The sequence below is a fragment of the Bacteroidia bacterium genome, from assembly GCA_020852255.1.
In the GTDB taxonomy this organism is placed as follows: Bacteria; Bacteroidota; Bacteroidia; order JADZBD01; family JADZBD01; genus JADZBD01.
On the sequence record JADZBD010000021.1, the window covers coordinates 1 to 57,671 of the forward strand.

39 protein-coding genes and 3 tRNA genes (1 of these 42 running past the window's edge) are annotated in these 57,671 nt (G+C 45.5%); 25 read left to right on the forward strand and 17 right to left on the reverse strand.

The features are described from left to right. Positions 1-123: 123 nt before the first annotated feature. Positions 124-208 (reverse strand) — tRNA-Ser (locus IT233_12115). Between the two features lie 310 nt (positions 209-518). Here IT233_12115 and IT233_12120 point away from each other — a divergent pair. Together IT233_12120 and IT233_12125 are read left to right on the forward strand one after the other, a co-directional pair. After that, complete coding sequence (locus tag IT233_12120; protein ID MCC7303378.1) at positions 519-1,652, forward strand: DEAD/DEAH box helicase; 1,134 nt, start codon at positions 519-521, stop codon at positions 1,650-1,652. A gap of 24 nt (positions 1,653-1,676) precedes the next feature. Continuing rightward, positions 1,677-2,747, forward strand: a complete 1,071-nt coding sequence (locus IT233_12125; protein ID MCC7303379.1) for an acyl-CoA desaturase — start codon at positions 1,677-1,679, stop codon at positions 2,745-2,747. Here IT233_12125 and IT233_12130 read toward each other — a convergent pair. After that, a complete protein-coding gene (locus tag IT233_12130) occupies positions 2,730-3,662 on the reverse strand; it encodes a CPBP family intramembrane metalloprotease (protein ID MCC7303380.1) in 933 nt (310 codons plus the stop codon). The genes IT233_12125 and IT233_12130 overlap by 18 nt on opposite strands. A gap of 34 nt (positions 3,663-3,696) precedes the next feature. Between IT233_12130 and dusB the strand changes: the two genes are divergently transcribed. Next, on the forward strand, positions 3,697-4,671 hold the full coding sequence (gene dusB / locus IT233_12135; GenBank protein ID MCC7303381.1) for a tRNA dihydrouridine synthase DusB: 975 nt from the start codon (positions 3,697-3,699) through the stop codon (positions 4,669-4,671). 2 nt (positions 4,672-4,673) lie between these two features. Here dusB and IT233_12140 read toward each other — a convergent pair whose 3' ends face one another. Both IT233_12140 and IT233_12145 read right to left on the reverse strand, forming a co-directional pair. After that, positions 4,674-5,060, reverse strand: coding sequence for an SET domain-containing protein (locus tag IT233_12140; protein ID MCC7303382.1), 387 nt, complete (start codon positions 5,058-5,060; stop codon positions 4,674-4,676). Positions 5,061-5,075: 15 nt separating this feature from the next. Next, positions 5,076-7,049, reverse strand: a complete 1,974-nt coding sequence (locus IT233_12145) for a tetratricopeptide repeat protein (protein ID MCC7303383.1) — start codon at positions 7,047-7,049, stop codon at positions 5,076-5,078. Positions 7,050-7,114: 65 nt separating this feature from the next. Between IT233_12145 and aspS the strand changes: the two genes are divergently transcribed. From aspS to IT233_12160, 3 genes are read left to right on the forward strand one after another with little or no spacing between them, the layout of a single operon-like run. Then, positions 7,115-8,860 carry an aspartate--tRNA ligase gene (aspS, locus tag IT233_12150; GenBank protein ID MCC7303384.1) on the forward strand — a complete coding sequence of 582 codons (1,746 nt, stop codon included), beginning with the start codon at positions 7,115-7,117 and terminating at the stop codon, positions 8,858-8,860. Further along, complete coding sequence (locus tag IT233_12155) at positions 8,857-10,725, forward strand: tetratricopeptide repeat protein (protein MCC7303385.1); 1,869 nt, start codon at positions 8,857-8,859, stop codon at positions 10,723-10,725. The genes aspS and IT233_12155 overlap by 4 nt, the downstream gene beginning before the upstream one ends. Positions 10,726-10,775: 50 nt before the next feature. After that, complete coding sequence (locus tag IT233_12160) at positions 10,776-11,663, forward strand: hypothetical protein (GenBank protein MCC7303386.1); 888 nt, start codon at positions 10,776-10,778, stop codon at positions 11,661-11,663. 61 nt (positions 11,664-11,724) lie between these two features. Here the strand turns inward: IT233_12160 and IT233_12165 are convergent, their stop codons facing one another. Further along, on the reverse strand, positions 11,725-13,170 hold the full coding sequence (locus IT233_12165; protein MCC7303387.1) for a hypothetical protein: 1,446 nt from the start codon (positions 13,168-13,170) through the stop codon (positions 11,725-11,727). A 175-nt stretch (positions 13,171-13,345) separates the two neighbouring features. On the opposite strand from IT233_12165, the gene IT233_12170 reads away from it, so the two are divergent. Further along, the gene (locus tag IT233_12170; GenBank protein MCC7303388.1) at positions 13,346-17,743 is read left to right on the forward strand and encodes a gliding motility-associated C-terminal domain-containing protein; all 4,398 of its coding nucleotides are present in this window, start codon (positions 13,346-13,348) and stop codon (positions 17,741-17,743) included. A gap of 20 nt (positions 17,744-17,763) precedes the next feature. After that, positions 17,764-18,795: a PorP/SprF family type IX secretion system membrane protein gene (locus tag IT233_12175; GenBank protein ID MCC7303389.1), complete on the forward strand. Its 1,032-nt coding sequence runs from the start codon at positions 17,764-17,766 to the stop codon at positions 18,793-18,795. Here the strand turns inward: IT233_12175 and IT233_12180 are convergent. Both IT233_12180 and IT233_12185 read right to left on the reverse strand, forming a co-directional pair. Further along, on the reverse strand, positions 18,792-19,313 hold the full coding sequence (locus IT233_12180; protein MCC7303390.1) for a YfiR family protein: 522 nt from the start codon (positions 19,311-19,313) through the stop codon (positions 18,792-18,794). The genes IT233_12175 and IT233_12180 overlap by 4 nt on opposite strands. After that, a complete protein-coding gene (locus IT233_12185) occupies positions 19,310-21,352 on the reverse strand; it encodes a TonB-dependent receptor (protein ID MCC7303391.1) in 2,043 nt (680 codons plus the stop codon). The genes IT233_12180 and IT233_12185 overlap by 4 nt, the downstream gene beginning before the upstream one ends. A gap of 114 nt (positions 21,353-21,466) precedes the next feature. Here IT233_12185 and IT233_12190 point away from each other — a divergent pair, with 114 nt between their 5' ends. Then, on the forward strand, positions 21,467-23,230 hold the full coding sequence (locus IT233_12190; protein ID MCC7303392.1) for a SpoIIE family protein phosphatase: 1,764 nt from the start codon (positions 21,467-21,469) through the stop codon (positions 23,228-23,230). A gap of 23 nt (positions 23,231-23,253) precedes the next feature. Here the strand turns inward: IT233_12190 and IT233_12195 are convergent, their stop codons facing one another. The 8 genes from IT233_12195 to IT233_12230 all read right to left on the reverse strand — a co-directional run bounded on the left by IT233_12195 (position 23,254) and on the right by IT233_12230 (position 36,380). Further along, a complete protein-coding gene (locus IT233_12195) occupies positions 23,254-23,928 on the reverse strand; it encodes an ABC transporter ATP-binding protein (GenBank protein ID MCC7303393.1) in 675 nt (224 codons plus the stop codon). Continuing rightward, the gene (locus IT233_12200) at positions 23,925-25,187 is read right to left on the reverse strand and encodes an ABC transporter permease (GenBank protein MCC7303394.1); all 1,263 of its coding nucleotides are present in this window, start codon (positions 25,185-25,187) and stop codon (positions 23,925-23,927) included. The genes IT233_12195 and IT233_12200 overlap by 4 nt, the downstream gene beginning before the upstream one ends. Further along, positions 25,184-26,275, reverse strand: coding sequence for an efflux RND transporter periplasmic adaptor subunit (locus IT233_12205; protein ID MCC7303395.1), 1,092 nt, complete (start codon positions 26,273-26,275; stop codon positions 25,184-25,186). Before IT233_12205 ends, IT233_12200 begins: the two co-directional genes overlap by 4 nt. Beyond that, entirely contained in the window at positions 26,272-29,697 is a 3,426-nt protein-coding gene (locus IT233_12210; protein ID MCC7303396.1) for an efflux RND transporter permease subunit, read from the reverse strand. Before IT233_12210 ends, IT233_12205 begins: the two co-directional genes overlap by 4 nt. An 8-nt stretch (positions 29,698-29,705) precedes the next feature. Continuing rightward, positions 29,706-30,821 carry an efflux RND transporter periplasmic adaptor subunit gene (locus IT233_12215; GenBank protein MCC7303397.1) on the reverse strand — a complete coding sequence of 372 codons (1,116 nt, stop codon included), beginning with the start codon at positions 30,819-30,821 and terminating at the stop codon, positions 29,706-29,708. 5 nt (positions 30,822-30,826) lie between these two features. Then, a complete protein-coding gene (locus IT233_12220; GenBank protein ID MCC7303398.1) occupies positions 30,827-32,164 on the reverse strand; it encodes a TolC family protein in 1,338 nt (445 codons plus the stop codon). Positions 32,165-32,168: 4 nt separating this feature from the next. Continuing rightward, positions 32,169-32,780 carry a TetR/AcrR family transcriptional regulator gene (locus IT233_12225; protein MCC7303399.1) on the reverse strand — a complete coding sequence of 204 codons (612 nt, stop codon included), beginning with the start codon at positions 32,778-32,780 and terminating at the stop codon, positions 32,169-32,171. A 162-nt stretch (positions 32,781-32,942) separates the two neighbouring features. Then, positions 32,943-36,380: a T9SS type A sorting domain-containing protein gene (locus IT233_12230; GenBank protein ID MCC7303400.1), complete on the reverse strand. Its 3,438-nt coding sequence runs from the start codon at positions 36,378-36,380 to the stop codon at positions 32,943-32,945. A 189-nt stretch (positions 36,381-36,569) separates the two neighbouring features. On the opposite strand from IT233_12230, the gene IT233_12235 reads away from it, so the two are divergent. The 16 genes from IT233_12235 (at position 36,570) to IT233_12310 (ending at position 55,464) form a co-directional block, all read left to right on the forward strand. Further along, positions 36,570-36,646, forward strand: a tRNA-Ala gene (locus tag IT233_12235). Between the two features lie 16 nt (positions 36,647-36,662). After that, on the forward strand, positions 36,663-36,914 hold the full coding sequence (locus IT233_12240; GenBank protein ID MCC7303401.1) for a GIY-YIG nuclease family protein: 252 nt from the start codon (positions 36,663-36,665) through the stop codon (positions 36,912-36,914). Continuing rightward, positions 36,889-36,966, forward strand: a tRNA-Phe gene (locus IT233_12245). Before IT233_12240 ends, IT233_12245 begins: the two co-directional genes overlap by 26 nt. Before the next feature lie 374 nt (positions 36,967-37,340). After that, complete coding sequence (locus IT233_12250) at positions 37,341-38,147, forward strand: polysaccharide biosynthesis/export family protein (protein MCC7303402.1); 807 nt, start codon at positions 37,341-37,343, stop codon at positions 38,145-38,147. Next, a complete protein-coding gene (locus tag IT233_12255) occupies positions 38,144-40,465 on the forward strand; it encodes a polysaccharide biosynthesis tyrosine autokinase (protein MCC7303403.1) in 2,322 nt (773 codons plus the stop codon). Before IT233_12250 ends, IT233_12255 begins: the two co-directional genes overlap by 4 nt. 64 nt (positions 40,466-40,529) lie before the next feature. Continuing rightward, positions 40,530-41,771: an oligosaccharide flippase family protein gene (locus IT233_12260; GenBank protein ID MCC7303404.1), complete on the forward strand. Its 1,242-nt coding sequence runs from the start codon at positions 40,530-40,532 to the stop codon at positions 41,769-41,771. Positions 41,772-42,917: 1,146 nt separating this feature from the next. Next, positions 42,918-44,135 carry a glycosyltransferase gene (locus IT233_12265; GenBank protein MCC7303405.1) on the forward strand — a complete coding sequence of 406 codons (1,218 nt, stop codon included), beginning with the start codon at positions 42,918-42,920 and terminating at the stop codon, positions 44,133-44,135. A gap of 131 nt (positions 44,136-44,266) precedes the next feature. Continuing rightward, complete coding sequence (locus IT233_12270) at positions 44,267-45,973, forward strand: hypothetical protein (protein MCC7303406.1); 1,707 nt, start codon at positions 44,267-44,269, stop codon at positions 45,971-45,973. 82 nt (positions 45,974-46,055) lie between these two features. Continuing rightward, complete coding sequence (locus tag IT233_12275; GenBank protein MCC7303407.1) at positions 46,056-47,510, forward strand: hypothetical protein; 1,455 nt, start codon at positions 46,056-46,058, stop codon at positions 47,508-47,510. Positions 47,511-47,564: 54 nt separating this feature from the next. Further along, positions 47,565-48,443, forward strand: coding sequence for a glycosyltransferase family 2 protein (locus IT233_12280; protein MCC7303408.1), 879 nt, complete (start codon positions 47,565-47,567; stop codon positions 48,441-48,443). A gap of 10 nt (positions 48,444-48,453) precedes the next feature. Further along, on the forward strand, positions 48,454-49,368 hold the full coding sequence (locus IT233_12285; GenBank protein ID MCC7303409.1) for a glycosyltransferase family 2 protein: 915 nt from the start codon (positions 48,454-48,456) through the stop codon (positions 49,366-49,368). Next, the gene (locus IT233_12290; protein MCC7303410.1) at positions 49,365-50,558 is read left to right on the forward strand and encodes a glycosyltransferase; all 1,194 of its coding nucleotides are present in this window, start codon (positions 49,365-49,367) and stop codon (positions 50,556-50,558) included. The genes IT233_12285 and IT233_12290 overlap by 4 nt, the downstream gene beginning before the upstream one ends. Before the next feature lie 13 nt (positions 50,559-50,571). Continuing rightward, complete coding sequence (locus IT233_12295; protein ID MCC7303411.1) at positions 50,572-51,792, forward strand: hypothetical protein; 1,221 nt, start codon at positions 50,572-50,574, stop codon at positions 51,790-51,792. Continuing rightward, on the forward strand, positions 51,780-53,645 hold the full coding sequence (asnB, locus tag IT233_12300; GenBank protein MCC7303412.1) for an asparagine synthase (glutamine-hydrolyzing): 1,866 nt from the start codon (positions 51,780-51,782) through the stop codon (positions 53,643-53,645). The genes IT233_12295 and asnB overlap by 13 nt, the downstream gene beginning before the upstream one ends. Next, positions 53,638-54,381: a WecB/TagA/CpsF family glycosyltransferase gene (locus IT233_12305; protein ID MCC7303413.1), complete on the forward strand. Its 744-nt coding sequence runs from the start codon at positions 53,638-53,640 to the stop codon at positions 54,379-54,381. Before asnB ends, IT233_12305 begins: the two co-directional genes overlap by 8 nt. A gap of 51 nt (positions 54,382-54,432) precedes the next feature. After that, positions 54,433-55,464, forward strand: a complete 1,032-nt coding sequence (locus tag IT233_12310; protein ID MCC7303414.1) for a sugar transferase — start codon at positions 54,433-54,435, stop codon at positions 55,462-55,464. 49 nt (positions 55,465-55,513) lie between these two features. Here IT233_12310 and IT233_12315 read toward each other — a convergent pair whose 3' ends face one another. Together IT233_12315 and IT233_12320 are read right to left on the reverse strand one after the other, a co-directional pair. Continuing rightward, on the reverse strand, positions 55,514-56,170 hold the full coding sequence (locus tag IT233_12315; GenBank protein ID MCC7303415.1) for an outer membrane beta-barrel protein: 657 nt from the start codon (positions 56,168-56,170) through the stop codon (positions 55,514-55,516). Positions 56,171-56,319: 149 nt separating this feature from the next. After that, positions 56,320-57,671 carry part of the coding region annotated (locus tag IT233_12320; GenBank protein ID MCC7303416.1) for a gliding motility-associated C-terminal domain-containing protein on the reverse strand (this coding region is incomplete at its 5' end). The annotated region continues 248 nt past the right edge of the window, so 1,352 of the 1,600 annotated nt are shown.

The following is a 57,671-nucleotide window of genomic DNA, read 5'->3' on the forward strand; positions in this document are numbered from 1 at the left end:
ATTTAGGCGCATTTCGAACCGTAAAAATAAATTCGGTAATTGCTGAAATCGCTCGATTATCAGGCAGTTTTGGGGAAGAAGAAAAGGGACTTCCCCCTTTTTTAAGTTGGAAGTCCCTTTTTGCGGAGAGGGTGGGATTCGAACCCACGTTACCTTGCGGTAAACACGCTTTCCAAGCGTGCTCGATCGGCCACTCTGACACCTCTCCGTATTTTCTTTCAGGCAAAAAAGGAAGGCGAAATTACTCATTTTAGGGAAATTTCACGAGTTTCTAATCCCTTAATAATGAGCAGAGAGGAGGGAGTTTCTTAAGGACTTGGACATAAAAGAACCTTGATTATCAAATTATTCCATTACCTTTGCAGCGCTTCTCCGGAATAGCTGGGTTCATGCACACGCAACCCGGTATGGGTGATACCTCCCTTCGATTAAAACCTCCAAGGCAGTTTCCTGAAAAGTAAAAAGAGTCCGCTCCTTTTGAGCGGTTATCAATATTTATTTAAATAACTAAACCGATTATGAATTTTAATGAACTGAATCTGCATCCCGTTATCCTGAAGAACCTGGAGCGGGAAAAGTACACACAACCAACACCCATCCAGGAAAGGGCTATTCCACTCCTTCTGCAAAAGCGCGATCTGTTCGGATGTGCGCAAACAGGTACCGGAAAAACAGCGGCCTTCGCCCTTCCTATTCTTCAGCATCTGAACGAACATCCGGCTCCGGGCGGACCTCGTCCCATCCGCGCACTTATCCTGGCCCCAACCAGGGAACTGGCTTCACAAATTCATGAGAGCTTCGTAGTGTATGGAAAAGATCTTCCTGTCCGTCATACGGTCATCTTTGGCGGGGTCGGACAAAATCCGCAAGTGGATAAAATCCGTAAAGGTGTGGATGTACTCATTGCTACTCCAGGCCGCCTGCTCGACCTGATCGGACAGGGTTTTATCAAGCTGCATAAAGTGGAGCATTTTGTTCTGGATGAAGCGGATCGTATGCTGGATATGGGTTTTATCAAAGATATTCGCCGTATTGTATCCCTGCTTCCCCATCGCAGAAATTCACTCATGTTCAGCGCTACGCTCCCCGAAGAGGTGAAACACCTCGTGAAGGAGATCCTGCGTACGCCTGAATTTATAAGCGTAACCCCCGTGTCTTCCTCCGCTTCACAGATTGACCAGCTCGTATATCATGTGGAAAAGGATAAAAAACGGGAACTGCTGCAGCATCTCTTCCGGAACATGGACATTGAACATGCGCTGGTGTTTACACGTACCAAAAGAGGTGCTGACCGGGTTTCCAAATTCCTGAACCGCGAAGGGATTCGTGCGGAAGCAATTCATGGCGACAAATCTCAAAGCGCACGTGAGCGGGCCCTGAAAGTATTCAAGGACCGCAAGATCCGTGTTCTCGTTGCAACGGATATTGCTTCGCGCGGTATTGATGTGGATCAGCTGAGTCATGTAATCAACTTCGAACTTCCGGAGCAGGCAGAAACCTATGTGCATCGGATCGGCCGAACCGGCAGGGCCGGTGCTTCCGGTCAGGCCATCTCTCTTTGTTCTTCCGAGGAAAAAGACCTGCTGAAAGACATCCATAAGCTGATCAAGAAGCAGCTGAACGTTGTAAGCGAACATCCGTTCCGGAAATAATCGAACTGAAGTAGCGGTTAACGTATGGAGAACAGAAGCACTTTTTCCCAAAATCGACCGGAATTCTCAAGGGAACTGCGACGACGGGTAGATGATTATTTCCGCCGAAATAACATCACCCCTTTCGGAAACTGGAAAATTCATGTGAAGGCAGGAGTGCTTCTCTGTTCGGCTCTGGTCATTTATCTTTTTCTCATTTTTGATGTACTGCCCTTGTGGGGAGCGCTCGTGGGTACGGTGCTGCTGGGATGTACGTTCGCCTCTATTGGATTTAATCTGATGCATGAGGGAGCGCACGGAAGCTATAGTAAATACAAATGGCTGAACGAGTTTATGGCTTTTACACTCAATGTAATGGGAGGAAACGCAGCTATCTGGAAGCAGAAACACAATAACGCTCACCATACTTATACTAATGTGCAGGGGCACGACAGTGATATTGACATTGAACCCTGGATCAGATCAAACAAGGGTCAGAAACGCAGGTGGTATCACAGGTATCAGCATATTTACGGACTCTTCCTGTATTCGTTCACCTACCTCGTATGGGTGTTCCGGCAGGATTTTTCAAAATATTTTACCGGGAAAATTGCGGAAGCTTATTCCATGAGAAAATTACCGCCGGGTGAGCATCTTGTCTTCTGGTTGAGCAAATTGCTGCATTTTATGATCATTCTGGTGATCCCCATTTTAATGCTCGGCTGGAAAGAAACGCTGATCGGATACATCATCTTCTCACTCAGCGTAGGTTTTGTGCTGGGTATCGTTTTCCAGCTGGCACACCTGGTGGAGGAAACGGAATTTCCCGTAGCTGATGCGCAGGGTGAGATAAGCAATGAATGGACCATTCACCAGCTGGAGACCACTTCCAATTTTTCTACGCGCTCTAAACTGATGTCGTGTTTGCTCGGGGGATTAAATTTCCAGGTAGAACACCATCTCTTTCCGAAAATCTCGCATGTTCATTATCCTGCCGTAAGCAGACTGGTGAAGGAGGTATGCATGGAATATAATGTGAGATATAATGAACAGCCTACCTTGTACTCTGCCCTTCGTTCTCACCTGAGGTATCTCCGGTCAGTCGGAAACGGGTAAGGGTGGTTTTTTCCGAAGCAGCATAAGACAGGCAAGCATTACCAGTGTCCCGCCCAGCAGTCCCAGCCAGTCGCTTCCCGAACTGCCGTAATGCTCAATCTCCTCACCGAGTGTTCCCTTTTGAATCAGGTAATTGACAAGTACTCCCGTTCCGTTATTGACAAAATGCGCGAGGATAGGCGCCCATAGCGAACCGGTCCAGTAAAACATGTATCCCATCAGGGCTCCCAGCAGCAGCCTCGGAACCAGTCCCAGAAACTGGAAATGAAGAACTGAAAACAATAAAGCGGTCAGCCAGATGGCCCAGTGAATATTTTTTGTCCAGCGAGCAAGTATGGGCTGCACACTTCCCCTGAAAAAGATTTCTTCTGCCACTGCCGCGGTAACCGCTACCACCCCCATATTGATGAACAGATCACCCGGACCATCGCTGCGCAGAAAAGCACGTGTCAGGTTCTCGGCGTCTTTCTCCATCTTCAGCAGAATTTCCGGAAGCGGAAGCATGGCATTGAGCTCCGCCACAAAGGCAACCAGGGGCATGGTAGCAAGAACGCAAACTGCAATGATAAGTACAGTGGCAGGCGGGAACGCCCGGTTCAGCAGAAGTGAGGGCAGTACCGGTTCCCGCATGATGAGCTTATACACCACTGCGGGTACCAAAAAAGTGATGATGGCAGCAAGAAACTGTCCTGCCTTAAGATACCCGATGGTTTTTGGATCACCCGCTCCTGAAAACGCTTCCGGATCAATTACATTTAATCCCGCCCCGGCAATAAGCAACACCGCAACGGTGATCTGTGAAATCAGGTATCCTCCGCCAAAAAGCCCCATCAGGATGCCGAAACGGCTCACCGGGTCCTGATTCTTCCGCTGAAGAGGGGTTTGGCCGTCAATAAGCGTTTGTTCCTGATCCATTTGCTTCGTATTTGGTAATTTTGTACTGATTCGGATGGTTAAGATAGGAAAAATTGATCTTGGTGCTTTTCCGCTGCTGCTGGCGCCCATGGAGGATGTGAGTGATCCGCCGTTCCGGCATGTTTGCAAGCAAAACGGGGCTGATCTTATGTACACCGAATTTATTCCCGCCGCCGGACTCATCCGTGATGCCCGTAAGAGCCTTATCAAACTGGAGTTGGAAGAAGCGGAACGTCCTGTGGGTATTCAACTCTACGGTTCCGAGATTCATGAAATGGAACGTGCCGCCCGCATTGCACAGGAAGCCGGCCCGGATCTCATTGATATCAATTACGGATGCCCGGTAAAAAAAGTGGCCTGCAAAGGTGCGGGGGCAGGATTGTTGCAGGATATTCCCAAAATGGTGAAAATGACTGAGGCCATTGTCCGGATCACCGACCTGCCGGTGACTGTAAAAACCAGATTGGGGTGGGACATGAGCACGCTGAATGTGGTTGAAGTGGCAGAACGTCTTCAGGATGCGGGGATCGCCGCCATTACCATTCACGGAAGAACACGGGCTCAGTTATACAAAGGCGCAGCCGACTGGGCGCTGATCGGCGAGGTGAAGAATAATCCGAGAATGCGTATTCCTGTATTCGGGAACGGAGATGTGGACTCTCCTCAGAGAGCACTGGAAATGAAGAGCCGGTACGGTGTGGATGGTGTAATGATCGGAAGAGCATCTATAGGTTATCCCTGGATTTTTTCGGAGATCAAACATTTTCTCAAAACAGGCGAATTGCTTCCGCCGCCTTCGCCCTCGCTGCGTACGGATGTGTGCATCGCTCATCTTAAACGGTCCTGCGAGTGGAAGGGTGAGGTACTGGGCGTACTCGAAATGCGCCGGCATTATGCGAACTATTTCAAAGGCCTGCCCAACGGCCGCGACCTGCGCAATCGCCTGGTGCACGCAGTTTCCATGGAGGATATCATCGGCATTCTCACGGACTGGAAGACGGCCGCCTGAAATCAGGACTCTTTCCAATAGTCGGCGCCATAATCCACCAGAATTTCTGAGTTAGGAGAAATTTCGCGTACGGCTACAATATGAGGCACACCCTTAATGTTACGGTACACACAGTTGTTTTTCATTCCCTTTTTTTTGTTCGGACCATTCGCATCGTTGGCGTAGCGGGCCATTTCTTTTTTTGTGTGAGCGGCATCCACACAGTTTGAGTTGGAAACATAGTACAGGTAAGGGGCGTAATCAACATTTTTTCCGTAACGGCGGATAGCTCCCTTCCAGGTCATTTTCTCCCCTTTGTATTCCACAATGATGTCATTTCTGCGAATGCGGGAAGTGGTGAACAGACCCTTGCCTGCTCCGGGGATACGCGATTTTCGTACTACGAGCATAAAGCAGAGAGGGTTTTACTGAAGCCGGAATCCCATCACGAGCACATCATCTACCTGCTGGAGGTCTTTCTTCCAGTCGTTGAATGCGATATCGAGGCGCGTTTTCTGCTCCTGAAAACTTAGATCGTGAATGCGGAGAAGCAGATCCGCGAAGGGTTTGTACTTGAATTTTTTTCCTGAAGGACCTCCGAACTGGTCGGCATAGCCGTCGGAAAAGGCATACACACTGTCGCCGGGAAGGAGACGTACCTGTTGTGTACGGAAAGCCTGCATTTCGCCTGCATGTATTCCCACGGGCATTTTATCGCCCTTGAATTCTTCCAGTTTGCCATTCCGGATCAGCCATAGCGGATTATTGGCTGCCGCAAAGCTGAGTTGGTCGCGGTCCAGCACCATCAATACCATGTCCATTCCGTCCTTTTGTTCCTCCTTGCTGCCCTCCGGGTTCAGCGCAACAATCACCTCTTCACGCAATTTATTCAGAATCTTTCCAGGATCGTGCATTCCCCGGTTCACAACCAGTTCATTCAGCATGCTTACACCGATCATGCTCATGAATGCGCCCGGCACCCCATGCCCCGTACAATCGGCCACCGCAATGAAGAGTTTACCGAATTTTTCGGCAGCCCAGTAAAAATCACCGCTAACAATGTCTCTCGGACGATTGAATATAAAATAATGAGGGATGTTTTTTTTCAATTCACCTTCGGAGTTCAGCAACGCCTTCTGAATGCGCTCGGCGTAATTGATGGAATCGGTGATCTCTTTATTTTTCTCCTCAATAACGTTCTTCTGAAAAAGGATTTCTTCGTTGAACCTGCTTAAACGGATATTACTTTCTTTTCGGTCACGTGAAATGCGGTAAACCATTATCAGAATTACCAGAGTGAGCAGTGCGCCGCCGGCTGCAGCCCAGGAAATGAACCGCTGACGCTTCATCTGTTCCTGAACCACTTCATCTTTGGCTTTCTGCATGATCTCCTGCTCGCGTTGTTTTTCAAGGAATTTATAGGTAAGTTCTGTTTCGGTGAGCTTTTCGGCATTGCCCTGTTCCGCTACGCTGTCAGAATAGATCTTGAAGAGCTCATAATGTTCCAGTGCCCGCCGGTGATCTCCTTTGATCTTGTACAGCGAGGAAAGTCCTTCATGTATTTCTATAAAGTCTTCCCAGGAATTCATTTCCTGTGCCAGCTGAAGAGCCGCGCGGAAACAATACTCGGAACTGTCCGTCTTCTTCTCTTTCAGGTATAACTCTCCCAGCGATGAAAGGCAGATCGTTTGCCCCTGGATATCGTTCAAGTTACGAAAACCTTTGATCGCCCTCCATTGGTAACTTTTTCCCAGCTCGTACTGACCCAGATCAATGTAAACGTTTCCGATGTTCCCCAGTGTGCCGGCATTATAATGCCCCGGGGAATTTTCTGTCATCTTGTATACCTCAAAATACAGAGAAAGCGCTTTCTCGAAATCCTTTTTGGTATAGTAATAATTCGCCTGGTAGGTTTTGATCGCGCCCATATAATCCTCCTTGCCTCTCTGATGCGCTACACGCTCGGCTTCTTCAAAATACTGTATGGATTTTTCATTCTGCGGACTTTCCAGGAACACCGAACCGATCATGATCAGGCTTTGGATTTGTTCGTGGTGGTAACCCTTCATTTTTGCAATGGTCAGGCTGCGCTGAAGATGGTGCAGGGCGGCCGCCCGGTTTCCCAGCAGGTTAAAGCACCGGCCTATCCCGAAAGTAGCATTGCAGAATTCTTCCGATAAGGTATCCTTTCCCCATAACCGGATGGCCGAGGAATAATCCTCCATCGCTTCATCGTATTGCCCGATGAACGTCAGCTGGTCTCCGCGGGTACAGTATAATCGTGCCTTTTTCATGCCGTCCTGCTCCGCGGCGATAAGCCGCGAGAGGCTGTCGGTCACGGGACTTGCGCCGAGGCAGGCTGAAAGGCAAAAAAGAAACAGGAAAAGGCGAATTTTCATTGGGAACGTGAAGTTACGTTTTTCCCGGGAGTCTGTGGTAGGAAATTACTAAATTCGTCCTCCTTATGCACAGAACTCACCATTGCGGAGAACTGCGGATCAGCGATCTGGGAAAGAAGATCACGCTCGCCGGCTGGTTGTACCGTTCCCGCGATCTGGGCGGTATGACTTTTATTGACCTGCGCGACCGTTACGGAATAACACAGCTGGTGTTCAATATGGACAGCTCACGACCGCTTTGCGAAAAGGCACGCGGACTGGGAAGAGAATTTGTCATTAAAGTAAACGGAATTGTAACGGAAAGAAGCAATAAAAACCCACGGATTCCTACCGGTGATATTGAAATCATTGTGGAATCACTGGAGGTGCTGAATGAAAGCAAAACGCCTCCTTTTACCATCGAGGATGATACCGATGGCGGAGATGATCTGCGCATGAAATACCGTTACCTCGACCTTCGGCGTGAGAGTGTAAGGAAGAATCTGGAACTGCGTGCAGCACTGGCTGCAGAAACACGGCACTACCTGAATAATCAGGGATTTCTGGAAGTAGAAACGCCGGTGCTTATCAAATCTACACCGGAGGGCGCAAGGGATTATGTGGTTCCATCGCGGGTGAATCCCGGACAGTTTTACGCTCTTCCGCAGTCACCGCAAACTTTTAAACAGCTGCTCATGGTGAGCGGCTTTGATAAGTATTATCAGATCGTTAAATGTTTCCGGGATGAGGATTTACGCGCCGACCGCCAGCCGGAATTTACCCAGATAGACTGTGAGATGAGTTTCGTTGAGCAGGAGGATGTGCTGAATATGTTTGAAGGGCTCGTACGTCATTTATTTAAAAAGGTCAGGGGGGTAAACATCCCCGCCATGCCACGTATGACGTATGCTGAAGCAATGAGCAGGTATGGCAGCGATAAACCGGATATCCGGTTTGGAATGACCTTCGTGGACATGAATGATAGTGTGAAAGGGAAAGGGTTTAAGGTGTTTGACAATGCCGAAGCAATCATTGGTATCAATGCATCCGGTTGTTCTGAATATACACGTAAACAATTAGATGAACTTACTGAATGGGTGAAGCGCCCTCAAATTGGGATGAGCGGATTGATCTACCTCCGGTATGCTGCAGATGGTTCTTTGAAGTCTTCGGTAGACAAGTTTTTTCCCCCCGAAGAATTAAAGAAATGGGCCGAAGCCTTTTCGGCAAAACCCGGAGATCTCATCCTGGTCCTCGCAGGGGAACTTTCCAAAACCCGGAAGGCTTTATCTGAACTGAGATTGGAAATGGGCAACAGGCTGGGTTTACGCAAGAAGGATGAATTCTCCTGCCATTGGGTCATGGATTTTCCCTTACTGGAATACAATGATGAGAGTAAACGCTGGCATGCTATGCACCATCCATTTACTTCGCCAAAGCCTGAGGACATACACCTACTGAATTCTGATCCGGGAAATGTAAGGGCCAATGCTTACGATATGGTCATCAATGGGGTGGAAGTGGGAGGAGGTTCTATCCGGATCCATAACCGAGATCTGCAGCAAAAGATGTTTTCCGTGCTGGGATTCACCCCTGAACAGGCACAGGAACAATTCGGATTTCTTATGAGCGCCTTTGAATATGGAGCTCCTCCTCACGGCGGAATTGCCTTCGGCTTTGACCGCCTGTGTTCACTTTTTGGCGGAGCAGAAGGCATTCGCGACTTCATTGCATTCCCGAAAAATAATGCAGCACGGGATATGATGATCGATGCGCCTTCGGCGATTGACACCAATCAATTAGATGAATTGGGCATTGCACTGAAGAAATGACGGAAAGCACCAATACTTACAAGGCTGAGATAAGTGAATTCTTTCAGGAAGCCATGAAAGTAAGGAATGTGGATCCGGATCGCAGTTTGCTGATACTCAACAAGGCTTTATCCATTGCTAATGAGGCTAAAGACGGGGTTCTGGAAATAGGCTGTTATATACGCATTGCTCTTACTCATCAGGCTTCTTCTAGGTTTGCGGAGGCAATCCGGGTGAACGGTCAGGCACTGGATAAGAGCATTGAAATTGGTAATGAAGAATGCATATCGGATAGTTATTCCGGGTTTGGCAATGTGTATTACTACCTCGGTGACAATGAACGGGCATTGAGATATCATCTGGACAGTTTAAAAATTCGCGAAAAACTGGGTAAGCTGAATAAGATTGCTTCCACGATTAATTCTGTAGGCGTGGTATATGCAACCATGGCCAACTACCCGCTGGCTGAAAGTTTTTTTAAACGTTCACTTTCTATGCACCGCAAATTGCATGAACCCGGTGGAATATGTATGGCATTGAACAATATCGGATTGGCTGCTCTTGAACAGAAAAGGTATGGGGAAGCAATTTCTGTACTTAATGAAGCGCTATCCAATGCTGATTTGTTTGTTGAGAAGCTGCCGAATGACACCAGGCTTACAGAAATCCTAACTAATCTTGCCGATACTTATACTGAAATGGGCCGGCCGGAACAGGGCAGGCAGCATATCATGCGGGCCCATGAGCTCTTGAGGGGAAGAAAAAACATTGCGGAAGGATCATCGCTGGCAGCATTAGCGCGTTTCCATAAGGCCATGGGTGATTTTGAAAACGCAAAAACGATTTGCAGGGAGGCTATTGAGATATTTGAAGCATTAAAGCTGAAGGTTCAATGGGCGAAAGTGCTAAAGTTGCTAGGTGATATAGAGATGGATGCCGGAAATCCGGTCATGGCTATGGAATATACCAGAAAGTATATTCAATTAACGGAGGAATTGCATAAGGAGGAAATGCTAAAGAAAACCAGGAATCTTTCACTGATCTTCGAATCAGAAAACCTGCGAAAGGAAAGCGAGATCAATTACCTGAAAAATGTAGAGCTTAAAAAAGCTTATGATGAGATTGGGGTCATTAACCAGAATCTTACAGACAGCATACAATATGCCCGGCATATCCAGGAGGTGGTATTTAACAAACATCTGGTTAGTTTTAAATCGCGTTTTGCCGGTTCGTTTTGTCTGAGCCTTCCGAAGGATATCGTATCCGGAGATTTTATGTGGTTCCATGATTTCGGAGATCATGTAATAATGGCTGTGGCCGATTGTACAGGTCACGGGGTGCCGGGCGCTTTTTTAAGCATGCTCGGTAACGATCTGATCAGCAAAGCCGTGATAGAAAAGCAGATCCACTCCCCGGAGAGGGTGGCGGAATACCTGCATCTGTCGTTGCGTGAGTATTTCCCAGAAAAGGAACTGGCCCCCAAGCAGGGCATGGATCTGCTCATCGTTCGTTTAACCCGGAATGGGGCACTTTCCTGGGCAGGCGCGCGAGGGCATGGTTTACTGCTGATGGAAGGCGAGTTCCCGAAGGAGATGTATGGCGACCGGATCTTTTTGGGAAGTACCCTGGTGCATGATTTTCAGTTATGGGAAGCCCGGATGGAGCGGGGAGACCGCTTGTTTTTATATACCGATGGCTGGACGGATCAGAAGGGGAAGGAAGGCCGGAAATTTGGGAAAGCGGGACTTAAATTGGTTTTGGAAGCAGGTGGCCCGCTTCCGGAAATGGAAGGCCGCCTTAGAAATAGAATGGAGGAGTGGAGGCAGGACCGTGTTCAGCTGGATGATATGATGCTGCTGGGAATGGAATACGGCACACGCCGCTAAACTTTTCCGTTAGAATTTTGTACATTTGTGCCCTCAATTTAAAACCTACCATGGAACAAGGAACCAAGAAGAATAATACCGTAACCATTCTGGCGGTAGTGCTGGTGCTCTCTCTGATCGGGAATATCACGTTGTTCGTGACCAAGAATCAGCAGCAGGAGGAAATGCAGGCACGCATTGATACAGTGTATATTGAAAAAACGAAGGTGGAGAAGGAACTCGCGCTCACCGGAGCTGAATTAGACAAATACATGGGCATCAGCGATTCACTGGATAAAGTAGTTGCGGAAGGCAAGAATCAGATCGCCACGCTCGAAGACGACATCAAAAAATTAAAAGGACAGGTAAAGAAGGATGCATCCAAAAAGAAGGAACTTCAGGCTAAGATTGACGAGTTAAATGCCCTGGTGGAATCCTATCTTGAAAAAATTGACCAGCTGATTACGGAGAACCAGTTGCTCAAAACGCAGAACGCGGATCTCACAACGGAAGTGCAGGAGATGACAGAGCAGAATAAGAATTTGCAGGGAAAGGTGAATGTGGCCGCGCTGATCAAAACAGAATATGTAAAACTGTCTGCACTTAAAAAGAAGGTGCTGGGAGATGATTTTGTTGAAACATCCCTGGCAAAGAAAGTGGATAAATTCAAAGTGTCTTTCACCTTACTGCCCAACGGACTGGCGGAATCCGGAGATAAGAATGTTCATATTCGGATCATCGATCCCAATGGAAAAGTGCTGGGAGGGGGAACATTCAATGCCGGTGATACTGGTACACCCACCGATTTTACCGCAACCGTGATTATACAGTATGATAAAGGCGGAAAGGCAAGCGGAGCCGTGGAGTATGCGGGAAGTGATTTTAAATCCGGTAACTACAAAACCGAGATATACATTGATGGCATCCTGAGCGGCGGCGGCGGAGTGGTGCTGAAATAGCAGGAAGCTGGAAAATACTGAGGCTGCCGGAAACGGCAGCCTTTTTTTTTTGACGCAGGCTTCAGGACAGCGAGAGCCTGCTTGCTATCCAGCCGGCGAAATCAAATTGCTTGTTCGCCTCATCGCCGGTAAAACGGGATCGCTCAGCCTGAAGAACATGCCATTTTTCGCGAAAAGCAGATTCGTTTTCCCTGCGTTCGTACGCCAGATTCAGCAATTCCGAAAAATGAGTATAGAAGCTGAATTGCGGATATTTTCTCAGCAAACGCCGCAGTCCGTGATACCTGCTTTCAAATAGCACGTCGCCGCTTTCATACAGAATCACCAGATAGAGTAAACGGGAGGTTATGGATAGTTCCGGGCGAATCTTGCCGATCTTTTCTTCGTTGAATATCCTGTTCAGAAAGCGGGATGCTGAACGAAGATCGCCTCCGGACAATGCGACAGAGGCCATCATAAACAATACATCGAATACAAGCGGACTAAAGGAGACCGGAGTGGCCGCCAGTGTTTTTTCAATGGAACGTAAAAAATACATGCCCTGCTGAGCCTGCCCGGTTTTGTAGTGAAGAAACAACTCGTTCTCGGAAGTGTTCAGGAACATGATCCTGCCCAGCGTAATATTGCGCACCCCGTATTTGTCCATAAAATTCCGCTGTTCCGAAAGCATTTTTCCCGCCTGATCATACATTCCCAACCTGAATGTAACGTTCAGGAGGTTGTTCATATTCAGATGATATATCCCGGGAAGATCACGGATAAATACCGGCGCCGCCTCCATCACGTCTTTTACGGCAATATAGGAATCATACCGTGCCTGGTGATCTCCTTCTGCAGTGGCCAGCAGACCGAGAGTGGAGTGAAAGTAATACGAGGTCCAGAAACTACCGAGTTCGGCAGGTATCGGCTCGTGCCGGCGGAGCTGCTGTTTGTATTCCGCAATGCCGGCAGCATCCAGGTTGCCCTTTTCAATCCGGATCTGAACACGAAAGGCCAGCTGCATCAGGACGTATTGAAGCCGTAAGATCTCATTCATTCGAAGCTCCTCCTTCATGTTCTCCTCCAGCTTCGCCTCATCCTCATTCTTAATGTGAATGATTGTTTCCCACCGGAGAAACATCAGCAGGAAAGGATAAAGCTCCTGTAGATAGGCACTCTTCTTCGCTTTTTGAATCCTCTTCATGCATTGCCGGAATAAGCCCCTCTTATATAATTGCTCAATCTGAACCAGCAATGCAGAATGCCTCGCAAGATAGGTGTCCTCACGGTGAAAGACAGCCAGACTGTCAAGCACCGATTCATGCAGATAGTTTTTTGCTGCCGCGTAATGTTTCTGATCTCCACACAACGCATCTTCCCTGTACACCTCCTGCGCCGCAATTTTGTTGAACAAACGCAAATAGTCGGCAGTGCGCTCTCCGTGCCTGCCAGAGAAGATGGTAAAGAACCGGCGTTCCGGGCGGTTCAGGCTGTGAATCAGTTCGTGCAGTTCAGGACTGGCTTTCATGAATTGAATATAAAATTAGGTATTTTAGATGTATGATAATATAGCTACTTAAATATCTGAAAAACAGAGATATAAATTATAAATAAGACTTTTTGATGTATTATAATGATGACTTTTTCGTATGGAACCCTTTCCGGGGGGGTCTACATTTGGTACGATCATAAAACCGTATCCCATGCTGTTACGTCTCATCCTTCTCTCGCTTGCTGTGTTTCTTTTCACCGGTAGTAAGGCCGGAAGCTGGACAAGCGACTGGAGCAACCCGAAAGTATTTATTGAGAATAAGGGACAGTTCCGGCTGCCATGGGAAAAACCCGGAATGCCTTCTGAAGTTCTCTTTGGTGTTGATGATGGCGGAACAATGATCTATTTTACCAGGAAGGGCGTTTCCTACACTTTTTTCAGCAGGAGCAAAGACCACGTGGTACTGGATAAGTCGCAGTACAAAACCTTAGAAGAATATAAAGCCGCTAAGGCGAAATATAAAATGATGTCGATTTCTGATGCGGTACACATGCATTGGAAAGGAGCATCCGGAGATGTGATGCTGGAAGGCCAGTATCAGAATTCACTTACGCATACCTATTCTATTTCGGTTAACGGAGTGAACAAAGAGATTTCCGGCTTACGGAGTTTTGACCAGATCGTTTATAAAGGCCTGTATCCGGGAATAGACGTAAAATATTCTTTTCATCCGCAAACCGGATTGAAGTATGATCTGATTCTCTGGCCCGGTGCCGATGCCTCTTTGATTCGTATGGTTTATGAAGGGATGGACGCCTTGAGTCTTGATGGGAAAGGAAATCTGAAGATTATGACTCAGTTCGGGGTGATGACCGATCATGCCCCGCTCACCTATTATCCGGGTGAAAAGCACCTTCAGATTCCTTCTGCATATTCCGTCAATGAGAACGTAGTCTCTTTTCTATTGGGAGAATACGACAAAACCAGAAAACTCATCATAGATCCATGGACCGTTACACCTGCTTTCCCAAACAGTGGAAAAATATGGGAATGCGAAAAAGATGCTGCAGGGAATGCATATATCTATGGTGGAGACACACCCATGCGCTTAAGAAAATATAATTCCACGGGTACTCTGCAGTGGACTTATAATACAACCTGGGATACAGCAGGGTATTGGGTTGGTACATTCATTGTAGACCAGGCCGGTAATTCATACATCACCTCCGGATCGAATGGTGAGATCCGGAAGGTGAATACCGGTGGCGCCTCGGTGTGGTTTAACAATCCCAATGGTTTATTTGGCCCTATTTACGAATACTGGCACCTCACTTTCAATTGCGACGAAACTGTTTTGGTCTGCGGAGGAATGCGTGCGCAAAGTGCGCTCAGCATCAATAGTTATCGCGGAGCCATCATGAACATAAACCTGAACACCGGGGCAATCATCGGTACGCCGCTAACGGTCGGTTGGATGCAGGGATTGAATATTAAGGAGGTACGCACCATCTGCTCTTCCCCTAACCAAAACTATTATTTTCTTACCCTGGATTCCATCGGAATGATGACCAACACACTCACTCTCGGTTGGAAGTCAACATCAAATTACAATTTCGCATACGGGATTCCGAATTACGGTGTAACCAACCAGGGAATTTCTGCTATCCGGGCAACCGCTAATTTTATATATACTCAGAACGGCACAACTCTTCACAAGCGGAATATTGCAAATGGAGCCATAGTGGCCACCGTTGCCATTCCGGGCGGCGGTTCTTCTACTATTCCTATTGTTGGTGGGAATACTCCGCATAACAGCGGTCTTGACCTTGACAATTGTGGAAACGTATATGTGGGATCCACCACAGGAGTCCATAAGTTTGATGCCAACCTTAATTTACTGGGATCGGCTCTTACTACCAATGCCGTATACGACGTTGCAGTTTCTCCTTCGGGTGAGGTATTGGCCTGTGGCAACGGATTTTTCTCTTCTATCAATACGCTCGCACCCTGTGGAGTGGTAACACTCACCTGTTCCTCTAATCCCCTGAGTATTTCCACTTCTCAAACCAATCCGCTTTGTAACGGACAATGTACCGGAACTGCAACTGTGAATGCAACCGGAGGAACAGCTCCTTATACCTACACTTGGTCCCCTTCCGGCGGAACCAATGCAACGGCCACAGGCTTGTGTGCAGGAGTGTATACGGTTACTGTTACCGATGCCGGACCTTCCACTCTTACCGCCACCGTTACCATTACGCAACCAACCGCACTCACTTCTTCTGTTCAGTCACAAACCAATGTCCTCTGTAATGGAGTGTGTTCGGGTGCGGCAACCATTACTGCATCTGGTGGTACAGGTACATTAACATATTCCTGGGCGCCCAGTGGTGGAACTACTGCCAGTATCACCGGAAGGTGTGCAGGCACATACACGTGCACCATCACCGATGCAAACGGATGTACACGTACGCAAACGGTAACCATCACCCAGCCTCCGGTTATTACCGCCAGCGCAAATTCTACTCCTGCAACCTGTGGAAATAATAACGGAACAGCTACAGCAACGGCATCCGGTGGCACCGGAACCCTCACCTATGCCTGGGCACCCAGCGGTGGAACCAACGCCTCCGCTACCGGGTTGGGAGCCGGAGTTTATACGGTCACGGTCACCGATGCAAATGGGTGCACGATGACTGCAACCACTACGGTGACCAGTTCGGGTGGCCCAACGGTTACGCTCAATACACAAACCAATGTTCTATGTAATGGAAACTCCACTGGTTCTGCTACCGTGAATGTGACCGGAGGAAATTCGCCTTATACGTATGCATGGACTCCTTCCGGCGGAACTACAGCCACGGCAACAGGCTTGGGTGCAGGAACCTATACCGTTACGGTTACGGATGCAAGCAGTTGCTCTCAGACGTTTACCGTTACCATTACGCAGCCAACGGCATTAACCGCCACCACTTCTTCAACGAACACCACCTGCACCGGAAATACCGGTACTGCATCGGTCTCTCCCTCGGGGGGAACCGGTCCGTATTCCTATTCCTGGGCTCCAGGCGGAGGCACCAATGCCAACGCAACAGGCCTTAGTGCCGGAACGTATACTGTTACAGTAACGGATGCTAACAACTGTACGTTTACCGTTACTGCAGCGGTTGGTACTACCAACGGACCTACTGTTACATTAGCTACTCAGGCCAATGTTTCCTGTAATGGCGGATCTAACGGAAGCGCAACGGTGAGTGTTACCGGTGGAACTTCTCCATATACATATTCGTGGGCCCCTTCGGGTGGGACAAATGCTACTGCTATCGGACTTGCTGCGGGTACATACACCGTTACGGTCACAGATGCGAATAACTGTATTCAGTTATTTGTGGTTACTATCACTCAGCCTGCTGCACTCAGTATTACCACAGGCTCAACCAACACACCCTGTGGTTCATCAACTGGAACCGTTTCTTCCAACGTAACCGGAGGAACCGGCCCCTATTCCTACCTCTGGCTGCCCGGTGGTGCTACTACCAGTAACGTTTCCGGATTGGGAGCCGGAACCTATACCGTAATTGTTACGGATGTAAATGCCTGTTCAATGTCAGCAACTGCCACAGTTGCTAACCTGAATGGTCCAAGCGTTGCTGTTACGTCTTCTGGTAATGTTACCTGTAACGGCATGAATAATGGATCAGCCACAGTGAATGTTACCGGAGGAACATCTCCTTATACCTATGTGTGGAGCCCGTCCGGAGGTACCTCAGCAAGTGCAACCGGGTTAATTGCGGGTACATATACAGTAACGGTTACTGACGCCAACGGATGTTCTAATACCATAACAGTTACCATCACACAACCTGCTGCATTGGCACTTACCCTGAATGGCTCGAATGCCACTTGCGGAAATCTGAACGGAAGTGTTACATCGTCTGTTACCGGCGGAACTTCTGCCTATACCTACAGCTGGCAACCCGGTGGTGCTACTTCTTCGGGAATCAGCGGACTGGGAGCGGGAACATATACTTGTATTGTAACGGATGCCAATGGCTGTACCAGTTCTGCAGTTTCAATTATAACTGCTTCCCCCGGACTGACAGTATTAATTTCTAATGATACCACCATCAGTGCCGGACAAACCGTTCTGTTAGTTGCAGCTGGAGGTACTTCTTATCTTTGGTCACCTTCGGGAGGACTGAGTTGCATTACCTGTGCAAATCCGGTTGCCAGCCCAACAACTACTAGTACCTATACTGTAATTGTTACAGATGTGAATGGATGCACCGGAGTTGCTACTGTTACAGTGAGTGTATTGAATCAGTGTGGTGATAATGGGGTATTTTTTATTCCGGATGCGTTCTCACCGAATGCAGATTTGATGAATGATGTTTTATATGTAAGAGGTGGTGGAATATCAGAGTTCTATTTTGCTGTTTATGACCGCTGGGGTGAGAAGGTGTTTGAAAGCACGGATCCGAACATAGGATGGGATGGGAATTATAAAGGAAAAGCATTGGATCCCGGAGTATTTGTTTTTTATTGCAAAATTACCTGCTATGCCGGAGAAGAAATCATTCAAAAGGGCAATGTCACACTCTTCAGATAGTATTAATTGAAAAAAGTCACATGAAAAAAATATTAATATCCGCAACGTGTCTGATTGCCTTCCTCCATTCCGGAAGTCAGGACATCCATTTTTCTCAGATCAACGAAACACCGCTGGTGCTCAACCCTGCTTCTGCCGGAACAGGTTCTGCTTTCAGGGGGATAATCAATTATCGCGATCAGTGGAGGAGTGTAACAGCACAGTCCTACAAAACATTTGATGTTTCTGCCGATTTTGAATTGCGTAAAAAGGAATGGAAAAGCGGATACCTGGGTGGAGGGCTTGTTGTATTTCATGATAAGGCAGGCACTTCGCAGTTTTCTACCTTGAACGCTTCTCTTTCACTTTCAGGAATAGTTATGGTAAATAAGCAGAACCGGTTCTCAGTCGGTTTGTCGGGTGGATTCGGACAACGCAGTTTTGTGACCGACGGTTTGAAATGGGACAGCCAGTACAACGGGCAATCCTACGACCCGAATTTACCCTCTAATGAGATGTTTACAGGAAGTAAATTCAGCTACGGAGATTACGCTGCAGGCGTACAATGGTTGTTCGGGGAGGGGGAGAGGTACATTACAGCGGGAGATGAGTTCAAAGCTAATTTTGGTGTTTCGGTGTTTCACCTGAATCAGCCAAAGCAGGCGTATACATCAATTGTGGAGAAAATGGAAATGAAATTATTGTTCTCCGGTGGTTTTGCAAAGGGTCTTGGCAATTCTCCCATAGCGGTAGCTCCCAGCTTTATGTATGCCATGCAAGGACCTACTGCAGAATTGTACATTGGATCAATGGTTAAATATAAATTCCGGGAAGATTCCAAATACACCGGCTTCAAAAAGGGAGCCTCTTTCTCCGTGGGCGGATTTTACCGGAGCGCGGATGCCATGGTGGGTGTGCTACAATTGGAAATTGCGCAGTATTCGATCGGGTTCAGTTACGATTTTAACACCTCGGATCTCCGGACGGCCAGTGATGGCAAGGGAGGGTTTGAAATTTCCCTGCGCTTCAATAGTTCTAATCCGTATATCTACAAGAGTTCTTCCAGTTTCTAAACCGGCAGCCCCAGCTTTGAAAGGGCAGATGGCATCTTCAGTCCGTTCTGCTCAAGCACGGCCTGGTTAAATTCGAATTTCAGGGTGTCATCATCCATCGTCACAAAACTCATGGCTGCTCCTTTGCGTGCCTGACCTTCCCGTTCTCCCACCAGTAATACCGGCTTTCCCTTGATCTTCTCTGCAATGGACTTCGTCATGCTGCTTTTTCCCGGAGGTACATACACCAGCTGGCACTGAAGCGCCTCATCGGCCGTGCTGATTTTTTTGATAATGATGGGCCGCCCCTTCGCTTTTTTTGCCTTGGCCATGCTCTCCAGTTCTTTGATAATGGGCGAATCTCCCACCACGCCAATCACAAAATCCTGCCCGGTAGATGGCCATTCGATGTATTTGATAAAATTGTAAATGAACAAGCTGTAAGACTTGTATTCCTTATCCTGAGCCGAAAGGGAGACAGCGCCTGTGCACAGAAGCGCCAGGATCAGCAAACAGCGGTAGGAATAGTGGATCCTCATTTCGCCTTGTTTTTCCCTCCGATGTCCATATTGAACCTGAATATAAATTCCCTCCCCGGCCCGGGCAGCGGCGCATGATATCCGTTGTACGGCTGAATGAAAAGCATGCCGGAATTCAGCAGATCATAGCATCCTGCACTCACAAAGATGCCGTCACCGATCCGGTACCGCAGGTTAAGGTGAATATTTAATGAGGGATCGAATACAGAAAGTACTGATTCGCCCAGCGAATCTACTTCCGTGTAGCCATATCGCTGACCCAGGAAAACGCCGGAGAGATCTGCCGTAAGGCGGGAGGTGAGCTCCACCGATGCATTGAGTGCTAATTTATGCCGGGCGAACGATAAAAGATAACTTTCATCTTCTTCAACATTGAAGTCAGCGGCGCGACCTTTTCCTTTGGCCGTGTACATAGAATAGGAGACAGTAATATGACCGTATTTATTCTTAAAACGGTACTCTGCTTCGGCACCCATTGTACCTGTTGAAGAGCTGTCGTTCATGTAATTGTCGGTACCCAGCGAATCGTCATAAAAGTAAATGATGGGATCAAGGGTATATATATCGAAGAAGTTCAGCGTAAGCAGGTGTTGCTTTTTGATCTGGTATCCCAGTTCGAACTCGGTAATGGTAGTCATCTCCGGAAGTATGCCACCCTCCGGTCCCAGATTAATGTTTTCAATGCTGGGAGCACGGAAGGAATTGCTGTAGAGGAGTTTGAAATTAAACTTTCCCAACCGCTTGGTTAGTCCCACCCTTGGAACAAAGGCTGCTCCGTATTCGCTGTGAATATCGTACCGGGCACCCAGTATCAGATTAACGAAGCGGGTGCGCACCAGCCCCTGAAAGAAATAGGCCTGGTTCAGGTATGAAACAGCAGAAGATCCGTTAGAGAAAAAGGAAGAATCGGTTTTGTCTTGAGCGCTGTCGGTATACACTTCCCCGCCGGCAGAAATATTGATCTTGCGTGTGGGATTCCAGGAACCGAGCAGGTGAAGCGCTGAACGGCTGCAGTGTTTATTATAGGCAGATGTGAGCGAATCTTCTGCTGTTGTTCTCCAGGGAATTTGGGTTTTATGTGTTATTTTTCCGGTAAAGGAGATTTTTTCGCTGAACTTCCGTTCATATTTCAGTTCACCGAACCGGGAAATAAAATCCTCGCGGTAGGCAGAATCCTGCGCCAGGTCATATCCGTCCCGCACACTCGTACGCAGGCGGTCGGCCATGAACCGAAGCGACCATCCTTTATAACTCACCCCGGCCTGTAAATTTCCGGGAGTCAGATCTGAATTCCCGTACATCGGATACGTGTTTCCGAAAATATCTGTATAGGCGGATGTACTGCGATGACCGTTTCCGAAGTATCCTGCTACTTTCCACTCCAGGTCTCCTGTTTTGTTACCTGCGTAAATATTGAAATTGCTTCTTCCGAATTTACTGCCCATTATGCCGGCGTTAATAGACGCTCCCATACCGGCGATGTCACCTCCGCTTCGGGTTACAATATTGATCACGCCGTATTCAGCGAAACCGCCAAACATGGCGGACCCCGGGCCGCGGATAATCTCAATTTTTTTTATTTGGTCTACCGGATAGTTATTTCCAAACTGCGTGGTGGCAAACATGATCTCATTCATCTCAAAACCGTCCAGCAGCACCAGCACCTTTCCCTCGTGTCCCCAGTTTCCGCGCATACTTATACCTACCACCCCTTCTACGTCCATCCCGAACTGTATGCCGGGCACAAGCAACAGTACATCCATAAGATCCCTTGCGCCGGAATTGCGTATTTCTTCGGCTGTTATCAGGCTGATGATGTTGGGAGATTCCCGTGTGGAAAGCGGTTTTTTAGACGCCGCAGAGATCAATTCATTGATCAGCGTCTCCAGCTCACTGGGAACACCGTGCGCCTTCAGGTTCATTAGTTGTTCCAGCGACATCTCGTAAATGTCCAGACTGTCACTTTTAAGCGTATCCTGAGCGGTGATGCCCACGCTGAATAAAAGACCGAGTAGTACCGGTAAAAAGTGCTTATTCACGTTTCAAATGTAGGGTAAAAGGACTAAGATGAAAATTGATTCGACCAGTAGGGTGAATGATCCTACCAATGTGTGAATTCAATTGAGAAATTTGACTAATTTGCATCCAACGGCATGAGTTTCAGACTCTTTAATACCGGTTTTCCGGGCATCAACAGGGCGCTTCTGCTCATCATGCTGATCGTGGCAGTAAATGCGCTGATCAGCTATTTTACTATTCGTAAGAATAACTCGGAAGTTACACATCTTGTCAGTGTGATGAATCCATACCTGGAAGCACTGGATGAGTTTAACCTCATGACTACCGAAAGTAAAATGTATGCCACCAACTGGGTATATGTTCAGGTGGAAGAAAAGGATAAAGACAAACTGAAGTCCATTCATCAGACCGGTTACCCCCGCCTGAAATCAGTGCTGCTTGAACGGGTAGGAAATATCGGACGGGAAGGGGAGGAGCAGCGACTAAAATCCATCATGAAGGAATTCGAGAAGCTGATCATCGCCGAACAGTTGGTGATGGTGAAACTCTCTTCTTTTGACGAGTATGAGGATGCTACACGAAAATTCCAGGCAGAGGATATGATGGAATCCCAGATTATTCCCATGGCCGACACCATACGTACCCACCTGGAATCGCTGATTGGCAGCAACAGGTCGTTTGCAGAGAATAAGAAGAGCGAAGTTATTGCTTCCTCCAATTCATTGCGCATCACACTTATCTCCGTGTCGCTTGCTTTACTGGGAGCAGTTATACTGGGATTTCTGTTCATTTCCCGTTCTATCCGGAAACCGGTTTTGAAAATGAAGGAGGTGGTGGGTAATCTTTCGAAGGGCGAATTAACAGAAGGCCATCTCGCCGTGAGTAAGGATGTAATCGGGGAGATGACAGGTTCTATCAATATCCTTTCGGATAATTTCCGGAAGACTTCCGAGTTCGCCACCGAGATCGGGAAAGGAAATTTTGATGCAACGTTCGAGCTGTTGGGGAAAAATGATCAGCTGGGAAGCGCGCTCATGGGTATGAAGGAGAGCCTGAAGGCCTATTCCGAGGATCTGGAATCGCAAGTGGCCGAGCGCACCCGCGAGCTCCTCGAGAAAAGCGCAAAACTGGAACTGGCTTATGGTGAAATTCGTGATTCCATTCAGTACGCCAAACATATTCAGGAAGCTATTCTTCCTTCACGGGAACTGATAGACAGGATATTCCGGCAGTCGTTCATCTTCTATAAACCGAAAGATATTGTCAGCGGCGATTTTTACTGGTTCGCACAGAGAGAGGATGAAGTGGTAGTGGCTATTGTTGATTGTACCGGTCATGGTGTTCCGGGCGCATTAATGACGGTCATCGGAAGCTCCCTGCTTAATCAGATTGTGAATATTATGGGGATCACCGAACCCGGTCTTGTTCTCCGGAACCTGGACGAGAAAGTGATTGAAACGCTCAAACAACAGGGCGGCAATTTCAGTAACGACGGAATGGATCTGGCCCTGTTTCGTTATAATCTGTCGAGCGGGAAGATGGAGTTTGCGGGAGCCAAGCGATCCCTGTTTCATTTTACTGCAACGGATGTTAAGGAAATCAAGGGCGATAAATTCCCTATCGGTTCCACTCAGTATGGAGATCAGAAGCGGTTTACTACGCAGCCGGTCAATATCCGGGAAGGAGATGTGATCTATATGTTCTCGGATGGCTACCAGGATCAGTTTGGCGGCATGGCGGGAAAGAAATTTATGCTTAAGCGATTTAAAGAGATGCTGAAAGAGATTTACCGCATGAAGATGCCTGATCAGCTGCTGGTACTGGAACAGGAAAATGCACAATGGACCGGTAATTCGGAGCAAACGGACGATATCCTGGTGATGGGAATCCGGTTTTAGGCACGACTACTCTTTTCACTCGCTCAGCTTCCCACTACGCTCCCGTCATGCAGTGTAATGATCCGGTCTGTCTTCCGGGCGAAATCCATATCGTGTGTCACTACCAAAATGGTTTGCCTGAATTCGGTCTTAAGTTGCTGGAAAATATTAAACACGAGTTCCGTATTCTTCGAATCCAGGTTTCCTGTGGGTTCATCTCCGAAGATGATCAGCGGATCGTTAATCAGCGCCCGGGCAATGGCAACCCGTTGCTGCTGCCCTCCTGAAAGCTTGTTCGCCTTCTTCACAGCCTGATCCTTTAGTCCGAGTATGTCCAGCTTCTGCATGGCCCTTTCTGTAATCTCCTCCTCGCTGAATTTTCCGAGTTTCAAAGCGGGCAACATAACGTTTTCAAGTACGGTGAATTCATTGAGCAGGTAATGAAATTGGAATACAAAACCAATCTTTTCATTTCTCAGTTCAGAAAGGCGGTTCTTGCTGAGTTTGGAAAGATCTTCTTCTTCAAAATAGATACTGCCTTTATAATCGGTATCCAGGGTGGAAAGTACATACAAAAGAGTGGACTTACCGCTTCCGGAAGAGCCTACGATAGAGGCAAATTCTCCTTTTTCCACCGTAATGTTAATATCCTTCAGTGCCTGGAATTCCACAGGGTCATGAAAGAATTTGTCCAGGTGTTCTGTCCGAAGTAAACTCATTTTGCCCGGATAATATCAATGGCATCCACTTTGGAAGCTTTACGTGCTGGAATATAACCCGCTACTGCGGTTGCTATAAGACCAAACAGGTATGCAAATGCATAAAAAGCGGGTGTGGAATTGAAGGTGAGGTATTTCGTTGAAATAAAACCTTTGATATCCATCTCGATGCTCCCGATTACTTTTTGAAGGGTAAAGCCAAGCAGCAAACCCAGTAATCCTCCCACGATCCCGATAATCATGGATTCGGTAAGAAAAATTTTCATCACATCGCGGTCCTTATAACCGATGGCCTTGAGAATGGCGATGTCGGGAAGTTTTTCATAAATGATCATCATCAGAATATTAAATATTCCAAACCCTGAAACGATAAGAATGGATGCGATGATCAGATAGGTAACCATATTCTGGATCTTGAATACACTGAATACGTTCGCGTTCGCTTCTTTCCAGTCCATGGCACGGTAGCCAAACTTTTTTTCATAATGACGGGCAAGGATCTCCGCTTTGTCAATATCCTTCAGGCGAATGTTAATATCGGTAATATACGCCCCGTCTACCTGTAACAACTTCTGTGCATTGCGTAAATTGATATAAGCCCTCGATTTGTCCAGTTCGGTAAGCCCCGATCGGTTGATGCCTACCACTTTCATCTCCAGTGTTACTCCCAGCGGTGAAATAACCGTGATATTGTCTCCCATGTGCGCCGCCAGAAGGTCTGCCAGTCCCTCGCCGAGAATAATCCCGTTGGGAACTGTCTGCAGTTTCTGTGTGCTGCCCTGCACCATGTAATCCTCCACATTGAAGATTACATTCTCTTTCAGTATGTCAACCCCTGACACTCTCCCCGAAACCTGTGCAATTCCTACCTTGAATATCGCCTGTGAGCCCAGAAACGGTGATACGCCCAACACTTCCTTGTCTTTTTCAAGGATCTCCATAATCTGGTATCCGTCTTTTACCCGCGGCTGTTCTTCCTTAGGTTTCTGATTATTCACTACCTGCCAGGCCTTGCTTTGTGGTTCGTGAATGGAAAGAATGGAAGGACGGTTTTTTTTCGCTTCGTTATATAAGCGAACACTGGCGGTAGTGCTGATGGTCTGGTCAATGAATGTTTTTTGAAAGCCACTCATTAACCCTCCCTGGAAAATAAATATGGCGATCCCAAATGTTACACCCAGCATAGCCACAATGGTTTGCCTCCTCTTTGAAAGAAGATGCGTGAGGGCAATGCGCAGTACCGGGCTCTTTTTGTTCAAGGTTTTATGACCTCTGAGGTTTCTTCCAGGCCTGCAAGGATTTCCACAAACTGAAGATCCTCCGCACCCTTCTTCACCGTTACGGTATCACCGGAAGCTAAGATGACTTTTCCTGTGCCGAGCAGGCACTCGCGGGGAATCACCAGAATAGAAGTCTTGCGGGCCACAATAATATTTGCTTCCACACTCATGCCGGAGAAGATTTTCACTTCCGTTCCGGGATCTATTCCGGCAAGCACTTTGGAAGTTTTGTTGTTCTGGGATATGCGCGGGTAAATCTCCCGGATCTTTCCGGTGAAGGTCTTGTCTTTATAAGCGTCAATCATGTATAACACTTCCTGATCCTGTTCCAGCAGGGCAATGTCGGTTTCGTCAACGCTCAGTTCTACATAAAAACCGGTGGTGTTGCCGATCTCCAGTAATGCCAGTTGTGTTCCCACCAGCTCACCTTCTTTCGGTATCACATCATACACGGTGCCGTTTACACCTGAAACCAGTGTGTAATCGCTGCGATTCGATACCTGTGCATCGTACTGAACCTGCGCATTTTTATACTCTGTCAGCAGCCGGTCGCGGGTTGCATAAAAGTTATTCGACGCTTTCAGATAATTCTGGACTGAGATCTCAAATTGTGTTTTTGAAGCATCCAGCTGTAGCTTTGAACCGGCGTTCTCTTTATAAAGGTTCTGGTAGCGCTGGTAATTGACCGAGTCGAGTTCATACTTCGCGCGGGCTGAGGCAAGGTCCTGTTTCAGGGCTTTCAGCAGGGGAGAATCATCCGACGCGTTGCGCCCGGCCAGTTCCAGAAGGTTTTTCGCCGCGGTAACATTCAGCTCACTCACTTCGCTTTTTATAGTGATCAGCGCCTGTCCCACCCGTATGCTGTCGCCCACCTTCACATGAATCTTTTCCACGTACCCGGGCAGTTTGCTGTAAACCTTATATCCGTTTTCAGGAAAGATCTTCCCTGAAGCATACACAGCCTGCACCAGGTCGCGTCGAACGGGAGTTATCACCTCTCCTTTTCTGCCGCAGGATACCAGCAGCAGAATGGTAAGAGGGAAGAGCAGAAATTGTTTCGTCATCATTTTTTAAATATCCTTAAAACCGGCACTAACAGCGGAACGTAACGTAAGCCCCCCGGCATTCCGAAATGTGTGAGCGTTGCGATGGCTTTTTGTTTTCCGCTTTCCATGATCAGGTACAGTGCAGGCACAATAATCAGCGTAATGATCGTTGCGAAACCAAGCCCGAAGATCATCGTCCAGGATAAAGGCCCCCAGAAGGCCACACTGTCTCCGCCGAAGAATATTTTCGGATCACCGGTGCTGAACAGTGACGCGAAGTCAATATTGAATCCCACAGCAAGGGGAATAAGTCCCAGAATGGTAGCGGTGGCGGTCAGGATCACGGGCGTCATACGGGTTTTCCCGGCTTCCACAACCGCGGCGGTTATCTCCCTTCCTTCGGCCCGGAGCACATCGGTAAATTCAACCAGGAGTATACCGTTACGAACTACAATGCCGGCCAGGGCCACAATTCCAACCCCTGCCATGATGGTGGAAATAGTCCATCCTGTAATCGCATAGCCCAGGCAGAATCCGATGATGCTTAGCACAATCTCTGAAAGAATGAGGAAAGGTTTACCAAAGGAGTTGAACTGTGTTACAAGAATCATAAAAATCAGCCCCAGCGAGATCAGCAGTGCGTTGCCAAGAAATCCCATGGTCTCGGCCTGTTCTTCCTGCTCCCCGGTCATGATGATCTGTACGCCGGGAGGTGCATTGAAACGCTTCACTGCTTTTTCAACATTTGCTACCACCGAGAAGGGGTCAAAATCTTTCAGCACGTTGGAGGAAAGGGTAACCACGCGTTTTTGAGATTTACGCTTGATACCGCCGAAGGTATAATCGTAATAAATATCCACGAAGGCTGAAAGAGGTACATTACGGATCATCCCACCCATATTCATATCGCGGTAGGTAATGGTGATGTTCTTCAGCTTGTCAATTTCATTGCGCTGATCGAAGCGGTAGCGGAGCTGAATGGGAAACTCTTCATTGGCTTCTCTGTATTTGCTGGCTTCTTTTCCAAAAACGGCATTGCGGATTTCCATGCCGATCTGGGCTGTGGATATTCCTTCACGGTTAGCACGTTCTCTGTTGATATCGAATACCAGTTCGGGTTTGTTACTTTGCAGATCACTCTTTAACTGTTCTACTCCGGCAATTTCCAGCGAATCGAGGTAGCGTTTTAACCGGGCGGATGCTTTGGTAAGTACGTCGAACTCTTCTCCGCGCACTTCAATGGTAATGGGCTTGGCTACGGGCGGTCCGTTTTGTTCTTGTGTTACTGTTATTTCCGCACCGGGGAGTCCCTTCAGCGCGTCACGCACATCTTTCAGGAAAGGTGAGGTGGAAACGCCGTGCCGTTCGGAAAAGCGAACGAAAGCTACCGCCAGGCGTCCTTTATTCGGATATTGCCCCTGGTCTTCGTCGGCGGGATCCGTTACACTGATCGTAACATTGGTGATAATGGAAGTAATCAGATCCTTTTTGCCTTCAAATACTCTGTTCACCCGTCCCTCTACTTCTTTCATTACCTCGTTCGTGCGCGCAGGGTCGGTGCCTACGGGTAAACTTACATATACATAAATGAAATTAGGGTCGGAGGAAGGAAAGAAAACCACATCGGGTTTCCGTAAGGCAACTGCAATAATACTAACAAAGAATAAACCAATTGTGAATCCGATAATTCTCCACGGTTTACGGATGGCGGCACTCAGGATGCGTGCGTACTTTTCCTGTACGGCCGGCCAGGTTTTTTCCTGAAACCGGTATACAACGGAGGCAAGCACAAATTTGTAAAACAAATGCAGCAGAAGCACCGTAAAGGTAAACAGACCGAGACCGGTGTTTCCGGCCAGGAGGAAGAGGAGGGCGAGGGAGGAGAAAACAATAGCAATCACTTTCGTGCCTTTCGTCCACTTCTTCTTCGGCGCCCCGTCCTCGTGCTTTCCCATAAAATCCACTGCGAACACCGGATTGATGATATAGGCTACGAAGAGCGACGCAAGCAGGGTAATGATCAACGTGATGGGAAGATAGAACATGAATTTCCCGATCATTCCGGTCCAGAAGGCGAGGGGTACAAAAGGCGCCAGCGTGGTTAGTGTACCGGACAGCACCGGAAGGAAAACTTCACCCGCAGCCGCTTTGGCAGCTTCTGCAATTCCGGTTTTTCTCTGTTTATAAATGCGGTGTGTGTTTTCAATGACCACAATGGCATCGTCTACTACAATACCCAGCGCCAGCAGGAAAGCGAAGAGTACGATCATGTTCAGTGTGAAACCGAGCCCGGGCATCACAAGAAAGGCAATGAACATAGACAGGGGCACCGACAGGGCTACGAAGAAGGCATTCGTGGCACCCATGAAGAACATCAGGATCACCAGCACCAGCACAAAACCGATGATGATGGTATTGATGAGATCGTGCAGCGTTACCCTGGTCTGATCTGCCTGGTTATTGGTGATAACCATGTTCAGGTCGCCCGGAACGGTTTTTCCTTTCAGATCAACGATGAGTTGTTCTATATTATCGGATGCGCTGATGAGATTTTCACCGGCACGTTTCACAACGTTGAGAGTAATCACATTCTTGCCGTCGAGCCGTGCATAGCTTTCCTGTTCCTTGAATCCGTCTACTATTTCGGCCACATCTCGGAGATAGATATGCCCTCCGGCCTGTGAATTCACCACAAGGTTCTCCAGCTGCTCAATGGAGGTGAATTGTCCTTTCACACTGATCGTTCGCTGCTGACCGTCCATCTTAACGGTACCTCCCGAAATATTCATATTCTCAAAGGCGATGGCTCTTTCAATGTCGCCCATGGTCAGCTGGGTGGCTTTGAGGGCATTCATGTCAATGTTGATCTGAATCTCGCGGTCCAGCGCACCGATCATATCCACACGGCTGATCTCCTTCATGCTTTCCACACGGTCTTTTACCTCTTCGGCGTAGTTTTTCAGCTGGGCCAGTGAATAGTTCCCTGAAATATTCACGTTCATAATAGGGAACTCGGAAAAATTCAGTTCGAAGATGGTGGGCTCCGCCGGAAGGTCCTGCGGCAACTCCGTGCGTGCCTTGTCTACTGCGTCTTTTACTTTCGACTTGGCGGAAGCCATATCAAAGTCGGAGTTGAACTCCACCACCACGGTACAGTAATCCTGAAAACTCTGGCTCGTCATTTTCTTGATCCCGGAAACGGCTTTCAGCTGTTTTTCCAGCGGTTTAGCCACCAGGTTCTCCATGTTGGCAGGGGAGGTACCCGGATAGATCACCGAAATGTAAAACTTCGGAATCTTGATCTCGGGGAAATTTTCTTTGGGCAGGGCCTGATACGCCATCAGACCGGCAAGGGTAATGATCACCGTGAAGATATAGATGCTGATCCGGTTATCAATCGCCCAACTCGAGGGCCTGAACTCTTTTTTCAAAAGGTCTTTCATAGGATCGCTCACTCCGGTTTAACTTTTATGACATCACCTCCGTTTAGTTCCTGGAACCCCGTGACTATAAGACGGTCTCCTTCCTTGAGTCCCTGCGTTACTTCGATCCGCCCCCTGTATTTTTTCCCCGTAAGAATCACCACTTTCTTCGCCGTGTTGCCGTCTGCCACCATCACGTATTCCGTTCCGTCTTCTCCTTTCATAATCACCGAGGAGGAAATCACAATGCCCGGGGCGGGCGACACATAATCGGCGATACGCAGCACGGCAATCATGTTGGGATGATATTCTTTTTTGTTGTCAAGCATCATTTCCGCCGTAAAGGTCCTGTTCAGGGGATTGATAACGCGCGCGGCATAACTCAGTTTGCCGGTCACGGAATCTTTCATATCCGGAAAATAAACGAACACCTCATTGCCGGTTTTCACTTTCCCTGCGTACGACTCGGGCACTTCTGCTTTTACTTTCATGCCGTTAAAGTTCACTACGGTTACCACCGGCATGCCCGGGCCAAGCATTTGTCCCACCTTCGCATATACTGCATCAATGGTTCCGTCTATCGGCGAAGTGATGCGGGTGAGTTCGAGCTGCTCCTGTAACGACTGCATTTTTTTCTCCAGTCCCTCTTTCTGACTCTTTGCGGCGAGGTATTGTACTTCCGTGCCAATCTTCTGATCCCAGAGGTTCTTTTGTTTCTCATACAGTGTATTCGCGAGGTCCAGCGCGGTTTGCAGCTCAGCGATTCCTTTCAGAATGATCTTGCTGTCGGTTTCCGCCAGCAGCTGTCCTTTATTTACCTGCTGACCTGCCTTTACCAGCACTTTCGTTACGTTTCCGCCGATTTCCGCAGAGAGCAGAATGTTTTCTTCTGCGTCTACCATGCCCTGCACTTCCACGTAATTGCGGAAAATCTCCGCCTTCAGGGTTTGTACCAGCACCAGATGTCCGTGATCCGCAGTGGAATCGGTTCCGTTGCTTTTGAGTTGCGCTTCCAGTTCACGGATGGCGGTCTCAATTTCGGCTTTTTTAACTTTTAATTGGTCCAGTTCAGCCTGCGGATCTGATGTGCATCCGGCCAGCAGCAATGACAGTGAAAAGAAGGCGATGGAAATGTTCAGATTCATAACGGTTATTTAAGAGTTCCTTTTGCTTTTTCTAATTCGAGTTTGGATATATAATAATCGTAAAGAGCAGAGAAGTAATTCGTCTGCGCCTCACGGTAGGAGGTTTGGGCGTCAATCACTTCCAGGTTAGAGCCTACACCCTGGTCGTATTTCTTTTTGGAAACATCATAGACGTTTTTGGCCAGTTCCATATTTTTTTTCTGGGTGGTCAGCGAAAGAATCGCATTGTTGTAGTTTACGGCCGCAGCTTTTACTTCCAGACGGATGGCATTCTCGAGGTTTTTAATAGTGTTTTCTGTGATCATCCGGTTGATCTTCGATTGCTGCATGCGGTAGTACTTCTGCCCGCCGTTGAAAATGGGAACGTTCAGCGTTACTCCAACAATGGTCATGGGATACCAGTCGTGCCCGTCACTGAAATCAAAGAAATCAAACTCATTGCGCTGGGCGGTAAGGTTAAAAGTGCCATAGGCAACAAGGCTGGGGAGGTAGGACATTTTGTGGCGGCGCAACTCCAGCGTATTCAGTCGTAACTGCGATTGCATCAGGGCATATTCGCTTCTTGCGCCGAAATCCGGATTCGGCCCGTCCGGAGTTTCGGGCTGTGGCGAATCCACCGGGTCCAGTTTGTCCTTCAGCTCAATGGGCTGGGTAACATCCATGCCCATCTGGAATTTCAGGAGCGCCTCGGCAATACCGATCAGTTTTCCCACCTTCTCCTGCTCGGTAACCAGGTTGTTGTAAATAACTTCCACACGGTCCACATCAATTTTTTCTACAAAGCCGTTCTGGTGAAGCACACGGGTGTCATCCAGCAGTTTTTTAACTTTTTCCGCATTGGCCTTCAGCAACTCAAGTCTTTCCCTGTTCACCAGCACGGAATAATACGCTTTGCTCACGGCCAGCGCGGTCTCCACCCGTGCACGTTCAAGATTTTTCCGGGCCAGCGAATTGAATTCCGAAGATGCCTGCAGCGCTATCAGATAGTCGGAACTGAACAGCAGCTGCGATACGTTGATGCCCGCATTCGCATTGTATTGCAAACCGAATTTAACGGGGATGTATGTGCCCGGAGGCAGCATGAAAAATTCACCGGGCATCAGCTGCGTGGGAATATCAAGATAATCCTTTATGTCAAAACTCCCGCTGATCTGGGGAAGCCCCATCCCGGTTACTTCTTTTTGCTTCGCCCTGTTAAGCTGCTCTTCCAGCTGGGCGTTCAGTACACTGTACTGATGTGTATAAGCGAATTCTACCGCCTCTTTCAGGGTGAACGCCTGCTGGGCAGTGAGTACGGGTCCGGTGAGTAACAAGATCCAGAGGATCAGCTTCCGTGTGGTCATGTGTTTATTCATCTTCAGCAACCTGCTTGTATTTATTAATGAGTTTGTGTCCTTTCAGCGTGCAGATCCCGTACAGGAAATGTTCCAGCAGGGCAACCTGGATCTCGAGCAAGCTATGTTTGCACGGTGGAAAAACGGCGGGATTAAATCCCATCTCCACCTGCTCGATCCGCATTCTCGCCATAATGTGGGTGTTCACATCCGGCCTCACCGTTCCTTCCGCTTTCCCGTCTTCAATATTTTTTTCAATCACCCCCAGCATAAAGCTGTTCTTGAAATCTGTAAATATCTTCCAGGCTTTGGGATGGTATTTTTGAAGATCATAAAATACGGAGGGATTCATCCGCGAGAACATCTCCGTCATGTGCCGCATGATACCGAAGACCTGTTCGATCATATTGCGGTCCGGACTGCAGATGGTACAGATCTCCTGTTTATCCCAGGTTAGCTTGGCTTCCATCAGCGCCGTAACAATCTCGTCCTTGTCAGAGAACGACTGGTAAATGGTTTTTTTCGACATGCCCAGGTGGTTGGCAATGTCATCCATCGTTACCGAGCGGATCCCGTTCCGGAAGAAGAGTTCCTGCGCCCCATGTAGTATTCTTTCTTTGGTCATATTCCTGCTGACAATGCAAAACTATGGAAACAATAAACACGCGCAGAGTTTCCATAGAAATTTTATTCTCCTGTTAATCAGCAGGTTAATATTAGGTGTTAAAACACGCAAATAAAAAAGGCCTCCTTTTCGGGAGGCCTTAAGCAGGAGGCAGAAGCGGTTTTAGTAGGTGATAACCTTTTTGTATGCATCGGCTTTTCCGTTGGAAACTTCCAGCATATAGATGCCTTTTCCGGAAGCGGAAATGTTGATCTGCCGGTGGTAATTTCCGGAAAAATCTCCCATCTTTTCTTCAAAGACCACCTGTCCGATGGAATTATAAATTCGGATCGTGTAATCGTCTTTCGCCAGGGTTTCAAAGTTCAGTTCAAACTGGCCCTGGCTCGGATTAGGGTAAAGCTGGAAACTTCCGGCGGCAAACAATTCTTCCACCGATGAACAGGTATACACCGTTCCGGTTACGGGTGTACGGCCGGTATTACATACGATATTGGTGTAATTCCAGTCGTAGAAGAAGTAATAGTAACCGGGACTTCCGGCGTTGCTGTTCGTAATGTTCACGCTGGGAGAGGTGTAAGGATACACTGCACCGGAGGAATTCCGGTAGAGGTCTACTAATCCGCGGCATTTAATAAAATAATTGTTTCCGGGATAAATGGGAATATCCAGGATCACCGCTGTGGGAGTAGAAGGTGATGCAGGAATGAATACCGTAGTGTCCTTGTAGAGATTTCCGTTTCCGTCCAGTATCTCAATGGTTCTGTTACCGGCGGAGTTGGAATAAACGGCTACGGTATTGAGTACGATGGGACTTAACACATCAAAGTACTGTCCGCGGATATCGTTGGCTACGAACATGGCGCCCGCTCCCATCGTGTTATTCAGTGGTCCAACCTGTCCGATACTGCCGTTCGGGAACGTTTCATCCACATACCAGGTTGTGGTGGCAGTGATGTTGGGATTATACGTAGGTCCGGTATTCACCTGGTTTCCTCCTCCCGGCGCATCCCACCAGCGAAGTGTTCCGCCGGAACCCGAGGCGGTGAGATTCACAATACCTCCGGGTGAACACACTGAATCACCCACAGTGGTTGGATTCGGATTGGTGCTGGAAGCGATGGTGATGTAATTTGTCTTCGTTTCTGTGTCCGTTCCGTTGGAATTGGAAACCGTAAGTGTTACGGTATAAGTTCCCGGGGTATTGTAATATACCAGCGGGGGATTCTGTCCGTTGAACGACGATGGTGTTCCGCCGGGGAAACTCCAGTTCCAGGACGTGGGAAGGAACGGAGAGTAGTCCGTGAACTGTATGGCAGTACCCGGACAATCAATTAATTTATTAGCGGAGAAATTCGCGATGGGAGCTTCACTGCCGGGAGTATAGAATGATGATTCCCAAACACCGCGTCCGTAAGTGGATGCGCGCAGTTTATTTCCTGCATAGTAGATCTCGATCTGAGTAACCACCACATTGGGGAGTCCTCCGCTGAACGGCTGCCATACGCTCATGGTTCCGTCAACGTAATAAACGCCGGCATCTGTTCCGATGTAAACACCGTCGTTCGTACCGTTATGGTAGGTGATGCAGTTTACCGGAATGTTGGGTAGTCCGCCCGACATATTGGTCCAGGTGGCACCCTGATCGGTGGTTTTTAAAACTTTGAGTGTATTGGTGAAACCCGAGAAAGTAACCCATACTTTGTTCGCATCTGTATTATGGCAGGCAATATAGGAAATGCTGCCGCCGGGAAGTGAGGTAACCTGTGTCCAGCTGCCTCCTCCGTTGGTTGTTTTATAGAGTGCGCCGCCTTTGGCTGCCCATACCACCTGTGTATTGGAAGGTGCAATGGCAATAGCAGAAATGGTGCTGGTTCCGGGAATATTTCCCATCACCGTCCAGTTCTGGCCCCCGTTGGTGCTGCGCCACATATTTACAAATCCGGCATAGAGTGTGCTTCCGGTGGTAGGACTTTCTTTCCAGGGTGTTACCCAGGCTCCTGTTTCCGTGATGCCGGTATTGGCACCCGACCAGGAAGTACCTCCGTTGGTAGAGCGGTTGAGAGATCCGTCGTACTGCGATCCCCACATATTATTATTGTTGAACTGGGAAATGAAACAGAGCATGCCATCGCCTCCCATCACTTCTGCCCAGGAACCGTTGTAGCGGTTCGTTCCGTTATCCTGCCATCCGGTGAGAAGCAGGTTGGCAGTGGTAGCCGACTGACCGAATCCATACATCTGGGAAATAGCCAGATCATTTCCGAGGTCTGTCCATGAACCGCCGCTGTTGGTAGTAACATAAACACCTCCGTCGCAGGCCATGTAATAGGAAGTTCCGCTGACAAAAACAATGTCGTGATAATCTACGTGCGTACCAAAGCCGTTCGAACTCCAGGAGGTTCCGTTATTGGTGGAACGCAGGAACTGTGTTTGTCCGCCAATCACAATTTCACTGGCACTGGTGGGCGAAGCGTCAATGCAGAGGTCGTACCACTGCTGGTTTCCGATATTGGGTGTGCTGGGTTGTGTAAAGCTGGCTCCGCTGTTGGTGGAATAATAGAACCCTTCGGTTCCGTAGTTAGGAGCAGGAAGTCCTGCAATGATATATACCTTGGTAGGATCTGCTTCTGTAACCGCAATCGCCATGCGTGAGCAGTTGGCGGCGGTGGGAAGCGGGCTTCCGGTGATCAGGTTCCAGGTTACTCCGTTATCGGTGGAGCGGTAGAACTGGTTGCCGGCAGCGTAAACCGTATTCGGATCGCCGGGTTTGAATTCCATGTCCTTGAAAGATCCGGTAGTGGAAATGTTCCAGGTTGCTCCGGCATCGGTAGAACGGTAAATGCCTCCGGAAGTGGCCACCAGCAGGATATTGCTGTTGGTGGGATGGATCATCACTTTACTCATCATCCGGATCTGTGAAGTCACAAACGTGAGTCCGGTGGTATTCCAGGTTTGTCCGCCGTCGGTGGACTTAAGAAGTCCCACAGAATAATTATCCCCCGCGTCGCCGTCGCCGGTGGCGAGGTACATAATTTGAGTATTGCTGGGATCAATAGCCACATCGGTACATCCGATCACGAAGGGCAGCTGGTCGGTATTGGTGGTCCAGTTCTGTCCGCCGTTGGTAGATTTCCACAATCCGCCGGAAGGAGAGCCTGTCCAGAGGATCTGGGAATTATTCGGGTCAACCCGGATGAAATTACAACGGCCGTTCCCTCCACCGGAGGGAGTGGTTTGCGGTCCTACAAAAGTCCAATTCCCGGCCTGGAATCCTCCGGTCTGCTGGCGGTAATTTTGCATTTCCATCCACACGGCGGCGGGATTGAAACGTTCGCCGGTAGCAGAAACGCGCGGAGCGTGGAACCATTCCCAGCGTTTGTATTGTTTATATCCTGGAATTTTAACCGGGTCGGAGCCGTTAGCCGAGCGGTAGGTGGAGATGTAATCATTTTTGTACGCGTTGAACGTAGCCTGTACGTCAAAGAAATTCGCGTTGGGGTCCTGCATTTTGCTTACCCAGTCGTGCACCTGCTGAGCCGAGAGGGTGCCGCTTAGGACAACTGCGAAGCAGAACATCGCGAAACGTGAAAGATTTTTCATGGGCTTGATTTTGGTTTTGGTCTTGGTCTTTTTAAGGTTAGTAAATGTAGGGCAAGGATTCGGGAGATGCAAATTCAAAGGCGCCGTTCATCCCAATTGTCTTTAACCTACTGATTGTCAGGGAAGAGTTGTAGAAAGTGGAATGCAATAGAAACCTGAAAACTGCTATATTTGTTTCCCGAAAAAAATGGGGGATTAGCTCAGCTGGCTAGAGCGTTTGCATGGCATGCAAAAGGTCATCGGTTCGACTCCGATATTCTCCACCAAAGAAGGTTTGATCAGATGCCCTTCATTGTATACATCTTGTATTCTGAGTCCTCAGACAAATACTACACTGGTCATACTGAATTTCAGGAAAATAGAATCTTCCGACACAATAATTCCGGTAGCAGATCTACAAAACATGCCAAAGACTGGGAGTTGAAGTATAAGGAGGAGTTTCCAACTCGATCTGAAGCAATGAAGCGTGAGAGGGAAATAAAAAAGAAGAAAAGCAGGAAATATATTGAAAGAATTATCGGCCAAGCTGGCTAGGCGTCCCGCGTGAAACGCGGGAAGGTCATCGGTTCGACTCCGATATTCTCCACAATGAATATGAGTTCAGAGTTACAGCAACTCAAATAGAGTTTATAAAAAAGTGATGAAGAGTAGGATTTTTTTAAACAAGGAATTCCCGGTGAATGCCAGAGCGCCCCGAGACATCGGGGAGGTCATCGGTATTCTTCACACAAATTGAAAGGGTACAATATGATTTTTTGTTTTTGCACTAATGAAGATATGACTGTTTCTTTGGCGCGGGGTTTTTTTACTGCCAATTAAGCATGTTGCAATTTTCTTCCTGACCCGGGGAACCGAACAGGGCATGTTCTTCGATGAATCCTTCTTTTTACAGCCTTAACTTCCCACCTATTTACCTGATTATTAGGGTAGTTTCTTTAAAAATTTGTACATTTGCGCCCCATGACCCGGAAGGTATTTACGGCACCGGCTGTTATTATCACATTGATAGTTAGCATCTTAGTTCCCTCCTGTGTCAGCCGCAAGGATGTAGCCTACTTTCAGCCGAAAGAGCACTCCGGAGATTCGGAAAAAACAACGGTTCAAACGCAGTTCGTACATAAGCTCGGAAGCGGGGATATTCTCGGCATCATGGTGGCTTCCTTAAGCCCCGAAGCCAGCGCTTTATTCAATCCCTTCCCGGCAGTACTCAATAGCACAATGAACCAGACCAACCAAACCAATGCCCCTGCGGCTGCCACAGGATACATGGTAGACCTGGAGGGAAATATTACCATCCCGCTCATCGGTAAACTCAACGTGAAAGGATACACCACCGCTCAGCTTACCGATACACTGAGCATTAAACTGATCAAGTATCTGAAAGAACCTACAGTGAGTGTTCGCGTGCTGAATTTCCGCGTTTCTATTATGGGAGAGGTCAACCGCCCTTCTGTTTATACTATTCCCAACGAAAAGATTACCCTTCCGGAAGCCCTGAGCCTGGCGGGTGATCTCACCATCTACGGGAACCGGAAGAACATCCTGGTTATACGTGAGGTGAACGGACAAAGAGAATTTGCACGTATAGACCTCACCAAAAGAGATTTTTTTAATTCGCCGTATTATTATCTGCAGAGCAACGACCTTGTGTATGTAGAACCCGGCAAGGGAAAGTATAATTCTACCGACCGTACGGTTCAGCTGGCACCCATTGTGATCAGCAGTTTAACCCTGATGACCCTTATTTATTCTGCTTTTGTACGATGAGCAACGGAACCGGACCAGCTATTGATCCCCGCTTCCAGGGCGAACGGGAAGAGGAACCGGTGAACCTCCGCGAGCTGGTGTTCAGGTACCTGGCCTATTGGAAATGGTTTGTGGTATCAGTGATCGCCTGTGTTTTCTGCGGATATGTTTACCTCCGATATTCTCCCGTGAAATACAGCATTAAGGCCTCCATCCTGGTAAAAGATGAGAAGAAAGGCATAGGGCAGGATGCTATGCTGAAGGAACTGGACATTTTCGGATCCAATAAAGTAGTGGAAAATGAAATGGAGATCTTGCGCTCCTTTACACTGATGTCTAAAGTAGTTCATGACCTGAACCTGAATATACGGTATTACTCAAAAAAGAAGGTAAAGGACTCTGAGATCTATAATAACTGTCCTGTGCTGGTGGAGTTGGTGGGAGATTCAGGTGATGGATTTATAGAACCGATTCATCTGCATATTGTGGGCGGAAAAACCGTGGAGTTGGATGGTAAACCGGTAGAGCTGAACAAAGAAATAAAGCTGCCCGAAGGAATCATAAAGATCAATCTTACAGGAAAGGATGTTACGGCGGAAGATATTGTTGTTCGGATACAGTCCGAAGAAAGCATGACCGAAGCCCTCTTGCTGGAATTAAAAGTAGAACCCAGCAGCAAGATGTCCACCGTGCTGATGATGAGTATTGAGGATAATATGTCACAACGGGGAGTAGAGGTGCTGGATTACCTCATTAAAGCTTACAACGAGGCCTCCCTGGAGGATAAAAACAAAGTGGCCTCCAACACCCTGGTATTTATTGAAGAACGTTTGCGCCTGCTCAGCGGAGATCTGAACAAGGTAGAGCAGAGCGTGGAGGAGTTTAAATCCAAAGAAGGCATCACCAATATATCGGAGGAGGGCCGCTTGTTTTTACAGAGCGTGCAGGAAAACGATATGCAGATCTCCCAGGCAAAAATTCAACTGAGTGTTCTGAACAGTGTGGCGGAGTATGTGAAGAAGAAGGACAACCAGCCGGGCACTGTTCCTGCCACGCTGGGCATCTCGGATCCTACGCTGCTGAGCCTGATCGCGCAGTTATCGCAAACGGAGCTGCAGCGGGAGCGGACCCTGAAATTAACAAGAGAGGACAATCCCCTGGTGCTGGCGCTGGACGATCAGATCCGCATGCTGAAGAAGAGCATCCTGGAAAATATTGAAACATTAAGAAAAAACATCAATCTCACCCTGGAGCAGTTGGGGAACCAGAATGCGAAACTGGAGAGTTTCATCCGCAGCATCCCTGGCAAGGAGCGGATACTTGTGGACATTACACGCCAGCAGGCCATCAAGAACAACCTGTATATTTTTCTTCTGGAGAAGCGGGAAGAAACCGCCTTGTCTTTTGCATCTGCAGTATCGGACAGCAGAACCATTGATTCCGCGCGCAGCACCTCGCTGCCGGTAAAGCCGGTTCGCAAGGTGGTGTATCTCCTGTCCTTTGTACTGGGACTCGCATTGCCTTTCGGCGCCATTTACATTTCGGATCTGTTCAACGACAAAGTGCGGAGCCGTGAGGATATTGCAAGGGCCACGCATGCGCCGGTGATAGGTGAGATCTCCTTTGCAAAGGATGCGGAGGGTATTATTGTAGATCCGAAGAGCCGCACGGCGGTGGTGGAGCAAATAAGGGCATTGCGCACGAATCTGGCCTTTTCAGGTGCCGGGAGCAAAGTGCAGAGCATACTGTTCACCTCCGGCATGAGCGGGGAGGGCAAGTCTTTCATCTCTTTAAACCTGGGCGCGGGCCTGGCCATGACGGGGAAGAAGACAGTGATATTAGAGCTGGACATGCGGAGGCCGAAGATCCACAGAAGCCTGAATTTAAGTGCAGAGAAGGGCCTGAGCAATTACCTGATTGGTGCGGCGCATGCGGAGGAGATTATTCAGCAGGTGCCGGGGCACGAGAACTTCTATATGATCCCCTGCGGACCGGTGCCCCCAAATCCGGTAGAGATACTGCTGAACGGCAAGATAGAGGAGCTGATAGAGGAGTTGCGCAGGAAGTTCGATTACATCATTATAGATACACCGCCCATTGGCATTGTAACGGATGCGCAGATTCTGGCAAAGAGTGCAGACGTAACCATTTACGTTTTACGTCACAATTACACACCCAAATCGAACCTGCTTATGCTGGAAGAGCTCTACCGGGGACAGAAATTTCACAACCTGCATTTAGTCTTTAATGCCATCAAAGAGGGCTCAAGATATGGGTATAAGTATGGGTATGGATATGGATATGGTGGATATGGGGTTGACGAAAAGCAGAAATCTTAGCAATTCGTTCTCAATGAAAGAGGACACAGAGAAGTTATAGTAAAGTGTAAAGCGAAACTTTATCATGAACCTTTCCTATTTGTTGGGTAACTATAAGGATGCCGGGTATTACTTTTTAGGAACTATGGTTCAGGTGTGTTTTTCATTCCTTGTGCAACCTGTATATTCTTCATATCTCTCAGCAGAAGATTTTGGCATCCTAGGCTTCTTTGATTCGTTAAAGGGCCTGTTATTACCCATTTTTATTTTCGGGATGCCTCAAGTGTTTCTAATGAAATATTATAATAATTCCGCACAAGAGAACCGAGTAATCTTCAAGAACATGATTTTTTTCTATTTTTTTGGTTCTCTGGTGTTATCTGCCATTGTATTTCCAGCGTGTTATTCGTACTTCGATTTGACTGCCGTTGGAATTCCCTTCTTACCTTATATTGTTTTTATGTTGCTTTCTATCATCTTTGATAACATAAAAATGATGATTTTGTTGCATTACCGAATCGAAAAGAAATCTTCTAAATATTTTCTCTTCTCGGTAGTATTTACCGCATTTAATTTTGCTCTAGGTTTGTTATTTGTTGCGGAGTTTGAATGGGGCATCTTAGGAAGATTTGCTGCGCCTCTTGTCACAAACCTTTTGATGCTTCCAATTTGCTTGATTGCCATTAAGCAATGGACGGCAGGGCAAATTGATTATCAAATTATTCTCAGACTTTTCAAGTATGCCATTCCGTTAGTTTTATCTGGGGTTGCTTTTGTGATTCTTCCAAACATGGATCGAATTTTTTTAGAGACTGAAAATGATCTTAATGAGCTGGGGCTGTATAGTTTAGCAATTACGATAACAAATATGTTTAACCTTGGGATATCAAGTTTACAGAATGCATTTGAGCCGGATATTTTTAAGGCGGCAAATTCGAGAGAGGGAGGGGCAATTCTGAGAATATTTGGATACACATTTATACCCAGTATTATCGGGATGGGCATTTTTATTATTTTCTCTAGCGAAATTATAGGATACCTTACTAGTCAGAGATATTTGGGAGCGGTGAAATACGCAAATCTGTTAATTGTGGGGGTGCTGATAATGAGCATTTTTTACTTTTTTGACAAGACTATTTTGGCATTGCAAAACAGAAGGGCAAGTTTGTTTAATAATCTGGCCGGAGCAGCTTTAGGCCTTCTCGTGTATTATTTTTTTATTAGTAGGTATCATTTTTTGGGAGCAGCGCTGGCAAAAATCTTCATCGGTGTGTTTATGAGCATCTTTTCGGGGTTAATTGTATATCTGCAACTTAGCCATCGTTGATTGTGGAAACTGCTGTACTCTTATTAACATATAATCGGCCTATTTACACAGAACGGTTATTTGAAGTGCTTAGGAAACACGAGATTCGGGATCTATTTGTTTTTAATGATGGCCCTAAGGGTGATTCGATGGAGGATAGGAAAGCTCGGGAGGAAATTATCCGCTTAGTAGCGACATGTGATTGGGAGTGTAATATCAGATGGTATTTGCCCGAAAGGAACATGGGTTGTGGTGAGGGAGTTTCGTCAGCAATAGACTGGGCATTCAACTTCACTGAGGAATTAATAATATTAGAGGATGATTGTATCCCCAACGATTCGTTTTTCAACTATTGTAGAACAATGTTGGAAATGTTTAAACATGATGAAATCGTAATGCATATTTCCGGTTCGCGATGGTCCGAAGATTACAGGAATGTTCAGGACTTTTATTTTTTTAGCAAATACGCACATGTTTGGGGGTGGGCAACATGGAAGCGCGCTTGGAAACTTTATGATTACAAACTTCGATCATGGAGTGAAATGGATGAATCAAATTTTAAAGCAAAATTTTTCAAAGATGAATATAGATATTGGCAAAGTATATGGGACATGCTAATTGGGGGATCTGAGAACATTAATACCTGGGACTATCAATGGCAATTTTGCATTCATAAATATGGTGGTATTTGTGTGACTCCTGAGGTGAACTTGATATCAAATATTGGCACGGAGGGAACGCATACAACGGAGGGCCGAGATCTCTCATATTATAATCGAGCCACATTTCGATTAGAGTTCCCTAGTTGTATACCCAAATATCAATTGGAGAATAATAACTTCTTTGACAGACACCATTTTAATAAGCATATCAATAAACGAAAAACTTTAGCGAAACGAATAAATAATAAGTTGAGGAGGTTTATTAGAAGGAAATTTAAAAGCCTTATTGGAGTGAGAAATTTAAGCGATGTGAATGAACTGCCTTTGCAAAACAGGCGATCAAAATGATGTTAATTTAACCTAACTCTCTTACTAATACTGTCCAGCGAATCCGAAGCGAAGACAAGAACGAGACAAATGTGGGGCGAGTGGTTATTGATAGCAAATATTGTCAATGATGAGAATTCTTTGGTTTACAAACACACCTTGTTCATATTATGAAGGCATGGAGACATCTTCAGGCTCCGGGGGATGGATGACTTCATTAGAGAAGGAAATCAAGAATCAAAAGGGAATACAGCTGGGAGTATGTTTTATCTCCCGCAAGCAGGAAAGTTATAAAAGAGTAGATAGCGTACAGTATTTCCCCATCAGAGATGGTTATTCTGGTACTAAGATCGGCCGTTGGTTGGTTAGAAGATTTGATCTGGAGAATGATAGCTATATCCTTGAGCGGGCTATGGAAGTTATAAATGAGTTTCATCCGGATATTATTCATGTGCACGGAACTGAAAATTGTTTCGGCTTGCTACGAGCGCGATGCAAGATTCCAATGGTTATTTCAATCCAGGGAGTACTGAATGAATTGTTACCCGTATTTCTGGGTGATGTTGCAGCAAAGAAGCTAAGAGCATTATCAAAGATAAAGAATCAACTTCTCGTAAATGACATTCTAAGTCGTTGGCGTAAATTTAAGCGTAACTCTTATAGGGAAAGGCGAATATTTTCTTTTAATAAGTACTATATCGGCCGGACTGAGTATGACCGGAGCCTGGTCAACAGCTATTCTCCCGGAGCATTTTATTTTCATGGAGAGGAGTTGTTGCGTCCGGTATTTTATATGAAGTCATCTGAAAGAATTGCGCCGCTGAAGAGGCTGGTATTGTGTACTATTATTGGTGATAATTTGTATAAGGGCTATGATAGAATATTGAAGATGGCAAAAATATTGAAGGATCGTAATATCAAGTTTGAGTGGAGAGTAATTGGAGTTAGTGAGAAATCTGAGAGTGTTTATGTCACAGAGAAATATTTTAAACTTGCTCATTCTGAGCTGAATATTCAGCTACTCGGTTCGCAGACAGATCGGGAAATTGCTAGTCAACTCTCGGAGGCAATGGTGTACTGTCATAGCAGTTATTTAGAAAACAGCTCTAATGCATTATGTGAGGCACAAATATCGGGCCTTCCGGTTATCGCATTTGATAATGGCGGATCTTCTTCCATCATTACTAACGGAACTGACGGAATACTAGTCAGAGAGGGAGACTGTAAGTTATTTGCGGAAGAGATAGTTAGATTGTCCGAGGACGAGAACAGGTGTAAATCACTGGCAATGATGGCACAAAGGCGGGCAATGGAAAGGCATAATAGGACTCGAGTTGCACATGAATATATCGGGATATATAATAATATTAGAGTTAGTCAAAGTGATTTGGATTAAAGAAAAGGTTTGTAAGACAATTTTGATTAATTCAGGTTGAATTACCCTATTCTAATTAGTGTGAACTGAAAGAAGTTGGATTTGATTTACACGTGTATTACCCGTGTTTTAGAAAATTTAAAATATAGAAAATGATAGTTCTGGGAGTACATCAGGGACATGATTCATCAGCCGCTATAGTTAAGGATGGTCAAATAGTAGCAGATGTTCAGGAGGAAAGATTCGCAAGGGTTAAACATTCGGCAAATGCTCCGATTCATGCCATTAATTATTGTTTACGACATGCCGGATTGAAAGATATAAACGAAATAGATTGTATCAGCGTTGCAGCTGACACCTGTTCTGTGGAACTTATTCGATTATTTGGATTAAAGGAGAATAGCAGCAAAGTAAATGAGATGGCAAAGCGAATCGGAAGAAGGATTTTACGAATGCCACCTAGATTATCTGAGTTAAAGCCACCTTTATATTTTTCATCATTTAGAATTATTGAAGCTGAAAAGATTAAAAATTACAATCACCATTTAGCTCATGCAGCTAGTGCTTACTTTACAAGAAATAATGCCAAGAAGTGTCTGATATTTACTGTGGATGGCGCAGGGGATAGAATATGTACCGCAATATGGCAGGGGGAAGGCAACGAAATTAAATTGTTGAAGTGCTATGATAAAGAGGCAGCTATTGGCTGGGCATATAGTATTGTCACAGAGGGCTTGCACTGGATCCATGGGGATGGAGAAGGGAAAACCATGGGACTGGCGCCGTATGGAAATTTTGAGTTATGCGAAGGCATACTTGATGATTATTTCCCACAATTTGAGAATGAGAGATTGATCAAACCCTCAAAATTGGGAAAATCATATTATTGGAGTGAAAGCGGATCAATGCAATTTCATTTGGATGAAGCATACGAGGCTGAGAAATTAATTTTGAAATACGGGAGGGAGAATGTTGCCGCAGAAGCGCAGCGCAAATTGGAGGAGTGCGTTATGCATTTGGTGTATGGCTGGGTTAAGAAAACAGGCATTAACAGAATTGCATTCGCAGGAGGAGTCATGCTGAATGTGAAGTTAAATCAAAGAATTTGGAACAGCCGGCGTGATTTAATTGTAGAGCAGCATGTATACCCTAATCCGGGTGATTCTGGGCTCGCGGTAGGCGCAGCATTTCTTGAATATTACCGGCATCATAAGTTTAACGGCTATAAATTCGACAATCTTTATTTAGGGCCTGAGTACAGTAATGAGGAAATTGAGAAAGTACTTAAAATTAGAAAGGTAAAATATACTTTTGTAGATAATCCGGCGAAGCTAGGTGCTGAACTGCTTGCAAAGGATCAGATTATTGCATGGTTTCAGGGCAGAATGGAGAGCGGTCCACGCGCACTCGGTAACAGGTCTATTTTAATGAGTCCTTTAAAAGCTGCGAACAAGGATATAATAAATGCTTCGGTAAAGTTCAGGGAAGGTTTCAGGCCGTTTTGCCCCTCATTAACTTATGAAAGCAGGCATGAATACCTTAAAGACTATAAAGATGAATTTTTTATGATTACCTCATATGATGTTACTGACCATAAAAGGGAGAAGATACCTGCGGTTGTTCACGTGGATGGCACCTTGCGTCCTCAAATGGTGCAGAAAGAGACGAATCCAAGGTACTGGGAATTGATTAATGAATTCGGCAAGTTAACCGGGGAGACAATCGTACTTAACTCCTCATTTAATGTGATGGGAGAGTCCATTGTGAATACTCCACAGGAGGCAATCAGATGTTTTTATGATTCGGGGGTTGATGCATTAATTATAGGGAATTATTATTTAAAAAAGGGGGATCATTAGAATTTTATAAAAGGGGAAGAGTTGGGCGATCTGGAGTGGAAACCAAGCAAAAAGATTGAAAAGATTTCCTAAATATAATTGATTGACTAGAAAAACTAAATGGGGCCTAAATGTTAAGAACATAGGCATCAACGTTTCTTTGATTGCGTCATATCTTTTATTTGGCTATATATTTAGAGATTTTATTGCTATTTTCTCTTCGATCATTTTTATATTTCTATTAATAACAAAAAAGACAGAGTATTTACTTTTATTTCTTGGAATTGTTTTTTGCTGTGTCAATTTCTTTGTTGGGCAGAATTACATTCAGGAATCAACACTTACAAAAGTGTTAATAAATCCGAAATTATTTCTTTTTATTGTATTGATCGCCAAAAGCAGGGTAGGTTGGTATGTCAGACGTTTTGATAAAATGCTATTGGCATGGACGTTTATTCATATTACAATAGTAACATTAAGTGATGTATACAATGATAAGATAAATTTAAATGTTCTTTTGCAACCAGCTGCCGTATACGCTTTTTTGATACTAAGAAATATTCATATCGAGAACAAGACAGGTAAGGTAATTGATTTTTTAGTTGCAGTCGGTATTATTCAGATTGTTATATCATTCATGCAGTTTAGCGAAATTATTGACGCCCCAATGACTATAATGGAAGATGGTGAAGGATATTTCTTATGGACTGCCGGCTTAGACGATGCAGCATCCGGCACTTTTGGTGCAGCCTGTTCAAGTCTTACTTCTTGGTTTTGTTCAGCGTTGTTTTTAACTTTATTGGCGATTGGAATAACTATATCGAATCATATAACTGTTTGGATTGGATTATTTTTTCTAATGCATTATGCTTTTATAGATTCGAAAACAGCACTTGGTGTTTCTATTGCTATGACGGTATTCTTCATCATTAGGTTGATTAGAAAAGGAAATTTGAAGCATAGGTATTATTTTGTCATTCCGACAGTAATTATTGGTATTGCAATAATGTCCTATGCGATTGATAAGTATTATACAAGTATAGGAACAAAAGAAGATTATAAGGAATTGGTCACAAAATCAATCTCGGGAGTCACTCAACACTACAAGGAATGGGGCAAAATTGTTGGATTCGTGAATATTACTGAAGAACATCTTCGAGAGGATCCAATGAAGATATTATTAGGATATGGTCGCGGTAATTATAGATACAATGGAAATATGGGAAGGATAGAAGCAATGGATACCCCAGTCATGCAGTATAGTAATTTTACTCGAAGCAGATCTTCTCTGATTTCATCATACGCACAGATTGGTATTTGTGGATTAATAAGCAATATTTTTCTTCTGATTTTAGTTATTCGTTATATTAAATCTATGAAATTCCATACATATTATGGTGCGAGCTTTCTTATTGTTTTCCCTGTGATAATTATCAGTACAATTATATTTATGTTTCTTTACTCCGGAATACAATTCAACGATATCTTTTTTGTTTATTTTCTTTGCCTTGCAGGTTCAGTTTGTGGCGATGAATTAAATCGAGCAAAGGCTTTTTAATTTAGAACGATTGAGAAATAATACAGAGAAATGAATTTAGTCTAGATAGAAGATATGATATATTTTTGTATTCCTGTTCATAATAGAGTTGAATTCACACTCAATTGTCTTGAGAGTATCTATAAATATTGCAGCGTGCCATTTCTTGTCGTTATTTGTGACGATGGTTCTACTGATGAAACACTGAGAAAAGTTAAGTTAAATCATAGTGATGTTATTGTATTGGAAGGTGATGGTAATTTATGGTGGACAGGAGGAATAAATAGATGTATTTCATACATTTTAGAATTAGATAATATTGACTTTGATCGAGATTATATATTCACATTCAATAATGATGCGTTATTGCTTCCTGAAACAATACCGAATTTACTTCAGCATTTGAAAAAGTATCCTTATGCAATCATTGGGTGTGTGAATTTATTTGCAAATAGTAGTAATAAAATTGAACCATCAGCAATCGTCAAGCGGAGAAAATGGGGGTTGAATAGATTGAGCCAAAAGCATCAATGGGGAGAGTTATTTTATACCAGTGAGAATCTTTTAGAAGTTGAGGCTCTTTCGGGTAAGGGAGTTATTATTCCAGTTTCTGTTTTCAAAAACCATGGATTATATAATCAGGAAATGTTGCCACATTATCATGCTGATACTGAATTTACAATCAGGATGAGAAGGCATAATATAAGAGTATTTTTGTCACTAACTGCTTGTATTAAGTCATTTCAACATGAAACTGGTTTATCATTTGCAGGGGACACTCCTAGCTTCATTATGTTTCTGAGAAGCTTCTTCAGCATTAAATCAACACGGCATTTACGTTCTATATATAATTGGAACAAATTGATATACGGAAATGGGTTTATACTCTGGTTTTTTCTTCAACTGGTAGGGATATTTAAGGGGTATATTATAAGAAGGGTTCGAAATCGTTAAAATATGTAAGATGGTATATATATGCATTCCCGTACATAATCGAATCGAATATACTTTAGAATGTATCTCCAGTATTAGAGCCAAAGCTAAAGTCTGTTTTACTATTGTAATATGCGATGATGGGTCAACGGATGGAACCTCTAATATATTAAGGGAGAATTTTCCTGAAGGTGTTTTATTAAATGGGGATGGTAAATTGTGGTGGACAGGAGGAATGAATCGATGTGTTGAGTATGTGCTTGAGCATTCTCTTGATACAGCGGATGTTGTATTTTCGATGAATAATGATGCAGTGATTGACGATAGAACATTCAGCTCTTTATTGGATGCACACCATAAGTCGCCCAAAGCAATCATAGGTTGTGTTAACCTCTTCTATAATGAACGAACAAAAATTGAACCTTCCGCTACACGGAAAACTCGAAGGCTTGGAATTCCCTTTTATCTGATCTACAATAAATGGGGAGAAGATGTGAGAAAGTACCAAGGCTTGCATGCGGTTCATGGACTATCTGGAAAGGGGGTTCTGATTCCAATCAGTGTTTTTAGAAAAATCGGTTTGTATAACCAAGAGAAATTGCCACATTATCACGCTGATACGGAATTTACAATCCGGGCCACTAATGTCGGGATTCCAGTATATATTAGTTATGAATCTCGGGTGTATTCACATCAAAAAGATACGGGCTTGGCTTCAAAGGCAAATAAGCCAGAAATTGGTGTTTTTGTTCGCAGTTTTTCCAATATAAAGTCAACACGTCACTTAAGAAGCCTTTCGAATTCTTGTAAGCTAATATATGGACCTGTATGGCATCGATTTTATTTCTTTGCACATCTGGCAGCTATCTTAGTCGGATTTGGACAGCGGTATTGGAAATATAAATTATCCATAGATGGACGTCATCAGAAACCTGAGGCAGTATGAGGATTCTGATCTCACATTATTCAATTGTTGACCAAAGTGGGTTTGGAAGAACCTTTATGTTAGCAAGAGAATTGGTGAGATTGGATCACCAAGTAACCCTACTAACATCTTTAAGCTCTTTTAGTTACCTCTTTCGACTTTTCAAAGTAGAGGAGCGAGAAGGCGTCAAGATAATTGCCTTCAATGACATCGTGCCTAACTCTATGAGAAGACTTGGATTTGGTGTTCTTGTTCCAATGCTCAAGTTTTTATATTCCGTTACTAATTCGTTTGATATTTTTCATACAGATTCAGGTCATCGTCCTTCCGGTGGCCTTCCGTTTTTGTTTCGAAAAGTTTTCCGTTCCACTGTTTATAGTTCAGAGTGGTGGGACTATTTCGGGAAGGGTGGACTTTATGATACCAGGAAGGGGTTAAAAAAGATATTTATTGGAGGACACGATCTCAGATTTGAGGCATACGATAAAAGAAAAGCTGATGGGCTTGTTTGTCTCTCCTATGCAATGAGGGAGCGTGCCATCAATCTTGGGATTGATGCCGCTAAAATAATTGTTTTGCACGGTGGTGCAGATGTTCGAGGAATTTCTTTTTCCCCAGAGTCAGACCTTAGGCAAGATTTCAAGATTTCTTCGGAAACCCTAGTTTTTGGCTTTGTTGGAATGGATGATCTGGAGTTTGAAGATGTTTCGCTTTTTTTGGACGTCATACAAGAAGTGGCACAGGAAGAACGTAAGGAAATAGCCTTTCTAACTACGGGCGAAAAGATCAATTTTGAGCATAAGGGATTAAGTATGGGAGCTTTAAGAATATTGAATTTTGGATGGGTTGGTTATGAGAAGCTCTCTGAAATATTGGAAATGGCGGACTTTTTTATTCTAACGCAGACCAATAGCTTGAATAATAGTTTGAGATGGCCCAATAAAATTGGAGATTACTTTGCTGCTGGTAGACCAGTGATTGCGAATGATTATGGAGAGATCAGTACGTTGATTCGTGATTTTCCTTCAGGGTTCATATTGACAGATCTTGATAGGGTAGAACTTAAGCGTGTGATACAGTATTGTTTAGGGAATCGGTTCGATCTCTCTAGGAGAATCAGTATTCGAGCATATGCCGAGAACTCTATGAGTTGGAGCATAAGAGCAAGGACCCTGTTAGAATATTTTATTTCGATAGCTTCTCATAGATAGATCCGGGTAGAAAATGAATAATAGCGACTTACAACAGAGCCTTCAAAATTCAATGAGTGGTTTCTTGCTGTGGAAGGAGAGGTATGGTGATACTTCATTTGATCGATATGATTTTTGGGCTTCCCGGATTGGAAAAATTTCAAAGAGACTTTTTTATCGAAACAAGTATTTGGGTCTTCCCTTTGCCGGATTAGGTTTCTTTCTGGAGAATATTACTCCTAGAGTGCAGGCGATTTTTTCAAATCGTAATCATCAACCGATAGGAGACGCACATTATGCAATTGGATTTCTGAATTTATATTCCATTCGGAAGGAAGAGAAGTATCTTAAAGAAGCTGAACATTATCTGACAATTTTGTTAGAATCAAAGATTACAAAGTTCGGTGGCTTTGGCTGGGGCTACACTTTTGGTTGGCAACAATCAAAGGACAATTACTGGCCCGCGGGGACACCTTTCAATACTGTTACGCCCTATGTTTATTGGGCTTTTAAGAATCATTATGAACTTACTCTATCGGAAAGTAGCCTGGAAATCATGGCTGAAATAGCTCGTTTTACCTGTATTGGCGTTAACAAGATGACTTTGCCAAATGGGTCGACATCTAGTAGTTACAGCCCGATTAGTAAAGATTACGTGGTAAATGCAAACGCATACAGGGCGGCAGTGTTGCTTGATGCATATGAGTTATTTAAGGTCAAGGAATACAAGTCTGAGGCGGAAGAAAACCTTGATTTTATTCTGCAAGCTCAACAGAGGAGCGGGGCCTGGTACTACGACATGAACCCTGACGTGAGCTCTTTCATAGACTATTTCCATACTTGTTTTGTTCTTAAAAACCTGGTGATTTGTAACAAATATTTGCCTTCAGAGCGGATAGTACGTGCAGTAACTTTAGGGTATGCGTATTTTCTAAGGGAGTTACATTACGATAATGGTCGGCCTAAACCATATTCAAAGCAAAAGTATCTGAAATTTAGAAAATATGAGATGTACGATTATGCTGAAGGTATTTCATTAGGGATACTTATGGAGCCTATTATACCGGGATCTCTGAAGAGAGCTGAGTGGCTTGCGCAGGACTTAATTTCAAATTTTCAACTTCAGGATGGGCATTTTGTAACTAGGGTTTCCACATTCGGTACGAGGAACACCGTTCCATATCATCGATGGCCGCAAGCTCAGTTGTTCAGCTCTCTTTCTTACCTTGATAAAAAATTGGTATGTGTGGATTAGCAGGAATTCTGAATTTAGACGAGACCCTCGCAAGCAGGACTGAATTGGAATTACTAATGAGGGGAATAGCTCATCGTGGACCCGATGACTCTGGTGTTTTTGTTTCTGATAATGTTGGCCTTGGTTTTGTTAGGTTAAGCATAATTGATCTGTCGGCTCTGGGTCATCAACCTATGTTTAGTGAGGATGGTGATTTAGTATTATTGTTCAATGGAGAGATTTTCAACTACCTTGAATTGAAGGTCGAGTTAGAATTGAGGGGGGTAAAGTTTCGAACCAAAACAGATTCTGAAGTATTGCTGAAGGCTTATATACATTGGGGGGAGGAATGTCTGGATAAATTTAATGGAATGTGGTCGTTTGTTATTTATTCTATTAAACGTAAATATTTATTTGCAGCTCGTGACAGATTCGGTGTTAAGCCATTCTATTATTATTTCAGTAAGAAGAAGTTTGTTTTTTGTTCTGAAATTCCTCCGATACTAAAGGTAGTAAAGACTCCTATAGTCGCAAATGATCAAATAATATATGACTATTTGGTGCATAGTCGCACGGATCATACTGAGCGAACATTTTTTTCTGAGATTCAAAAGCTTCAACATGGAGAAAAACTGATTATTGAGGGCGGGGTAGTTTCCATTAGAAAATGGTATGACTTGGAAAGGGCTGTTAAAGATGCAAGGGGATTTAGCAACGATTCCGAATACCTGGAATCGCTTACTTCATCCATTCAATTAAGACTTAAAAGTGATGTACCCGTGGGAGTTTGTTTAAGTGGCGGTCTCGACTCTTCTTCAATAGTTTCAATTATTGTTTCAAAACTTAGGAAAGATGATCTGAGCACCTTTTCTGCTATTTATAACCAAGGTGATGTAGGCAATGAAAGTGAATACATTAATGAATACAGAAATATTGTAAAATCAATGTTTTTTACCAGCCCCGGGAGTACAAGTTTGCTTAGGGATGCCGGTTTATTTATTAAGGCTCATGGGGAGCCTGTTCCAACTACAGGTCCCTATGCTCAGTATAAAGTAATGGAGTTAGCAAGGAAACATGTCATCGTGACGCTAGATGGACAAGGAGCGGATGAAACACTTGGGGGTTACCATTATTTCTATGGATATTATTTTAGGGAATTGTTTCTAAGATTAAGATTATTTAGTTTGTTCAGGGAGATAGGTAGTTATATTTCTAAGCATAAAAGTTTAAAGGGCTTAAAAGCATTTATTTTCTTTTTTCTCCCAGGAACGATTAAGACAGGTTTTTTGTTGAAAAGGGCTAATTGGGTCAAAGCCTCCTTCTCAAAAAAGTATTGTGGAAGTAATGTTTTGGTTGACAAGTTGTATAGTGCAAGTTCACTTCGAAAGGCACTTCTTTATCATTTTGAATATAAACTTGAGCACTTACTAAAGTGGGAGGATCGAAATTCCATGGTTTTTTCGATAGAGGCTCGAGTCCCATTTCTTGACTATAGACTTGTCGAGCGAACCCTTGCTACCGCTCCCGATCTCATTATTAGAAATGGAACAACAAAATTTATCCTAAGAGAGGCTTTAATTGGTTTGCTACCTGAAAAAATCAGACAGAGACGTGATAAGATCGGATTCGGATCACCATCAGATGAGTGGTTCAGGAGTTCTGAGTGGAAGGAATTTATCTATAATCTTCTTGCAAGTGAATCTTTTAGTTCTAGAGGCTATATTTGTAATAAAAAGGCACTACTACTATATTCAAAGCACTTAGAAGGAAGAATCAATATTGCAAACGATATTTGGAAATGGATTAATCTCGAACTTTGGTTTAGAGAATTTATCGATCCTTTCGCTGAACGCAAAAAGGTAAATGATGAGTGAGCCTAGGCTTTTTGGATATGTATTATACCGAGAATCTCGGGATCAACTTCTGAATGAAATTGATATGCGAATTTCAGATAGCCGGTTCTCGGCAATTATTTCCTTAAATACGCTTAAGCTGTATCTCGGAGAGAAGAATCCTGAATTAAAAGATTGTTTTGACTCAGGCACGCACATTATTCCGGATGGTCAGTCAATGGTAATAGCTGATTATTTGATTAATTGTAAAAGAATTTCTGCCATCTCTGGAGCAGAGCTTATGGTTGCTTTAATAGCAAGGGCTGAAATGATGAAGTATAGGTTATTTTTTCTTGGGGCAGAGGAGAGCTTGCTACTTAAAGTAAGGAATAAACTCAAGTTAGAGTTTCCATGGCTTTATCTCAATTCCATGTTTCAACATGGATTTTATAAAATCGAAGATGAAGCGGAGGTAATAGAGCGAATAGCTAAAGCTAGCCCAGATATTTTATTCGTAGCTTTCGGATCTCCTCGAAAGGAAAGATTTATTATTACGAATCAATCTAGGCTTAATACTAAGGTATTAATGGGAGTAGGCGGAAGTTATGAGTATTTCGTGGGAGAGATAAAATTGGGGACAATTGCAAAGCGATTGGGTTTAAGATGGTTTGTACGATTAATTAACGATCCAAGAAGATTGTTTATAAGGTATTTTAAATGTAATTCGTATTATATTTTCGCAGTCATAAGGGAACTCTTCTTTAGAGTAACTCGCTGAGACGTCCATATATATCGAAGACGCGAATAATTTTTCCTTACCTTTACACCCATGCTGGCAGCCATTGAAAAAGAGAGTGGCTATGAGGTGGATACGTTTCTTCGGGTTCACTTTAGAGAGGATATTTCCCATTCCGCACAACTCAGAACGAATAACTCATTTACGGTTGCCCAAATAGAAGGCAACTGCAATTCTATCGTCAACCTGAACCGTGTAAATGACTGCCGTTTCATAAATAAAATGTTCGAGGCGGTAAATGAAAAGCTATCGCTGGGCGGTCTCTATGCAGGATGCTTTGAGAATTATTCAAACAGGAGAAAGCGAAAAGGAATAAATAAGATTCCCGTATTGAGGGGGATCTATTTCTTTAACGAGTTTTTATTCATGCGCGTTTGTCCCAAAGTATGGGGACTCAAAAAGATTTACTTTCTTTTAACAAAGGGTCGTAGCCGTCTGCTCTCCAAAGCGGAGGTGCTGGGTCGCCTGGTCTGCTGCGGTTTTAAAATCAATAGCGTTGAAAATATCAACGGCCTGGTGTACTTTGTTGCTGAAAAGGTGAAAACGCCTGCCTATGATATGTCCCCGTCATACGGACCAATTTATCGTATGCGGCGGGTTGGAAAGCACGGAAAGATCATCGGGGTATATAAATTCCGGACGATGCATCCTTACGCGGAATATCTGCAGGACTATGTTATATCCCTTAACGGTTACAATGCCAAAGGGAAACCGGCAGATGATTTTCGCCTGGCACCCTGGGGCAAATTCATGCGCAAGTACTGGTTGGATGAACTGCCCCAGCTGATCAATGTGTTGAAAGGAGAGATGAAGATCATGGGTGTTCGTCCTCTCAGCGAAACCCGCTTTAATGAATTCCCGCCGGCAATGCGGGAGCTAAGAAAGAAATATAAACCCGGTTGTATCCCTCCTTATGTGTCACTGAATATGCCGGATCATGAAGGGAATATTATTGCCGAAAGAATATATCTTTCAAAAAAGAAAAAGAGTCCCTTCACAACTGATTTGCTCTTCACAGCTAAAGCACTGTTTAATATTCTGAGCAACCGGATAAGAAGTGCATAAAAAAAGCCCCGGGGACCAGGGCTTTCGAAATGGAGGTATTGTAACTTTCCTAATCCTTAATCTTCTCGATCATCCTTTGCGACCACTTAATGAATGTGTCGCTGGTATACATTCTGCCGGGTAATCCGCCGAACTTATACACCACGCCTACGCAATGCTGGAAGTGATTGCCGCCCCGGCGGTAAAATGCCCATTTACCCAGTGTTTCTGTAGAGAGGGCGATATCTTTTGTAATCCATAGGTGGAATCCTATTCCTAAATTGTGTGTTGAACCGGTCAGGCGATCCTTGAATAAATCAGAAACTTTAGTGGTGTTATGATACCCATACCCAACATGTACATACGGATCAAACCAGGCCGTTTCACCAAACAGATAATTCAAATCGTACTTCATCTTCGCGTCTATTGCATAGTAATCACGAATCTTCGCATTGATCTCGTTATTGATGATCTTTCCAGTAGTGTATTGGTTGTACGTAAATGCAAGATCCACACTGATCCCTAACTGAAACATCTTTTCAATCGAAAGCCGGGTAGGATAGTATTTATAGTACCAGGTCTCCGATGGCTTGAAAAACTGAACATTGTCGCCGTCGTTCTCCACCACGTTCCAGGATAAGCCTGCAATGTAGGGCGTGGTCTTCCACTGCCCGTATGCGAAAGCGCTGAAAAAAATGGCTAATGCGCTGAATAATACCTTTTTCATAAGCTCTGTTTCTGTCCCCGAAAGGAATGGCAATGTTAGTGATTTATTGGCTCCTGACCAAGTCAAAATGCTGCCATAAGTGATTGATATTCAGATAAGTCAATAAAAAAGGCCTCTGAAAGAGGCCCTTCTTATTGATAATCAGTTCGTTACTTGATCACGCTCACATGCCCCACAAACTGGTGCTTGCGGCCAAAGATATCGTGTAATACTACCTTCCACACATATACGTCTTCCTGCACAATCTCGGAACCTCCGTTGGCCGTTCCGTCCCAGGGCCTGCCCCATACGTCGGTCTGCCAGATCAGATTGCCCCAGCGGTCAAAGATCCACATTTCGAACTTGTCCCTGTCTATTCCGATTCCCTCGGGTACCCAGGCCTCGTTAAAGCCGTCACCATTGGGTGTAAAGGCATTGGGCGCATAGAAAGTGAAGTCGTCAGTGATCACAATAATCATCGAATCCTGATCGGTACATCCCCACTGGTTGGCTACTACCAGCGTTACCAGATAGGTTCCCGTGTCGCCGTAAGTGTAAGAGGGATTCTGCAGGGTGGAGGAACCGTTCTGGAAATCACCAAAGTTCCAGTTCCACTGGGTAGCTCCCTGACTCTGATCGGTGAAATGTATGGTGGGATCCAAAATGGAGGTGGTCGTGGGCGATGCAGTGAAGTCAGCCACCGGCAGCGGCCATACATCAATGTAGTTGTTAATGGTAAGGGTGTTCACACAACCATTGATGTCGGTCACGGTGAGCGTTACGTTGTAAGCTCCCGGAGTGTAGTAACATTCCGAAGGACTGAGCGTGGTGGAGGTGTTGGAGTTACCAAAGTCCCACAGCGCAGTGGCGGCATTGGGTGTGGTGTTGGTAAATGTTACACAGAAGGGCACGCATCCTGCTGTGTCGGAGGTCCAGGAGATCACCGGCAGGGGATTTACAACAACGGCTACGGTATCTGTTGCACTGCAACCATTGGCATCGGTTACGGTTACAGTGTAGGTGGTGCTCTGTGAGGGCGTCACCGTCTGGTTCTGTCCGTTCATATTACCGGGATTCCATACGTAGGTGTAGGGCGCAATGCCTCCGCCTCCGGTGGCCGTGATATTGGCACTGGCACCAATACAAATGGTAGATCCCGCACCCGGTGTTACCGTTACAGCCGTGGGCTGTGTTATGGTGATGGTAGCACTCACGGTACATCCCATGGCGTCGGTAACAGTAACAGTATAGGTTCCGGCAGCAAGACCGTTTTCCGTAGCGTTGGTTCCTCCTGAACTCCACAGGTAAGTGTAAGCGGGTGTTCCTCCGGCAGCCGTTACGGTGGCTGTTCCGGTGTTGCCTCCGTTACAAATCACGGGAGTCATTACGGTGGAAGCGGTTAAGAGCGGCGGCTCGGTGATGGTGACCGTTGCTGTTGCAGTACATCCGTTGGCATCGGTGACAGTTACAGTATATGTTCCTGCAGAGAGTCCTGTGCCCGTAGCACCGGTTCCTCCAAAGG

Coding starts and splice junctions, on each gene's coding strand:
- IT233_12120 (MCC7303378.1), top strand. CDS start 519: ATGAATTTTAATGAACTGAATCTGCATCCCGTTATCCTGAAGAACCTG.
- IT233_12125 (MCC7303379.1), top strand. CDS start 1,677: ATGGAGAACAGAAGCACTTTTTCCCAAAATCGACCGGAATTCTCAAGG.
- IT233_12130 (MCC7303380.1), bottom strand. CDS start 3,662: ATGGATCAGGAACAAACGCTTATTGACGGCCAAACCCCTCTTCAGCGG.
- dusB (MCC7303381.1), top strand. CDS start 3,697: ATGGTTAAGATAGGAAAAATTGATCTTGGTGCTTTTCCGCTGCTGCTG.
- IT233_12140 (MCC7303382.1), bottom strand. CDS start 5,060: ATGCTCGTAGTACGAAAATCGCGTATCCCCGGAGCAGGCAAGGGTCTG.
- IT233_12145 (MCC7303383.1), bottom strand. CDS start 7,049: ATGAAAATTCGCCTTTTCCTGTTTCTTTTTTGCCTTTCAGCCTGCCTC.
- aspS (MCC7303384.1), top strand. CDS start 7,115: ATGCACAGAACTCACCATTGCGGAGAACTGCGGATCAGCGATCTGGGA.
- IT233_12155 (MCC7303385.1), top strand. CDS start 8,857: ATGACGGAAAGCACCAATACTTACAAGGCTGAGATAAGTGAATTCTTT.
- IT233_12160 (MCC7303386.1), top strand. CDS start 10,776: ATGGAACAAGGAACCAAGAAGAATAATACCGTAACCATTCTGGCGGTA.
- IT233_12165 (MCC7303387.1), bottom strand. CDS start 13,170: ATGAAAGCCAGTCCTGAACTGCACGAACTGATTCACAGCCTGAACCGC.
- IT233_12170 (MCC7303388.1), top strand. CDS start 13,346: ATGCTGTTACGTCTCATCCTTCTCTCGCTTGCTGTGTTTCTTTTCACC.
- IT233_12175 (MCC7303389.1), top strand. CDS start 17,764: ATGAAAAAAATATTAATATCCGCAACGTGTCTGATTGCCTTCCTCCAT.
- IT233_12180 (MCC7303390.1), bottom strand. CDS start 19,313: ATGAGGATCCACTATTCCTACCGCTGTTTGCTGATCCTGGCGCTTCTG.
- IT233_12190 (MCC7303392.1), top strand. CDS start 21,467: ATGAGTTTCAGACTCTTTAATACCGGTTTTCCGGGCATCAACAGGGCG.
- IT233_12195 (MCC7303393.1), bottom strand. CDS start 23,928: ATGAGTTTACTTCGGACAGAACACCTGGACAAATTCTTTCATGACCCT.
- IT233_12205 (MCC7303395.1), bottom strand. CDS start 26,275: ATGATGACGAAACAATTTCTGCTCTTCCCTCTTACCATTCTGCTGCTG.
- IT233_12210 (MCC7303396.1), bottom strand. CDS start 29,697: ATGAAAGACCTTTTGAAAAAAGAGTTCAGGCCCTCGAGTTGGGCGATT.
- IT233_12215 (MCC7303397.1), bottom strand. CDS start 30,821: ATGAATCTGAACATTTCCATCGCCTTCTTTTCACTGTCATTGCTGCTG.
- IT233_12220 (MCC7303398.1), bottom strand. CDS start 32,164: ATGACCACACGGAAGCTGATCCTCTGGATCTTGTTACTCACCGGACCC.
- IT233_12225 (MCC7303399.1), bottom strand. CDS start 32,780: ATGACCAAAGAAAGAATACTACATGGGGCGCAGGAACTCTTCTTCCGG.
- IT233_12230 (MCC7303400.1), bottom strand. CDS start 36,380: ATGAAAAATCTTTCACGTTTCGCGATGTTCTGCTTCGCAGTTGTCCTA.
- IT233_12240 (MCC7303401.1), top strand. CDS start 36,663: ATGCCCTTCATTGTATACATCTTGTATTCTGAGTCCTCAGACAAATAC.
- IT233_12250 (MCC7303402.1), top strand. CDS start 37,341: ATGACCCGGAAGGTATTTACGGCACCGGCTGTTATTATCACATTGATA.
- IT233_12255 (MCC7303403.1), top strand. CDS start 38,144: ATGAGCAACGGAACCGGACCAGCTATTGATCCCCGCTTCCAGGGCGAA.
- IT233_12260 (MCC7303404.1), top strand. CDS start 40,530: ATGAACCTTTCCTATTTGTTGGGTAACTATAAGGATGCCGGGTATTAC.
- IT233_12265 (MCC7303405.1), top strand. CDS start 42,918: ATGGAGACATCTTCAGGCTCCGGGGGATGGATGACTTCATTAGAGAAG.
- IT233_12270 (MCC7303406.1), top strand. CDS start 44,267: ATGATAGTTCTGGGAGTACATCAGGGACATGATTCATCAGCCGCTATA.
- IT233_12280 (MCC7303408.1), top strand. CDS start 47,565: ATGATATATTTTTGTATTCCTGTTCATAATAGAGTTGAATTCACACTC.
- IT233_12285 (MCC7303409.1), top strand. CDS start 48,454: ATGGTATATATATGCATTCCCGTACATAATCGAATCGAATATACTTTA.
- IT233_12290 (MCC7303410.1), top strand. CDS start 49,365: ATGAGGATTCTGATCTCACATTATTCAATTGTTGACCAAAGTGGGTTT.
- IT233_12295 (MCC7303411.1), top strand. CDS start 50,572: ATGAATAATAGCGACTTACAACAGAGCCTTCAAAATTCAATGAGTGGT.
- asnB (MCC7303412.1), top strand. CDS start 51,780: ATGTGTGGATTAGCAGGAATTCTGAATTTAGACGAGACCCTCGCAAGC.
- IT233_12305 (MCC7303413.1), top strand. CDS start 53,638: ATGAGTGAGCCTAGGCTTTTTGGATATGTATTATACCGAGAATCTCGG.
- IT233_12310 (MCC7303414.1), top strand. CDS start 54,433: ATGCTGGCAGCCATTGAAAAAGAGAGTGGCTATGAGGTGGATACGTTT.
- IT233_12315 (MCC7303415.1), bottom strand. CDS start 56,170: ATGAAAAAGGTATTATTCAGCGCATTAGCCATTTTTTTCAGCGCTTTC.